The organism is Psychrobacter sp. (assembly GCF_041554015.1).
GTDB lineage: Bacteria > Pseudomonadota > Gammaproteobacteria > Pseudomonadales > Moraxellaceae > Psychrobacter.
This window is the reverse complement of the sequence record NZ_JBFFMS010000022.1, coordinates 1-43,324: the sequence shown is the minus strand read 5'-3', so window position 1 is coordinate 43,324 and position 43,324 is coordinate 1. Positions and strand designations below refer to the sequence as shown.

The window sequence follows — 43,324 nt, the reverse complement described above, 5'->3', positions numbered from 1 at the left end:
GCCGCTCTTGAAATCACCCCAGAAATGCAGGCATTTTATCAACGTGCCGATGCCATCATTGGCGTGGCAAACAGTCAATTGGGTCCTGATGCGCATTCAGGACAGGTAGGTGCGTCATTGCTTTATGCTGCTGCCCGTTATAGCGCCTCTGTGGCTTCTATTGGCTTTATAAAAGGTGATGATTTCGCCAAAGAAAAAGACGATATTGTTGAATTTTATACCAAGCAATATCGCCAAATGCTAAGCGACAATTTGACAGATTATGCGCAGAATTTTGATAAATATGTTCAGCTTAATAAAGATGATAAACCTGCAAGCTAAGCTTAGATAAGTCTTATATCGTCATAATAGATCACAAAAAAGCCCAAGCTTATCGTTAAGCTTGGGCTTTTTTATTAACTTACCTTAATAGATAGCTAGTGATAAATAGGCTATGATGCACGTATAGCGAATTCAATATTAAAACAGTGCAGCGGAACTGGGATAAATTTTACGCAGCCTCTGTTTTATTGAGAATCGACTATAGAGCATGTTATGACAGCCATACTCACTCATAAATGCTGCCAAAAGAGGAATTTATCGAGCACTACCTATAAGGAGATATCATGATGAAATATGGATATAAATTCTATCTGTCATTACTTGGACTATCAGCTACCCTAGCGTTGGTCGGCTGCAACAACATTCCAAGTAGCACCTATCCTGACTTGCCTATTCATAATACTGACAAATCGCCCTCGACGGATAATCAAGGCTCAATCAACAACCCTTTTACCAAATGTCCGCCTTTTAACCCTGAGCAAACCATGTGCACCGCACAGTATGACCCTGTTTGTGTCACGGTAAAAAACACATCCGGCGTAAGCTATCGTACTGCGGGCAATGCCTGTTCAGCATGTGGTACTGCCTCTGCGGTTGGCTATATCAAAGGACAATGTATGTAGCATAATACTTATACTTATAGATATTGGCTATTAGCTATCCGTCTATAACCTTACCTAGGCTACCTATAGTGATAAAAAATCTGCAATACCAAAAAGCCCCAGCCTATGTAACGTTGGGGCTTTTTTATGCAATCTTCTAGCTATATAACGCTTTGAATGTTGTCCAAGACCTTTAGCCGTTAGGCTTTTCAATATCAGGCGGACCTGTCAATAAATCCTCATCACGAAATTCATTGGCTGAATTGTGTTCAGCAGACTCTTCGGTGATAAACCACTGCTGATTGCGATACAGTATCAAGCGGTCTCGACTCAAGCCGCGTAGTAACGAATACATCATCACAACGATCACAATGGCAAAGGGGAATCCTGAAACAATGGAAGCGGCTTGTAGCGCACTTAAGCCACCTGCTGCTAAGAGTACCGCGGCAATAACGCCCTCAGTCCCCGCCCAAAACAGACGCTGAATCTTTGGTGGATTGGTATCGCCGCCTGAGGTCAGCATATCAATAACAAAGCTTGCCGAGTCCGATGAGGTGACAAACCATAAAACAATCATCACTACGATTAGCAAGTTCAACGCTGAGGTAAATGGATAAGATTCCATCAGCTTAAAGATAGCACTGCCGGTATCTGCTTGAACAGCCTCAATCAAGCCGGGACTAATAAGAGTCGGATCCACTGCCGCCATTAGCTCCATATTGACAGCTGAACCACCAAAAGCGGTAAACCATAAGAACAATATGGTAATCGGAATCAAAAGCACTCCCAATATAAACTCACGAATCGTACGACCACGAGAGATACGCGCCACGAACACACCAACAAAAGGCGACCAGCTTATCCACCATGCCCAATAAAAAATCGTCCATGAGGCTTGCCAGTTTTCTTCACCGTTATAAGACTCTGTCCAAAGACCTAGGGGCACAATTTGATGCAAATAGTTGCCGATGTTTTCAACAAAGCTATTAAAGATAAACTGTGTCGGTCCTAAAATAATTACGAAACTGAGTAATATCACAGTAAATAATATATTGGTATCGCTTAAGCGCTTAATCCCTTTATCGAGTCCCATAAACAGAGACAATCCTGCCAACATAGTGATAAAGGCAATCAACATAATTTGCACTGTAATATTATTGGGTATGCCAAATAACGTCTCAAGACCTGAGTTAATCTGCAATACCCCAAGACCCAAGGTTGTCACCACCCCAAACATCGTCCCGAATACTGCCAGCGTATCGACCGTATGCCCCCAACCGCCGTAGATTTTTTTACCCAATATAGGATAAAGTGTCGAGCGGATAGCTAGCGGCAAGCCCACTCGGTAATGAAAATACGCCAATGACAAAGCAACCATGCCGTAGAGCGCCCACACATGTAAGCCATAGTGCAGGAACGAGATATTCATTGCTTGCTTAGCAGCGGCAATCGTTTCAGGCTCTCCTAATGGCGGCGCCATAAAATGATACAAGGGTTCAGCGGTGCCCCAATAGAGCAGTCCTATACCGATACCAGCTGAAAACAGCATACCGACCCAAGAAATAATATTATATTCTGGTGCCTCATTTTGATGACCAAGCCTAATATCGCCATAGCGACTGAATATCATATAAATACTCATCACCAGCGTTAAGTTGACCACCACGATAAAGAACCAGCCAAAACGTAAAGATACTAATGCTTTAGCTTGACCAAATAACATCTCTGCTTGCTCATTAAAAAAAGCACCAAAAATGATAAACACGAGAATTAACAGTGCTGAAGTTAAAAATACAGGTTTACTTACCCGCGGAAAAGGGCCTAAGCGGCCAACCTTTACATGATCCATTTAGTCGTCTCAATTTTTGAAGGGGCTAACCTTAACAAGATACTACACAACTATCAAATCGAATCAGACACTTTAGAACCTTGCCATTGGTCAACAAATAAAAAAAGTCCTAAGATAACAATGCATCTTAGGACTTTAAATCACAATTATTATCGTGTGTTTTTACGTAAAACCAATAGCAGCTAACTGGCTGATTAATCTCATAAAAATAGCTTTAAAGCTTATACAGACCGTAAAAAATAAAAGCAATACATTATAGCCATGTGAAACTGGTATAAATCCTTCTTGCTTGCTGTTAGTACAGAAGCTATAAAAAACTCATCCCAGTCCCACTGTATCGATTTTAAAGTAACTCTACTATATAAAGCGCCCTAATCTCCTTTCACAATTTTAGGTGGTCCTTTTAATAAGTGCTCATCAGCGAACTCATCTGCGGTATTATGATCGACAGAATCAGCAGTAATGAACTGCTGCTGAGCGCGATATAGTATCAAACGATCTCGACTTAGACCACGAAGCAGCGCATACATCATTGCAAAAATAACCAAAGCAAATGGTAGTCCTGCGACGATAGCCGCTGCTTGCAAGGCACTTAGTCCACCTGCTGCTAGCAAGACTGCAGCGATAACACCTTCGGTAGTTGCCCAAAATAGACGCTGAATTTTTGGTGGATTAGTCTCGCCGCCCGCCGTCAACATGTCAATAACGAAACTTGCTGAATCTGATGACGTCACAAACCACAATACAATCATGATTACCAGCATTAAGGTAATCGGTTTGGTGAGCGGATAGTACTCTACTAATTTAAAAATCGCACTACCAAAGTCATTCTGCACTGCTTCTACCAACCCTGGACTGACTAAGGCTGGATCAGCTGCTGCTAACAACTCCATATGAAGCGCTACACCACCAAAGGTCGTAAACCAGAAGAATAAAATCGCTATCGGGATAAGTAGTACACCCCAGACGAACTCACGAATAGTACGTCCGCGGCTGATACGAGCAATAAAGATACCAACGAATGGTGCCCAACTTACCCACCATGCCCAATAAAAAATCGTCCATGCAGACTGCCAGTTTTCTTGTCCTTCATAAGCCTGACCCCACAGCCCTAGCGGCACAAACACTGATAAATAGTTACCAATATTTTCAAAGAAGCTATTAAAGATAAATAATGTCGGACCTAAAATCACCATAAAACCCAACAAGATCGCGGTCAGCCCGATATTAATATCACTCAAACGTTTGATACCTTTATCTAAACCCATGAGTACAGAGGTAGCCGCTAAAAACGTGACAAAAACAATCAACGCAATTTGTACTGTTATATTATTAGGAATACCAAATAGTTTCTCAAGCCCTGAGTTGATCTGCATTACGCCAAGACCAAGTGACGTTACCACACCAAACATCGTGCCGAACACGGCCAAAATATCAACAGTATGTCCCCACTTGCCATATATTTTTTGTCCTAATATAGGATAAAGACTTGAGCGGATCGATAAAGGTAGACCACGGCGATAATGAAAATAGGCGAGAGAAAGGGCGACAAACGCATAAATCGCCCATGCATGGAGTCCCCAATGCAAAAAGGTGATGTTAAGAGCCTGCTTAGCAGACTCTATCGTTTCAGCCTCACCCAGAGGCGGTGCCATGAAGTGATACAAAGGTTCAGCTGTACCCCAATATATCAGTCCGATACCGACACCAGCAGAGAACAACATCCCGATCCATGAAAACAGACTGTATTGTGGCGCTTCCGTCTGAGCACCTAAGCGAATATCGCCATAACGACTCATGGCTAAATAAACACACAGTATTAGCGCTACGTTTACCAACGCAATAAACAACCAGCCAAACTTATCAGCAATAAAACCTTGTAAAAAGCTAAAAAGCGTGCCGGCAGTCTCGGTAAAGAGCGCACCAAATATAATGAAACTGATAATTAATATACTTGATGTAATAAAGACAGGTTTATTTACCTTTGGAAAGGGGCCCAACCTTCCTACTTTTACCTCGTTCATATGCTGATTTCTCATAGTCTAAAGAATTCAACCCTAACAAACTAACCTTTAATTATCAATTAATTACACAATAAAACCTAATAAAAATACTTCTGTTAACCTAATATATCCGCCTATTTGCTTGAAAAATAATTAACAATAGACTACGTCATTGTTTTTTTAAGCAGAAATATTGTCGTATAAATCATGAAATTATTGTAAATGCTCTGCCTAACGTTTGGTTTTATATCTTAATCATATGAATCATCTTAAACGTATTTTATCGAGTTACAGATATATCTTATTTAGCGATCAGCTGCACTAAATTTGCATCATTACCATCCTCTAATATCCAGACCTGCCCGTCTACTACCAATACACTACGAATGCGCTCACCCATATCATAGCGATAGCGCTCAGTTGCACCATTATTTTCATCAAAACCGACAACTATCAATGCCCTAGAAGACAAACCGCTTATCAGCGCATCACCTTGCCATGCCGGAAAATCATCGTACTGTCCCGCTTTATAAATACTTATCGATGAAGGGGATATCACTGGTGTCCATGTGATTTTGGGTGCTTCAAACTCAGGGCGCGTACTGTGATCAGGAATATCGACCCCAGAATAATTGCGACCATTTGATACCAGTGGCCAACCGTAATTTTTGCCTTTTTGAATCAAATTGAACTCATCGCCGCCACGTGGACCCATCTCATGCGCCCAAAGCCTGCCTTTGTCATCAAACGTCATGCCAAGCACGTTACGATGACCAAGGGTCCAAAACTGCGCAGCGATGTCATTAGTATCATCTATAAAAGGATTATCCACTGGCACTGAACCGTCAGTATTGATGCGTATTATTTTGCCTAAATTGACAGCCATGTCTTGTGCTGGGGCTTTTTCTTGGCGATCGCCTGAGCTGATATACAAATACCGCCCATTAGGTGACAGTAATAAACGGTGGCTGTAATGTCCTTGACCGTCTACCTTTGGTATTTGCTGCCAAATGGGTGTCACAGCTTGCAAGCGTGGCGCGTCAGTACCCAATCCTGTCAATGTTGCTTTGATGACTTTAGCGCCAAATTTATTATTATCAGCGCCCTTACCTGCCTCAACATAGCTGATATATACCATATTTGAATTGGCAAAATCTGGCGCAAGCATAATATCACCAAGACCGCCCTGCCCGCCGTAAGCGACTTTGGGCACGCCATCTACTTCTGTCTTAGTACCCGTCGCGGTATCAACGATAAATAGCTCGCCTGTCTTTTGCGTCACCAGCAGTTTGGCAGGTTTATTCTTAACGATCGGCAATGCCGTCATTGCCCAAGGTTCATTAAAGGTGGCAACGGCTTTGGTATCAAAGGTAGGTTTATTAGTACGGGAAATATCTCCTGCTGAGGTTTCAGAATCTTGGTATTCCGCCAGATCAGCAGTAGTCTCTATGGCTGATTGGTTGGAGCAAGCCGCTGTACTAAATAATAGCGACATCATTGCTACTGACACCGCAAGAGACTTTTTAAGCCTCGTGTTTTTAATAGTCGTTTGAGTCATACCGTTATCAATTGGGAGCTTTATACTTATCATTTTGATAGTTATCATGCCAGTTATCCTTATGCACTTTTTTATAATATAGCAAGCACCATGCTGATTCTGGTACAGATTGTGTTTTCTATAGTAGATATTCCATAGAAAAACCCCTTACTTGCTTTCGCAAATAAGGGGTTAGCTTTACATCATAGCAGTCGTTTGGCGTTTAATATTAGCTCATTCTAAGCTTATCAAACGTCAGTTTGTCATCTACGCCGACATCGACTTTGATGATATCACCAGCGATAAAATCACCTGCCAACAGTTTTAATGACAATGGGTTTTCAATCTCTTGTTGGATAGCACGTTTTAGTGGACGCGCACCATATACAGGATCGTAACCCACTGCTACCAGCTTATTCATCGCATCGGCTGATAGCTCGATATCCAGCTCACGCTCATGCAAGCGCTGACGCAAGCGATCCAACTGAATCGCCGCAATGCCTGACATCTGCGACATACCAAGCGGATGGAAGACCACAATCTCATCAATACGGTTGACGAATTCTGGACGGAAATGCTGTCCAACCGATTCCATGACCTCAGCCTTGATATCCTCATAGCTTTCACCAACCATCTCTTGGATTTTATGCGAGCCCAAGTTACTGGTCATAATGATAACGGTATTTTTAAAGTCAACCACCCGACCTTGTGAATCCGTTAAGCGACCATCGTCCAATACTTGTAGTAAGATATTGAACACATCAGGGTGTGCTTTTTCAACCTCATCAAACAAAATCACACTATAAGGCTTACGGCGTACAGCCTCGGTTAATGCGCCACCCTCTTCATAACCGACATATCCTGGAGGTGCACCGACCAAACGGCTGACACTATGCTTCTCCATATATTCACTCATGTCAATACGAACAATCGCATCTTCAGAGTCGAATAGGAAATTCGCCAGTGATTTAGTTAGCTCAGTCTTACCGACACCCGTTGGTCCTAAGAATAAAAACGAACCTGAAGGGCGATTCGGATCAGACAAACCAGCACGGCTACGGCGTACAGCATTGGCTACCGCTTCAACTGCTTCGTCTTGACCGATAACGCGCTCATGGAGTTTTTCTTCCATCGCTAGCATCTTATCGCGCTCGCCTTGCATCATTTTACTCACTGGAATACCAGTTGCTGCGGCAACGACTTCGGCAATTTCATTATCCGTGACTTTATTGCGCAATAGTTTTACACCGCTGCCTTCGCCTATCTGCTCTTTTTGTTCCGCTAAGTCAGATTCAGTAATGCGACGCTCTAGCTGCGGAATCGTCTCATACTGCAGCTTACTCATGGTCTCATAGTCGCCTTCACGACTGGCTTTGTCATAAGCGATACGCGCTTTATCCAGCTCATCTTTTAGCTGCTGACTGCCTTTGACCAATGCTTTTTCTGCTTGCCAAATCTCATTAAGATCTGCGTACTCTTTTTCCAATTCTTCAATTTGTGCATCAAGCACTTTACGCTCTGCTTGTGCGCCACTATCTTCTTCATTTTTGAGCACTTCACGCTGCATTTTTAACTGAATCAAGCGACTATCAAGCTTACCTAGTGCTTCAGGTTTGCTATCCATTTCCATACGCAAACGGCTTGCCGCTTCATCAATTAAATCAATCGCTTTATCTGGTAGCTTGCGATCAGTAATATAACGATGGCTCATCCGTGCAGCAGCAATGATCGCACTGTCTTGGATATCAACCCCATGATGCAGCTCATAACGCTCTTTTAGACCACGCAAAATCGCAATGGTATCCTCGACCGTTGGCTCATCGACCAGCACTTTTTGGAATCGGCGCTCAAGAGCGGCATCTTTTTCGATATACTGGCGATACTCATCTAGAGTCGTCGCACCGACGCAATGGAGCTCACCGCGAGCGAGCGCAGGTTTTAGCATATTACCCGCATCCATCGCCCCATCGGCTTTACCAGCGCCAACCATAGTGTGCAGCTCATCGATAAATAGAATGACATTGCCCTCTTGCTTAGCCAAATCACTCAGTACCGCTTTGAGGCGCTCTTCAAACTCTCCGCGGAATTTCGCACCAGCAATCAGCGCACCTAAGTCTAACGACAGCACTTCTTTACGGCGTAGACCTTCTGGCACTTCACCATTGATGATTTTTTGCGCCAAGCCTTCTACAATAGCCGTTTTACCAACGCCCGGCTCACCGATGAGAACAGGGTTGTTTTTTGTACGGCGTGACAGTACTTGAATGGTACGGCGAATCTCTTCATCACGACCAATCACCGGATCAAGCTTACCAAGTTCCGCTTGCTCAGTTAGGTTAATGGTATATTTATTCAACGCATCACGCTGATCTTCGGCATTTTGGTTATTGACCGTATCATCGCCGCGCAATTGCTCAATCACCGCTTTTAGCTTGCTAGCCGTCACGCCCGCACTTTCAAATATCTTTTTGGTTTCACCTTGTTCAGCAAGTGCCAGCATTACCCATTCAGTGGCAATAAAATCATCGCCTTCTTTTTGTGCTTGACGATCTGCCAAGTTCAAAATTTTAACTGAATTGGGATTTAAATTAACGTCACCCGTTGGCTCACTAATCGTTGCCTGATTGTCGAGCGCCTTTGCCACGCCGTTTTTTAACGCAGGGATAGACGCGCCTGCTTGTTGGCAAATAGACAGGTTAGACTCATCTTGTAGCAATACGGCAAGCAGATGCACAGGGTCTATACCCGTATGGTCGCGCCCTAACGCCAGACTTTGTGCTTCTTGAATCGCCGATTGCAGTTTTTGAGTAAACTTCTCAAATCTCATATTAGTATCCTTTTATCATTTATATATCATCAGGCAGCAAACTTATGCTGTTTACTTGCCTTCGTCTGCCTTTGTATATGCGGTATATAGAGAGGAATTTCAACCTACTTACCACTAAAACCTTATTAATAGTAATGATATTTTTTACTTAAAATTGAACCATTAAATAGAGTAAGAATTAATGACGTCATCGCCACTTAATAGCTATAAGACACGCGCTGATTTATCAACAAATGCTTTATCGATAGCGGTATTTTGAAGTATGTTTTTGTATTTTCTGGGCTATATTTAGTGCTAGCAATAGCATTAGTGCTCATAACAGGTATTGTCCCAAACACGATAGTGACTATGAGCCAGCGCGTATTTTTATCAGTATTTACATAAAAAGATGACATGGCTTTGCTTCTTATGATGAATAAATAAAATGATCATCTATAAGGTAGCAAAAAACCATGCCAAGCATTGTATGAATGATAGGTCTAGCGCTTAAAAAACATCAGTACTCAATCTCTCAAAACTTATTACACCATACGAATCGCACCATCTAGGCGAATCACTTCACCATTGAGATAAGCATTATCAATGATATGCATAACCAATTTGGCAAACTCATTTGGATTACCCAAACGTTTAGGGTACGGTACCGCAGCCTCTAGCTGCTCACGCGCCTTTTCAGGCAGACTTTGCATCATAGGCGTTGCAAACACCCCAGGCGCGATAGTCATGACACGGATACCATGGCGAGTCAGCTCACGTGCGAGCGGCAGCATCATGCCAACGACGCCAGCTTTAGATGAGGCATAACTGCCTTGTCCGACTTGCCCATCAAAAGCGGCAATAGAAGCTGTATTGATGATAATGCCATTGTCAGCATTGACTTCGGCAGCTGTACTAGTAGCCACGCGCTTAGCAATACTAGCCGCTACCAAACGTGCCACGTTGAAGGAACCGATAAGATTAATATTGATACCGCGACTAAAGGCTTCTAAATCTGCTGGATTGTTTTCACGGTCTAAGAGCTTTTGTACCACAACGATACCAGCACAATTGATCGACCCTTGCAGACCACCAAATTCGCTTTCAGCCTTATCAACCGCAGCTTGGACATCAGCGCCACTGGTGACATCACAGCGTACAAAACGAGCATGGTCACCTAATTCATCAGCCAATACTTGCCCCGTTGACTCGTTAAGGTCAGCAATGACAACCTTGCCGCCTTGCGCGACGATAGCACGCGCTACCGACTCACCCAGACCTGACGCACCGCCAGTAACCAAAAAGCTGTGTTGTTCAATTTGCATAACTCTTCCTTTCATTGATATTGTTATAAACTGTCTGTTTTATAGTCTTATTAATAAGTCAATTCATTTATGCTGCCGATAAGCTACGCAGTAAAAAGCGTTGTATTTTACCACTTGGGGTCTTTGGTAGTGCTTCTACAAACTCAACTTCGCGTGGATAAGCATGCGTTGATAGACGTCTGCGCACCAAATCTTGAATCTCTTTGGCAATCTCGTCCGTTCCTTCGATACCATCTTTTAGTACTACATAAGACTTAATCGTATGACCACGCACTTCATCTGGCACCCCAACTGCCGCTGATTCTGCCACTGCCTCATGCTCAAGCACGGTATTTTCGACATCCGTAGGTCCAACACGGTATCCTGCGGTAATGATAATGTCATCATCACGCCCTGAAAACCAATAGCTACCATCACTATGACGCTCGACCACGTCACCTGTTAAGTAATAGTCATCAGCGAAAGCGTCTTTTTCTTTCCAGCTATAACCACGGAAATAAAACGCTGGCGATTGACTGACGACCACTGCTAACTGTCCTTGCTCACCATCAGGCAGAACTTGCATATCATCATCTAATACGACGAGTGTATGTCCCGGTAGTGCCATACCCATCGAGCCAACTGGGCATTCATGCTCTAACGCATGATGCTCACAGCAGGTCATGCCGGTCTCTGTCTGCCCGTACTGATCACAAACCTTGCAGTTTAAGTAGGTCTCAACCCAATTGACCACTTCAGTATTTAAGGTTTCGCCTGCCGAATTGGCACAGCGCAGTGACAACTTAGCGGCTGCGTCATTGTGAGCAGCTTCAAACACACCACTTGATTTCATCATCCGAAACGCAGTTGGTGAGGATGCCAAATTACTAATTTTATGGCGTACCATAAAGTCGCGGGTATTGGCAGCGTCAAAGCCCGCCTCGTTAAAGTACGTGGTAACACCCATCAGTAATGGACCAGTAATCGCGTAATATAACCCATATGCCCAGCCTGGATCTGCCATATTCCAGTAGTTATCCTCCGCGCGTAAGTCAATTGCATAACGCATATATAGATAAAAGGCTGAGAGCGCGCTTAGTGGCACACTAACGCCTTTTGACTTACCTACCGTACCCGAGGTAAACATCTGTAAAAATGGTGCATCGGTATTTAGCAGCACTGGTTCTATAGTTTGTGGCTGCTTTGATATCTTGTCAGCATAGCTATCATCACCCCAGCTTTGCGCATCTACCTTGCTACCAACTAAGACCATCTTGGTTTGCTTTGCCAAGTCGTCAAACTTGCCACGATTGTCTTGATTGGTAAAAACAACTTTAGTATTGGCTTTGTCCATTCGATACTTAATCGAATCATAACCAAAAGCGGTAAACAGCGGCTGATATACTGCGCCAATCCGCCAGGTGGCTAATACAATCGTGAGTAGCTCAGGGGTACGCGGTAGCATGGTCGCCACTTGGTCGCCCGCTTGCACGCCATAAGACAGCAATAAATTGGCAACCTGTGCGCTTGCTTTATCAAGCTCAGCAAAGCTCATACGCGTCACATTGCCTGCCGTGTCTTCATGCACTAGCGCAATGTTATCACCGCGACCGTCACGTACATGACGACCGCAGCACGCCATATACGCGTTTAAACGATCGTCTAACTGCTCACCAAAGATTTCTGTCAGTAATGCGTTCATATCAAAATTATTATAATAATCGCTATAGCTAATGGCTTTATGGTCAGGTAAAACGTTTGTGGATAAAGGGTTTGAAGAGATGGTGTTCATAAGCTAATCCTTTAGCAATCGAGGGTCACTGATGGTTTAAGCGACTTATAAGTGTTAAAACAGTTCTATCCTATAAACTGCTTGCACGTATTAACGTGCGTATGCTCTATTAGTAACGCATTTTTATATTTATTTCAATACATAACGTATCATTTTTATTATTCATTAAAAGTTTTCATTCAATAATGGTTATTGCAGAGCGCTTAAAAACCCCAGTAACGCCTTTTCTTCACAGCTTTGATACTGCTTAGTACGTCCACGACGCGCTTGTTTATAAGGCTCGAAAAATTTCCCTGCTAAAAACTGCTCGATGATAATAGGGTTGATATAAGACGCGCGGCAGACCGTAGGTGTATTGCCGAGCTCATCGGCGACACTTTTCACCATATCGGTCACTAACTGTTGGCGCTCCTTACTGTCAGCTGCGCTTGCCAATATCTCTTTACCAGACTTGGTTTGCAGCTCATCATAAAGATAGCTGGCCGCCAGCACACTTGCCATCCAAGTACGAAAATCCTTTGCACTATATAGATTGCCGCTCTGCATCTGGCTCTCGCAGTTACGACCACAAGTATGTGTGCGTAAATAGTCATTGATATCGCTACTGTCCACGACCTGCCTATCCCCATTGTCATCCAAATACTTAAAGACTTGGTAGCCGGGCAGCTCAGAGCACGCTTGGATGATGTCAATTAAGCGCTCATCTTGCAATTCTATATGATGCTCCTTGGCACTTTTTCCGACGAAATCAAAGGCCAGCCCAGTATCTGTTTCACTGACGTGCTTACTACGTAAGGTGCTCAAACCATAGCTTTTATTCAGCTTGGCATAGCGGCTGTTACCGATACGGATCAAGGTAGTCTCAAGCAATTTAACCACTGCTGCCAACACATTATCACGTGATAAAGGCTTAGCTTCTAAATCTTTTTCAACCTGTGCACGCAGATTTGGCAATGCTCTAGCAAAGCCTATCATGGCATTAAACTTGGCTTGGTCGCGCACTCGATCCCACTCTGGATGATACAAGTATTGTTTACGTGCTTTGTCATCACGACCTGTCGATTGCAGGTGTCCTTTATCATCTTGACATATCCAAACCTCTGACCACATCGGCGGTATTACCAAGGCGTCAAAGCGCTTGCGTAAGGCCTTATCTTTCACCGTTTTGCCCATAGCATCTTTATAAGTAAAACCGCGCCCAGCACGCCTGCGCCCATAACCTGGATCCGTATCACTGACATAACGCAAGTTCGCTAAGCGAGCCAGATGCTCATAATCATGGCGTATATCTTGTATATTGCTTGGTTGCTTTGACTTCGCCATAAAAAATACTCATCTCATAATATAGTTGTTTTAGCATAATCAACTGCCATCCTCATTGCTGTGTACTTGCCATGGACAATGTGTAATGCTGTGTAAAACCTGCTTTGTTAACAGCCATAAAAAACGCCAAGCATTCAATACTTGGCGTTTTTTATTATCAGACGAATTTAAAAGCGATTATTTACCGTATACACATAGGTACGCTGTTTCGACTGCTACTTTTACTTGAAATTTTTGATTGGCATCAACAGTAAATTGCTCACCCGCATTAAAGGTTTGCCAATCGTCACTTTCTGGTAGCTTAACGGTTAATGCGCCACTAACCACACTCATGGTTTCAAATTCACTGGTGCCAAATTCGTATTCACCAATCTCCATCACCCCAACAGTAGCAGGCTTAGTAGCTGTTTGAAAGGCAATCGAAGTCACTTTATTGTCAAAATAGTTGTTAACGCTTGGCATAATTTTCCTTAATTAAGTGTTGGTTGATATGTGAGAACTCTTGTTATGGTCGGGCTTTACAGACCTGCTTTTAGGCTTGCCTCGATAAATTGATCAAGGTCACCATCGAGTACCGCCCCAGTATTAAAGGTTTCAACGCCTGTACGCAAGTCTTTAATGCGTGAATCATCAAGCACATAAGAGCGAATTTGACTGCCCCAGCCAACATCAGATTTGTTGTCTTCGACCGCTTGCTGCGACGCCATGCGTTTTTGCATCTCAAGCTCGTAAAGCTTAGCACGTAGCAACTTCATGGCTGTGGCTTTATTACCGTGTTGGCTACGCTCGTTTTGACAAGTGACCACCACCCCGCTTGGCTCATGAGTGATACGTACCGCAGAATCGGTGGTGTTGACGTGCTGACCACCTGCACCAGATGAGCGATAAGTATCAATACGCAAATCTGCTGGATTGATATCAATCTCGATATTATCATCAATCTCAGGCGATACAAAAACGGCAGCAAACGAGGTATGACGACCATTATTACTATCAAATGGTGATTTACGTACCAAGCGATGGACGCCAATCTCAGTACGTAACCAACCAAAGGCATAATCGCCCTTGATCTCAATGGTTGCTGACTTAATACCAGCGACACTGCCTGAGGATACTTCGATAACATCCACTTTAAAACCATGCGCTTCTGCCCAGCGCGTATACATACGTAGTAGCATCTCTGCCCAGTCCTGCGCCTCTGTACCGCCACTGCCTGACTGGATATCCAAATAGCAATTATTCGGGTCCATCTCACCGCTAAACATCCGGCGAAACTCCAAGTCAGCCACGCGCTTTTCAGCATTGTCTAATTCGGCTTGTACATCAGCAAGTAATGACTCATCGCCTTCTTCGACGGCAAGCTCAAGCATCATAGACGCATCTTCCAATGTGGTTTCAAGCGAAACCACCACATCAATCACCCCATCAAGCTGACTTTTTTCTTTATTAATCTTGGTCGCGCGCTCAGGATCGTTCCATAGCTCAGGGTTTTCTAGCTCTAAATTGACTTCTTCTAAGCGCTCTTGCTTACCATCGAAGTCAAAGATACCTCCGAAGGTCCTGCCCACGCTCAGATAAGTCTTTAATTCGTTCTTGATACGGATTGATTTCCATAAGGGTTCCTGTGTGTTTTAAACTATTATTCTTAAAAAATAACGGTGGCACTATTTTAAATGAGATTTGGGTGAAATGTTTGGCTAATTTTAGCCGCTATCTTCACCTCCTAAATTGACCAATCTTCAACCGCCCAGCGGTGTGCTAAAGCGTGCGCATGCAGCGCCTCATCAGGTGACACGCAAATAGCCACATCTGCCCACTCTAATAATGGAATGTCATTTTTTGAATCCGAATAAGCATAAGTCTTATCAAAAGTCGTGCCAGCCAATTGCTGCTTGCCAATCCATTTATCCAAATGATAAATCTTGCCTTCTTTAAAGTTGGGCTTATCGGTCAATTTACCGGTATAACGCTCGTTTTTTATCTCAAGTGGCGTTGAGAGTACATTACCGTCTTCAATACCAAAACGCTTGGCAATCGCCGACACCACAAAGTCATTGGTCGCTGAAATAATGACTACATCGTGACCTGCTTCAACATGTTGACACAGGACTTCCATCGCTTTTGGGCGGATGTGTGGCTCAATCTCGCTTTTAATATAGTCTTCGCGCAGCTCATGTAATCTATCCATCGGTAGGCTACTTAAAAAGTCCGCTACAAACTCGTTATATTCCGTCGCATCAAGTGTACCTTCGATATAATCATTATAAAACTTTTGGTTGGCAGTACGATACTCGGCTTCGTCGACAAGGTTATGCTTGACGATATATTCGCCCCATAGATAGTCGCTATCGACATCGAGCAAAGTATGGTCTAAGTCAAATAGTGCTAAGGTGCGTGAAACAGTCTGACTAACAGTGCTTGGCGTGCTCATAAAAGGTACTCATTAATGATAATTGGTAGTAATTAATCGTAACTGCTCATTAGTAACTGTGCATTAGTAATGTGGGTTGATGATTGTTAATGATGGTTGATGAGCCACTTATTCTGGTTGCTCAATCTCTTGCAGACTCGTTTTAAAATTCTGACAACGCTCGCTATAGTGTAGCGCTGACAGTTTCAACATCGCTGCCTGCTCATCGGATAATGTTTTGACCACTTTTGCAGGCGCGCCCATCACGAGAGAATTATCTGGAATCTCCTTGCCTTCAGTGACCAAGGCTTTGGCGCCGATGATGCAGTTTTTGCCGATTTTGGCGTTATTTAAGATGACCGCGCCAATGCCGATCAAGCTATTATCACCAATCTCACAGCCATGCAGCATCGCCAAATGACCGATAGTGACATGATTACCGATTTTCACCTCGATACCGGCATCAGTATGGATCACGCTGTTTTCTTGCACGTTGCTATAGTCACCGATATGGATGCGCTCATTGTCACCGCGTATCACCGCCCCAAACCAGACGCTTGCCTGATGACCCAAATACACATCGCCTATCACGCGTGCGGAGTCTGCAACCCAACCATTAAAAGGGACAGCGAACGTCGGGACTTTGTCTAAATACTGATAAATCATACTCTATCCTTGATGGTTTTTTTAGTGGTTACTATACATAAGCTCTTCATAAATATAATGAGCACGAATGTCAGTTATAAAACTGACCTATGAATAGGTGAGTGCTTAAGGTAACAGCAAGCATTTGTAGTATAATACTGTTTTCCTTTATCCGCCCTCTAAACCCTCTTTAGGATTGCCGCAATGATCAGCAAAAATGCTTCCGCTATCATTTTATTACCCAGTAGTTTTTTATTATCGAGCAGCTTGCTTATCGCTATGCCAGCTCATGCCAGTAGCGATAATATCGACAAGGCAGGTGATATTCTATCTTTTGCCATACCAGCAGTTGCTTACGGTAGCACTTATTATATGGATGATAAAGAGGGACGAGAGCAATTTTACTATTCATTTGCAACCAATGTTGCCGCGACTTATGCGCTAAAATCTGTGATTGATAAAGAACGCCCAGATGGTAGCGATGATGATGCTTACCCATCAGGTCATACCTCAAGAGCCTTTCAGGGCGCCAGCTTTATTCATAAACGCTATGGACTCAAATATAGTGTTCCTGCCTATATTGGCGCAGGTTTTGTGGCTTATAGCCGCATTGAAGCTGATAAGCATGATCCTGTCGACGTCTTGGCTGGAGCTGCTCTAGGTATGGCGAGCAGCATGTATCTGACCAAAAGCTATCAAGATGATCAGCTGCATGTCGCTACCAACTTATCGCCAGATTATTACGGCTTATCAGTACATTATAATTTTTAATCAATAAATCATAATCTTCATACCTATTTATATCACCTCTTAGTCACTACTTTTAGCCAACTCTATGATGGCTACTCAGAATTGAAGGTGATATAAGAAACATCTTAAATTTATTAGTCAAGCATCGGCTTAAGATGCTAGCCCTTGACGCAAAACTCTAGTATAATGCGCAAAATCTGTGCCAAAGCGAGCGGACATGATGCAAGTTACTTATTCACCCCTAGTGAATCCTGTACCTTTTCATCTATGATGTCTTCTCGCTTTTTTGTGGAAAAATTTTGGCGCTGTCTCTTTTATTACTACTATTTAGCCGCAGTTAAATAGCAATAATCAAAAAAGCAGCGCTTTATTTTAGCCAAAAAAAAGGCACAGCACTCACTAATAACAGCGGAGGCAACCCTTGAATTCATCGACAGAAATACAAGCCATTTTGGCATTAGCGGACGGTACGATTTTTCGTGGAATTAGTATCGGTAGCCTTGGTCATCGTGTCGGTGAGGTGGTTTTTAATACAGCCATGACAGGGTATCAAGAAATTCTAACCGACCCAAGCTACGCGCGTCAGCTCGTGACCCTCACCTACCCGCATATCGGTAATACTGGTACCAACGCTGAAGATGTCGAGTCTGGCAACGGTCATAAAGTATGGGCTGACGGTCTTATCATTCGTGATGCGACCATGGTGACCTCAAACTTCCGCAATTCAGAGTCACTGAGCGACTATCTACAGAACCATGATACCGTCGCCATCGCTGAGATTGATACGCGTCAATTGACCCGCCTACTCCGTGATAAAGGCGCGCAAAACGGCTGTATCATGACCGCTTCTAACGGCGCGACGATTAGTAGTGAAGATGAACAGCAAGCGATTAAATTGGCGCAAGAGTTTACTGGTATTGAAGGTATGGACTTGGCAAAAGAGTGCTGCACTACAGAGCGCTTTGAGTGGACAGCGGGCAGCTGGGATTTATCAGATACCTTACTCAACCGCGATATCCCAGGCAGCCATGATAGCGGTACCGGCGGCTTCTTTAAGCACTTAGGCACGCATGTCGACAAGAAGTTCAATGTCGTCGCTTATGACTTTGGTAGCAAAACCAATATCCTACGTATGCTCGTTGACCGCGGCTGTCATGTCACCGTCGTCCCAGCACAAACGCCTATCGCAGATGTCCTCGCGATGAATCCAGATGGTATCTTCTTATCAAACGGTCCTGGCGATCCTGCTGCCTGTGACTATGCCATCGACGCAGTACGCCATATCATTGAAGAAACCAATGTGCCAACTTTTGGTATCTGCCTAGGTCATCAGCTGATTGGTCTTGCCAGCGGTGCCAACACCATCAAAATGAAAACCGGTCATCATGGCGCTAACCATCCGGTGCAAGACTTGGCGACCGGTACGGTTATGATTACCAGTCAAAACCATGGTTTTGCGGTTGATGAAGACACGCTACCGGCTAATGTTAAGTCGACCCATCGCTCATTATTTGATGGTACCAACCAAGGTATCGAGCTGACCAATAAGCCCGTCTTTAGTTTCCAAGGTCACCCTGAAGCCAGCCCAGGTCCGCATGATTGTGCGCCATTATTTGATAAGTTTGCAGACATGATGGCAGCGGCTAAAGCCTAATGATAAAAGCGGCAAAACAACACTGGCATGGCGCTATGGTAATAAATAGTAATAATAATCTGCCATGCTTTTAAATTGCCGCTCGCCCAGACAACGCTTTATCCACCTATAAATTACTTAAAATATCATATAAGGTAGCTCTAACTATGCCAAAACGTACCGACATAAAAAGCATTCTTATCATTGGCGCAGGTCCTATCGTCATCGGTCAAGCATGTGAGTTTGACTACTCAGGTGCCCAAGCCTGTAAAGCGTTAAAAGAAGAAGGCTACCGTGTCATCTTGGTCAACTCAAATCCTGCAACCATCATGACTGACCCTGCCATGGCTGATGCAACCTATATCGAGCCAATCACGTGGCAGACGGTTGAACAAATCATCGCTAAAGAACGTCCTGATGCTATCTTGCCAACGATGGGCGGACAGACCGCTCTAAACTGTGCCCTAGAGTTAGACAAGCACGGCATCTTGACCAAATATAACTGCGAATTGATTGGCGCGACCAAAGATTCAATCGAGATGGCAGAAGATCGCAACTTATTTGATAAAGCCATGAAGCGTATCGGCCTTGAATGTCCACGTGCTGAAACCGCTGAGACCATGGAAGAAGCCTTTGCGACCCAAGAAAAAATGGGCTATCCATGTATCATTCGCCCATCGTTCACCATGGGCGGCTCAGGCGGCGGTATCGCGTATAACCGTGACGAGTTTATCGAGATTTGTGAGCGTGGCTTTGACTTATCACCAAACCATCAATTGCTTATCGATGAATCGCTCATCGGTTGGAAAGAATACGAGATGGAAGTGGTTCGTGACAAAAACGACAACTGTATCATCATCTGTGCCATTGAAAACTTTGACCCGATGGGCGTGCATACTGGCGACTCAATCACAGTTGCCCCAGCACAAACCTTGACCGATAAAGAATACCAAATCATGCGTAACGCCTCACTAGCGGTACTGCGTGAGATTGGTGTTGAAACAGGTGGCTCAAACGTGCAGTTCGGTATCAACCCTGATACCGGTCGTATGGTCGTCATCGAGATGAACCCACGCGTCTCACGCTCGTCTGCCCTAGCGTCAAAAGCGACTGGCTTCCCGATCGCTAAAATCGCGGCAAAACTGGCAATTGGTTACACGCTAGATGAATTGCAAAATGATATCACTGGCGGCAAAACGCCAGCGAGCTTTGAGCCTGCACTTGATTATGTTGTGACCAAAATCCCTCGTTTTAACTTTGAGAAATTTGCTCAAGCAGACAGCGTGTTATCAACGCAGATGAAGTCGGTCGGTGAAGTCATGGCGATTGGTCGTAACTTTCAAGAGTCGATGCAAAAAGCGTTACGCGGCATGGAAACTGGCAATGATGGTTTTGATGAACAAATTGACTTTGCGGCTATCAAAGACGGTAATCTGAGCATTGAAAAAGCACGAAGCGAAATTACCAACCGCTTAACCATTCCAACGCCTGAACGTATTTACTATATTGCTGATGCTTTTCGTATCGGCATGAGCGTTGATGAAGTCTTTAACCTAACCAAAATTGACCCATGGTTCTTGGTACAAATCGAAGATATTGTCAAAACTGAAGCACAAGTGAAAGCCTTAGGTTTTGGTGGTTTAACTGAGCAGAACTTACGCAGCTTTAAGCGTAAAGGTTTATCAGATCTGCGTTTGGCGAAATTACTTGGCGTCTCACAAAAGCAGCTACGCACCAAGCGTTGGGACTTAAACGTTTATCCAGTCTATAAGCGCGTCGATACCTGCGCGGCAGAATTTGCCACCAGCACCGCCTATATGTACTCAACGTACGACAGCGAATGTGAAGCCAACCCAACGGTTAACAAGAAAATCATGGTAATCGGTGGCGGTCCTAACCGTATCGGTCAAGGTATCGAATTTGACTATTGCTGTGTACACGCCGCCCTTGCCATGCGCGAAGATGGTTATGAAACTATCATGGTCAACTGTAACCCTGAAACCGTTTCAACCGATTATGACACCTCTGACCGTCTCTACTTTGAGCCAATCACATTAGAAGACGTGTTAGAAATCGTCCGTATCGAAAATCCTGACGGCGTGATTGTACAGTTTGGTGGTCAAACACCATTGAAGCTCGCCCGCGCACTTGAAGCCGCTGGCGTCAAAATCATCGGTACGAGCCCTGATGCGATTGACCGTGCTGAAGATCGCGAACGCTTCCAGCATATGATTCAACAATTGAACCTTGTGCAACCGACCAATGCCTTAGCGACCAGCTTAGAAGATGGTTTAGTGAAAGCAAAAGACGTTGGCTATCCGCTAGTTGTACGCCCATCTTACGTACTTGGTGGTCGCGCGATGGAGATTGTCTATAACGAAGATGAGCTAAGACACTACTTGCGTACAGCGGTACAAGCATCAAACGAAGCACCGGTCCTATTAGACCGTTTCTTAGACGATGCGATTGAGGTCGATGTTGACTGTGTTAGCGACGGTACAGACGTCGTGATTGGCGGTATCATGCAGCATATCGAACAAGCGGGCGTGCACTCTGGTGACTCTGCCTGTTCATTGCCACCTTACTCATTGTCTGATGAGCTGTGCGATGTGATGCGCGCGCAAACGGTTGCCATGGCAAAAGAGCTTGGCGTTGTAGGCTTAATGAACGTCCAGTTTGCGGTAAAAGGCGATACGATTTATATCTTAGAAGTGAACCCTCGCGCTGCCCGTACCGTACCCTTTGTGTCTAAATGCATCGGTACTTCATTGGCGCAAATCGCGGCGCGCTGTATGGCTGGTACGTCACTTAAAGATCAGGGCTTTACTAAAGAGATTGTTCCTGCATTTTATGCCGTCAAAGAAGCGGTATTCCCGTTTGCTAAATTCCCGGGGGTTGACCCAATCTTGAGCCCTGAGATGAAATCAACCGGTGAAGTCATGGGCGTTGGTAAAACCTTTGGCGAGGCATTTTATAAAGCGGTTATCGGTAGTAATGAGCGTCTGCCTGGTCTACCAACTGAGGGCGAAACCAAAACTGTCTTTATCTCGGTACGTGACAGCGATAAAGAACAAATAGCCCCTATCGCGCGCCAGCTTGCCAACTTTGGTTTTAACATTGTATCAACCACTGGTACGCAAAAGGTACTAAGCGACGCTGGTATTGAGTGCAAACAAATCAATAAAGTGACCGAAGGTCGCCCGCACATCGTTGATGCCTTGAAAAATGGTAAGATCGATATCATTATCAATACGACCGAAGGCAAACAGGCGCAAGAGGATTCATTCTCTATTCGCCGTAGCGCCCTACAAGGCAAAGTATTCTACGTTACGACCTTGGGCGCAGCAGATGCGGTCTGTAAATCTTATGCTATCGACTTACCGTTTGAGGTGTATAAACTGCAAGATTTACATGAGCAAGCAAAGTCTATTGTATAGCTCTATTGACTTGGCTGAATAATTTCAGTAGATTAAGCATAACCGTTAGGCTTGCCTAAGAGCTTATTTGAGCATGGTATGACGTTGATAGCGCAAACCATGCTTAAAATACAATTTAAATGATAGACCTAAAAAGCATAGTGGCTAAACTGCGACTATGCTTTTTATTACGTAAGCTTACACACCCAGATTATTGAATTGATATCAATGAATGACAGCGACCTTACTGGTTACGCTGTCTGAATCATTATTCTATTTATTTTATAGCCATTGCAACAGCGCTGACACCATCTCACTATTCACGAAGAGTAGGAGATGGTGTAGTGTTATTGGTTTAAGGAAAAAACATGCAACGTTATCCCATGACTCCAGAAGGACATGCGGCTTTAGAAGCCGAATTAAAACAGTTAAAAGGTGTTGACCGTCCACGCATCACCGCCTCTATCGCTGAAGCGCGCGAGCACGGCGATTTAAAAGAAAATGCTGAATACCATGCAGCACGTGAACAGCAAGGGTTTTGTGAAGCCCGTATCCGTGACATCGAAGCCAAGCTTGGCGGCGCCCAAATCATCGACCCTATGACCTTACCAAAAGATGGTCGGGTGATATTCGGCGTGAGCGTCGTTATCGAAAACATGGACACCGAAGAAGAAAAACAATACAAAATCGTTGGCGACGATGAAGCAGATTTTAAAGCCGGTAAAATCTCTGTTAACTCACCGATTGCACGTGGCTTGATTGGCAAGTTTGAAGGCGATGAAGCGCGTATTGAAACCCCAAAAGGTGTGGTTGAATACGAGATCATGAAAGTCATCTACGATTAATGTCGTAGGATTTTGTAGTGAGTAAAATAGTAATTATCTTAAGCAGTACATAAGATTAAGCGTACAAAAAGTCATTATTTATAGAAGAGTGGTTACACAATGCTGCTTTTCTACCCAACTCAGTCTAGCGCATAATTGTTGCGTTGAAATCACTAGACGCATGGCACATGCTTAGCTATTGATTAAAATAATGACAGATAAATTGGTAATTTTTTAGTTCGGTAATAGGGTTTGGCAGATAGCTTGGCTGTTTATCCATATTAACCATATCATCCGTACGGTTGCCCTCGTTATTTGACCTGTCCAATAGTGTCAATTAACGAGGGTTTTCTTATTTTTGCGTTACTTATTATCATTGTAAAGGACTTTATTATGACCACTACGACTCATTACTCATCAAGTGTCATGCAAAAAAAAGCCACATTTATGACAGCATCGGCACTGTTGGTGGGCACGGTTATGGCCATGCCTGCTGCCAATGCGGCAACTGAGGTAACCGTCTTACCCTCTACTGGTGCTAGTACTACTGTGGTCGAGCAGTATTCTGATGGTAAAACGGCTGTCATTACCGCTACGCCTAATAGCATTAGTATGCAAGATGGTATGCCGTTTGCTGTAACGCAGGTTACCAATGTACCGCGTTATACGGTTCGCCAAGTTGCTAGTAATGGTGTCAGCAGTACAGTTGTGACCCAAGGTAGCGCCACCGTCACCAGCGTACCTGTGACTAACCAAATGACCAATCAAAACAGTCGTGTTGACGTCATCGCTGTGCCGACCAGTACTGTCACTCAAGTATTACCCACGACTCAGATACTACCTATCAGCGCACCAGCTCAGCTGCCAGTTATCAATGCCCCCGTAACCACGATAACCTCTATAGACACCTTGCAGTTAAAACCTACTTTTAGTACGCCTGATGTGGTCAATGCCCAAACCAAAGTGATGAAAATCCTTAAAAATAGTGATGGACGCGAAGTTGCAGTACCCGCTAACCACATCGCACCTGGTGATGTCATTGAATATCATACTGTCTATACCAATACCACAGCGCAGCCTGTGACTGATATCAATGCCATGGTTTCTCTGCCAAGTGGTGTGAGAATGGTGTCATTGAACAGTCCACTGCCGACACTTGCGACCACTGGTGGCGACAGCTATCAAACCATTCAGCAAGTTGGCAATACCGTCATCGTTAAAGAGAATTACTCTGGTCTTAAATGGAACTTGGTAAACCTTAGCCCAAATGCCGCACAGACTGTGGTGATACGCGCTAAGGTACAATAAATACAGCATTTCTATAAAAGATGAATGTCTGATATTTACCAGCCAATCTAAAAGGTCTTGTTTGCTAGTTCTCTAGTTGACAAGACCTTTTTTGTGGTGCAACAAGCGACAACAGTTGTCGTCTATCATTTCTATTTTACTCATAAATACAATGACTTATCGCTAATTTTGTTAAAATAGTCTTTCATTACTGACATGGTAAATACCGCTTATGGCAACCATCAATTATGAACGACTGCAAGGCAAGCTCAATATTTTAGCGGACGCTGCTAAGTATGATGTCTCTTGCTCATCCTCCGCTGGTACCCGCAAAAACCAAGGCGGTGGCCTCGGTGATGCTTCCGCGACCGGTATTTGTCATAGCTATACTGAGGATGGTCGCTGCGTCAGCCTGCTAAAAATCCTGCTGACCAATCATTGTATTTATGACTGCGCTTATTGCACCTCGCGCAAAAGCAATGACACCCCGCGCGCTGCTTTTAGTGTCGAAGAAGTGGTTGATTTGACCATGCAGTTTTATCGCCGTAACTACATCGAAGGGCTGTTTCTCAGCTCGGGTATTTTTAAAAGTGGCGACTATACGATGGAGCGCTTGGTGGAGGTCGCCAAGATACTGCGTACCCGTGAGCGCTTTAATGGCTATATTCATCTTAAAACCATTCCGGGCGCGTCAAAGGAATTGTTATTAGAGGCAGGACTGTACGCAGACCGCCTGAGCGTTAATATCGAGATTCCAACCAAATCGGGCTTAGCTTTATTGGCACCAGAAAAATCTCATGAGCAATTAAAAGCGCCGATGGAGACGGTCAAGGAAGAAATCATTACCATTCGTGAGAGCCGTAAAACGCATAAAAAAGCGCCTAAATTCACCCCAGCTGGTCAGACCAGTCAAATGATCGTCGGTGCGAGTAATGAGACTGATTTGCAAGTGATTCAGCTATCGAGTCATTTTTATAAGCAATATGATCTTAAGCGTGTTTACTATTCTGGCTATGTGCCGATGTTATCTGATAGCCGTCTGCCAGCGATTGGAACGCCGGTGCCGATGATACGCGAAAACCGTCTTTATCAAGCGGATTGGCTGATGCGTTTTTATGGGTTTGGTGCGCATGAAATTGTGGAGCCAGACTCACCGTTTTTAGATTTAGATTGCGACCCAAAGCTTGCTTGGGCCATTCGCCATCGTGAGCATTTTCCGGTCAATATCCAAACCGCAAGCTATGAGATGATTGTACGTATTCCTGGTATTGGTACCAAAACCGCCAAAAAAATAGTCAAAGCGCGCAAGTTTAATCAACTGACGCTGTATCATTTGAAGAAAATGGGCGCGGCGGTCAATCGTGCCAAATACTTTATCGCAACCACTGGTAAAAATGACCATCTTGCCCATTTAACCCGTGATAACTTTCGCCAATATGTACTGGCGCAAACGCAGACCAAGTTTAAAGATCAACGTAATAGGCAGCTGGCGCTGTTTTAAACAGCAAAGTAATAGTTAAATTTAGTCCAAATCATGAAGTTATCTTAGGATAAATAATGTCGCAATCACTGTCAGTACTTGCCAAAAATCAAAACTATCAGCTTGATCAATTGACCCCCAGTATCGTGCTTTATGAGCCAAGTTTTGAGGGTTGGCTCAGTGCGGTATTTTATGTCTATGCCAATCACTTACAAGAGGATATGTCGCTACAGCTTATCGCGCAGGACTGCTACGTGCCGTCGCTACTCTCTCATGCAACTAGCATCGAGACCAATGAAAAACATGCGCAGCGAGTACTTTTTAAGTTAAATCAGCTTCTAGGTCGCTCAGGTATGCGTAATATCCTATGGGGATTTTTATCAGAAAAAGACAATATTGGTACGACGCTATTCCAAGTGGTCAAATACGCCATTGATTACCCAAGTCGCCATATTATGGACGACTTGGGTAATCTTAATGTTCTAGAGCTCGTGCAAACGGTCAAGTCGGTTGGTCGCGAAAAACACCGTATGGAAGCCTTTGTGCGCTTTGAGCATACGGTTGAAGATATTTACTTTGCTCGTGTTGAACCGGACTTTAATGTCTTGCCACTGATTGGGGAGCATTTTCGTCAGCGTTATCAAGACCAGCATTGGGCCATTTATGATTTGGCGCGCGGCTATGGCATTTATTACGATAAAAGTAAAAGTACACCTAAGCGCCCTGCTGCCCTGCAAACCATTACTGAGCTTGACGAGACTGTACTACGCAACCCTGCCAGCATTCATAGCGAGGATGAGCAGCGTTATCAGCGTTTTTGGCAAGGCTACTTTACCAATGTTAATATCAAAGAGCGTAAAAACGCACGTTTACATAAGCAGTATTTGCCGCAGCGTTATTGGAAGTACTTGAGTGAAAAACAAGTATTGCCAAATGCCCAGCACCTTAAAAAACAGCGCTAAGCCTTTGACTCTTATTACTGCATTTTCCTATCATTGATCACGACCTATAATAGTTACTATAGTTACTATGGCGCTTTATCTTTTTATCTTGATGGTTGAGTTTTAATGACTTTTCACTGACAATAGCAGCTTGATATCGTCTAATAGTGACCCACGCCATTATGAAAGTTATGCGTTTACTGTCGTCCTTGAAGCATGATGAATCCGAACGCGGTATTTTTCATCTTGGGCGCGCTTTGGTCAAAAACGATCATACTTCAATTATTGTCTCTAGTGCCAGTGAAGACAACGATTTGGTCAGACGCCTAAAGCGTGATGGCAACCATTACCATCAGCTATATATGAATAAAAAGTCTTGGCTGTCATTATTACAGGTCGCGCCGCTGCGGCGTTTGATTGAACAATATGATCCTGATGTCATTCATGTGCATTCTCGCACACCGGCATGGATACTGCATTTAGCGCTGCGCCGTGCACGCGTCAAGCGTCGACCAAAACTGGTCTCGACCATGTATGGTTTTTATCCAATCAATAGGTACTCACAGGCCTTACTTGACGTCGATACTATTATCACAGTGTCAGATAGTGTGACCGACTATCTTAAAAAAGGGCTGCGCCGTGAAGAACTCGACCCTCGGGTGATTAAACGTATCTATCGCGGTGTTGATACGCGGCGCTATCCTTATCGGCACAATCCATCAGTCTATTGGCTGCGTCATACCTTTGCCGAATACCCCGAGCTTGAGAATAAAAAATGGCTGGTATTTCCAACCATCATTGGTAAAGAGTATGGACAAGAGTGGCTGATTGATATCTTGGGCAACCTACAAGAGCAATTTCCCAATATCCATGCCATCATTATGGACGATGATTATCGGGCAGGCGATGTTGCCCATGAGGATTTTCGTCAACGTAGCAATACCTTGGGGCTTGCCGAGCGCATTACCTATGTAGGTAGTAAGCGTAATGACATGCGCGAATGGTTGTCTGCCGCAAATATCGTTATGGCACTTGCCAATCAACCTGAGTCGATCGGCATTAATGCTTTGCAAGCCATTCATTTAGGTACACCGGTCATTGGCTGGGATCAAGCGGCCTTTAGTGAGATTCTGCAACCTCTATATCCACAAGGGTTGGTCAAAAAGTACAATGCCAATGCGCTTTGTAAAGCGGTACGCAACCAACTAGAAAGTGTTACCCGTCCTGAGATGACCAATAAATTTACCATGCGCGAGATGATTGATGAGACGCTAGCGGTCTATCAAAATTTGCATGAGCTGGCCTTGGTAGAAGAACAAGCCGCAGCCGATGCATTAGCGTTAAAAAGACATAAAAAAATCTTTGGATCTGCTCCTAAACCTATTCTAGCTAAGCCAGCAGCGAATAAAGTCAGGTTGATTAAGGACAAGCCTATATCTAACCCTAAGGTAAAAGAAAAACCACATGATGCTTAATTGGCATAGCGGCTTTGCTTCTTAGCTACCAGACTGTCAGTTTTTTGGATCTAAATTTAATAAGTCGTTGGCGTATGCGCACTCACCACACGGGTAATAGCATCAGTGGGATTGATAAAGGTATGCGGAAAACTGGTATCAATCACATAGCTGTCGCCTTCATTCAGCAAATACGTCATATCTTCGATACGAATCAGCACTTTACCTTCGATAACCGTACCAATCTCCTCACCTTCATGAGTGATTTTCTCTTCTGTTGAGCTATTTGGCTGATAGGTCTCAATCAAAAACCCAAGATTCTTGGTGGTGCTACAATTATAGACCTGCTTCAAAGACACCTTACTGGTCGGCTCACTCAGCTCTATTAAATCCTTTGGTGTGACCACCACGCGGGCTTTCGGCGCTTTCCATTCATCACTAAAAAAGGTCGTTAAATCAGAGCCAAGTACCTGCAAAATTGCCTTTAAGGTATTCACCGCTGGGCTGACTTTATTACGTTCAATCGCACTGATTGAGGTATTGGTCACCCCTGCCATCCTTGCCAGCTTACGCTGCGAATAGCCTTTAGCTAGGCGCAGCTGATTGATTTTTTTACCGATGTCTTCCTCTGATTGCCCATCAATATCGAGCACGGACGGCGTCTCATCACTGTTGACTTCATCAGCATCAGCTTCGTCGTCTTCTAGCAAATCCATCTCATTCTCGGGCATGGCGCCCTCTTTCTCAATATCGTTTTCTGCACTGTTATGAACCGTGTTTTTTGCTGGCATGGTGAATAAATTCCTTGAATAGAAATTTGGACAAGTCGTCTTGTGCATAATTTAACTCAGGATGCCATTGTACACCAATCATAAATGGATGTTTTATTAAGCTGATGGCTTCTACTAACCCATCCGGCGCACGTGCTTCGATAAGCAAACCTTTACCGATTTTATTGATGGCTTGTTTATGCAACGAATTTACATGCCATTTTTCACCAAATGCGGCCATCCTACCCTCAGGCTGAATAATCACGTCATGAACCGGCTGATATTGCACCTCAAGCGGCTGGGTATTGTCCTCTAAATGCGGCTCATAGAACCCTTCCACTTCACGCCAATCTGGATGCAGGCTGCCCTCAAAATAGACATTCATCTCTTGCAGGCCTCGGCATACTGCCAATAAAGGCGTACTGGCTTTTTCTGCATGAGCAAGCAGCTTAAAGCTCAGCTCATCACGCCCTAAGTCCTGCTTTTCTTCAATATGTACGGCACCATAACGCGCCGGAGCCACATTGCTATAGCTACCCGTCAATAAAATACCATCTACAAGGGCAATCAAAGCGTCAAAGTTCTCACTTTCTGCAGCGGTACTTGGTAGCAAGATAGGGTTACCACCATAAAAGTGAATGGCATCGATATATTTTTGATAGACCGCTTGGGCAGGCTGACCGTCAACCATCTTATGACAGGAGACAATGGCAATAATAGGTCGAGACGTTTGCATATTATTCTTCCTTGAATAAGGTATCTGGGCTTAAAAACTGCCCTGTACAGAGGTTTTATTGATTAAAATCTAACACAAAATTTTGGACAATGTAAACTATAAACTTCATTTTTAAGTTATAAAACCAATATTGAATATAATTAATTACTTTTTAATGTTTTTAAATAGTAATTGACAACTATAAATTTCATGCCTATATTGAAGGACAACAAGGAGACAAAAGCTGAATAATAGCGAGTAACCCTCTGATATAAAACCCAACAAAAACAGCGCTAAGTATTTCATTTTGCAGTAAAAAATTATGAAACATGGCAAAAAAAAGAAAATTAAAAATCAGCTGGAGGTACTAACAACCCCATCATTTATAGCGAGCGTTTTACTTAGATTCACTGTGTTATTTAGCATTATTTACAGTTATACCTTGTCATTTATCAATGACAGCGACCATAAGCGTCGAAACCATAATCAGAGCAAAAAACAACATCAATAGGGATATTAGACATGACGACAACCAATGGAATGGTCGAATCTGCAAACAATACTGAATATGTGTACGTTGCAGCAGGGGATATCAACGGATTACTTCGTGGTAAGCGCATCCCCTTTAATCAGATGGAAAAAGCAGAAAATGGCGCCATAAGATTGCCCTTATCAATTTTAGGTGTCGATATCTGGGGTGCGGATGTCATCGAGTCCTCTCAGTGTAATGGCGATATCGATGCCATCGCTCGCCCTACAGGACGCGCCGCCTACCCACTGCTGAATACCAGTGCCCCTTCATCGCTATTACCTGTCTGGCTATATACCGAAGATAATGAGCCTTATTATGGTGACGCTAGACACGTTTTGGATTATGTCAGCAAAAAGTTTAAAGCACTCGGATTGACGCCAGTCATGGCAACGGAGCTTGAATTTTATTTGATTGATTACACCGAAGGTGAAAGCCCAAAACCGCCTATCCGCCCAAAGAGCGGCTTAAGACTGAATAAAACCTCTATCTTAAGTATCAATGACTTATTGCAGTTTGATGAGTTTTTAGATGAGGTCTATGAGCAGTGCAGAAAGCTCGATATTCCGGTTGATGCCGCATTAGCTGAAAACGGCTGTGGTCAGTTTGAGATTAACTTACTGCATGTCGATGACCCGCTAAAAGCCGCCGACGATGCTATTTTATTTAAGCAGGTGGTCAAGTCTGTGGCTACACGCCGCAAGCTGACTGCTACCTTTATGGCAAAGCCATTTGGCTTGCAATCAGGTAATGGTTTTCATGTCCATTGTAGCTTGCTTGATAAAGACGGCAATAATGTCTTCGATGATGGCTCAGATGAAGGCTCAGACATCTTGCGTCATGCAGTCGCAGGCTTATTAAAAACCATGTCAGACTGCACCTTGTTATTTGCGCCGCACGTCAACTCCTATCGCCGCTTTACCCCAGGTACGCTGGCACCAAACAATGTGTCATGGGGCTATGAAAACCGCACCGCTGCCGTACGCATCCCTGGTGGCGACTCACAAGCACGCCGTATCGAGCACCGCGTATCTGGGGCGGACGCCAACCCTTATCTGGTCTGTAGTGCAGTATTAGCAGGCATGCTATATGGCATCGAAAATAAGCTTGAAGCGCCAGAGCCAGTAAATAGCATCACTTATAACGAAGCCGAGCTTAAAACTTTGCCATTAGACTGGCTGTCAGCGATTCGTAAGTTTGAAAGCAGCGATGTCATTGATTCCCTATTCCCAAGTGAGATGATTGAGCTATTGACGGCAGTCAAAAAGCAAGAAGCCAAGCGCTTCGCTCAGCAAGTGACCAACCTTGAATACCTCACCTATTTACAGGATGTTTAATATGTCAAATAGCAACGCAGCAACGAGCCAAAATTTATCTTCAAATAATAAACGCAATATCCCGCATTATTCAGATCAGGGTCAATATCCCGACAGCTATTATGCGGCCAGCCGTAATCATAAGCCGGATAGACCGACGCTAAAAAACGATATCCAAGTGGAGATCTGTGTGGTCGGCGGTGGTTATAGTGGTTTATCGACGGCGCTACATCTGATCGAAACCGATCATGAAGTGGTGGTACTAGAAGGTGCGCAGATTGGTTGGGGTGCCTCAGGTCGTAACGGCGGTCAGATTGTTAACGGCCTTAACGCGAGCCTACAAAAAATCAAAAAGTCCTATGGTCAAGACAATGCAGACTTCGTCGGTCAGCTTGTGACCCGTGGTGGCAAAATCATTCGTCGTTTGGTCGCTGATTATAATATTGACTGCGATCTGAAAGAAAAGAACATCTTTGCCGCGTTAAATCAGGGTCAATTAAAAGATTTACAAGAAACGCATGCACTATGGGAAAGCCATGGTATGCATGATAGAGAAATGCTCGATAAATATGGTATTCAAGAGCATATAAAAACAGAGGCTTATGTGGGCGGCATTATTGATCATTCAGGTGGACATATCCACCCGCTCAATCTCGCCCTTGGCGAAGCCGCTGCCATCGAAAAATCTGGCGGTACTATCTATGAAAATACCTTAGTCGTCGACATCGAGTATGCCGATGATTCTATCAAAATCATCACCGAGTTTGGCACCGTGACTTGTAAGCAGGCAGTTCTATGCGGTAATGCTTATCTTAATAAGGTCATTCCTAAGCTGACTGACCGTGTCATGCCCGTATCGACGCAAATTATCGCCACCGAGCCATTAGGTGATTTGGCAGACCAGCTCCTCCCAACCGACGTCTGTGTTGAGGACGTACGCTATATTCTTGACTATTACCGCCTGTCAGCGGATAAGCGCATGTTGTTTGGTGGTGGTACAGTCTACGGTGGTCAAGACCCAGCTGATATTACAGCCAAAATTAGACCGAATATGAATAAGATATTCCCAGAGCTACGTGATGTAAAAATTGACTACGCGTGGAGTGGTAACTTTGCTTTGTCCTTTTCTCGTGTACCACAAATGGGCAAACTGCATGACCGTGTCTACTTTGCTCATGGTTATAGTGGTCATGGCGTGACAGGCTCGCATTTGTTTGGACAGATATTGGCCGATGCCATCAATGGCAACACCAAAGAGTTTGATACTTTTGCCAAGATTCCTTGGATTCCGTTCCCAGGTGGCCGCGCCCTACGTGTGCCATATTCTGTCATGGGCTCATGGTGGTATGCACTAAAAGATACGACGGGCATGTAAGTAAGTGAAAAGCTTTGGATAATAGGCATTAAATAACATGTTTTGATTTTAAGGGCTGTTGTTACATTCACCTGTCATAGCAATGGATTGTTGTGACAGGGCTCAATAAAAGCTTAATACGAGCCTGTCTATTGAGCGTCAACCATAAAACAGAGTTTGTTCCAAACAATGAGGTTTTACAGGGAGCGTAAGTATGAACATGAAACTCAGCGAGGCTGTCGAAGGGCAGTATCATAATAAGCGAGTATTTTTAACGGTATTAGCTGGTATTGCCATATATGTCATTTTTGCTTGGCTATCGACTGTCCGTGGCCCAGACGAATCTTGGGGTGCTTTATCACTATTACCAACCTTGTTAGTACTGGTCACCGCCATTGTTTCTAGGCGACCATTTGAATCTATGATCGCAGGCTGTGTCGCCGGTCTTGTGATGCTCAATCCGTTTGATTTGGTCTCCCCTTTCGCTGACAATATATCTGTCGTACTCGGTAATGAGACCATCGTTTGGGTGGTACTGGTTTGTGGTTTGATGGGTGGTCTGATTCAGCTGCTTGAGATTAGCGGTTGTCTCGATGGCTTTAGTGAATGGCTTCAAAAAATCATCAAATCACGTCGTCAATCCCTATTAGCGACTGCAGGACTCGGTGTTGTAGTTTTTATCGATGATTATTTAAACTGTCTTGCTGTGTCGACGTCTGTTAAGAAATTGACAGATTTTTATGGGGTATCGAGAGAAAAACTTGCCTACATTGTCGATTCAACGGCTGCGCCGATGTGCGTTATTGTTCCTATTTCGACTTGGGCAGTCTATTTTGCAGGTTTGTTAGAGGAAAATGGTGTCGCAGCAGATGGTGGTGGTATGGCACTTTATATGAGTGCGATTCCTTTTATGGCTTATGCTTGGTTTGCACTTATTATTGTCTTTTTAGTAGCATATGGCATTTTAGGTGACTGGGGGCCGATGAAAAAAGCGGAGGCTCGCGCCAAAGCAGGTAAACCTGTACCTGAAGCGTTTGTCGATGAGCAACTGGTGTCAAATGTTAAGGCCAAACGTAAATTGTCGTTTAAAGCCAATATCATAAACTTTGCTTTCCCAATGATCTTGTTGATTGTTTCAACCATTTACTTTGAAATTGATTTATTACGTGGGGCATTACTGACCTGTTTCGTTACCGTTCTTGTTTATTGGGCACAAGGTATCTTAAGCTTTGAGACCCAAGTTGAAGCCATTTTTAAAGGCTTTCAAGTGATGCTTTATCCATTATCAACGGTGGTCGGCGGCTTTTTTCTAAAAGCCATCAATGATGAGCTTGGCATGACTGCTTATGTTATCGAGGCTATCACGCCTTATATGACCATTGTTATTTTCCCTGCTGTTATCTTTGCGGTAATGGCATTTTTGACCTTTGCCACCTCATCAAGCTGGGGCTTATATATCCTTGCCATGCCAATTGTATTCCCGATATCATTAGCACTTGGTGTCAGTACGCCGCTGATGATTGGTGCCTTGTTATCCGCATCATCATTTGGTAGTCATGCTTGTTTCTTTAGTGATTCATCATTACTTGCTGCCCAAGGCGCTGGATGTTCTCCGATGCAGCATGCCTTTAGTCAGTTCCCCTATGCCATGCTCGGCGCGGTTTTATCCGTCGTGACGTTCTTGGGCTTGGGTTATATGATGGCTTAATTTACACCATTACAAGCCTTTGCAATGGGCACTCATTTATGGATACATACTCAGTCAGCTACTATCTATAAATTCAGCTACTATCCATAAATAGCGCCCTTAAGTAGTTATCCACTTCTCTACATGTACAAAAGGGACTTAGATCATGAGAACCGTCACCGTTGCTACGACCCAAATGGCTTGCGGCTGGGATATACAACAAAATATCAATACCGCTACTAACTTAGTGACCAAGGCCGCTCAAGCGGGTGCCAATATCATCTTACTACAAGAGTTATTTGAAACCCCCTACTTCTGCCAGGTTCATGACTTTGATTATTTTAAGCTTGCGACGTCTGTCGCCGATAACGCCGCTATCACTCATTTTAAAAAACTGGCTAAAGAGCTGGCTGTGGTACTACCGATCAGCTTTTATGAAAAGTCAGGCAATACGTTTTTTAATAGTGTGACCGTGATTGATGCTGATGGTGAGATACTCGGCACTTATCGTAAAACCCATATACCAGATGGTATCCCTTATGCCGAAAAATTCTACTTTACCCCAGGTAATACAGGCTTTAAGGTTTGGGATACCAAGTATGCCAAAATCGGTGTCGGTATTTGCTGGGATCAGTGGTTCCCTGAGTGCGCACGTAGTATGGCGCTGATGGGTGCTGAGATACTGTTTTATCCGACAGCGATTGGCGATGAGCCAACATTGGATATTGATTCAAAGGGTCATTGGCAGCGCTGTATGCAGGGACATGCAGCGGCTAATTTGATGCCTGTAGTGGCCTCTAATCGTATTGGTCATGAGACGATTACTCAAAACGGAAACGATAGCGTCATGGCCTTTTACGGTAGCTCATTTATTACCGATGGTCGCGGCGAGATTATCCAAGAAGCGTCTAGGGATAAAGAAGAGATACTGACGGCCACTTTTGATTTGGATCAGTTGGCGACTGAGCGCCATCAATGGGGTGTTTTCCGTGATCGCCGTCCATCGATGTATGGCACATTGCTGACTCATGGATAAAGTTTGTTAACAAGCAAGCTCACTCGCGTTATCGTCAAATAAGGTGCTCTATATGTCATTATTACAGAACCGATTAATTACTGGCTCAATACCACAGCAAGACGGCTTTTATATGCCAGCAGAATTTGAGCCTATAGAAAAAATATGGATGGTATGGCCATATCGTACGGATAACTGGCGACAACAAGCCGCTCCAGCCAAAGCAGCTTATACAGCAGTCGCATTGACCATTAACGATTTTTGTGAGGTTGGTATACTGGCCAATGATGATGATTATCAACAATGCCGTGATAGCTTGCCAGCAGATATCGACGTTATCGCTATGCCGAGCAATGATGCTTGGGCGCGTGATACGGTGCCGACATTTTTAATTAATAAAGCAGGTGAGCTACGCGCTTGCGATTGGACATTCAATGCCTGGGGCGGAGATTATGATGGGCTATACACGCCGTGGGATGATGATGACAAGCTTGCTGAGCGCCTCTGTGAGCATTTAGGTATCCTGCGTTATCGAACCGATGACTTTGTGATGGAAGGCGGCGCCTTTCATGTCGATGGCGACGGTACAGTACTAACGACGCGCATGTGTCTGCTAAGCCCCGGACGCAATCCGCATTTGACTGAACGCCAAATTGAAGACAAGCTAAAAACCTATCTGAATGTGCAAAAAGTATTGTGGATTGATGATGGGATTGATTCTGACGAGACCACCGGTCATATCGATGATATTGCTTGCTTTGCACGCCCTGGGGAGGTGGTTTGCTTATTTACTGATGACCCTGAGCATCCGTTTTATGAAGCAACGCAAAAAGCTTATGAGCAGCTATCGAATATGACCGATGCAAAAGGCAGACGTCTAAAAGTTCATAAGCTTTGCTGCACCGAGCAGCCTGTTACTTTACCTGAGAACTATGATATTGAGCAGTCTGACGATGCCAAACCACGTCTTACAGGAGATGTCTGCATCGCCTCTTATGCCAACTTTTTGATCTGTAATGAGGCCGTCATCGTGCCACAATATGATGATATAAATGATGCTTTAGCACTCAAGCAGCTTGAAAAAATATTTCCTGACCATCAGGTAGTGGGAGTACGTACGAAAGAGATTGTATTTGGCGGCGGTAATATTCACTGTATTACTCAGCAGCAGCCAAAACTATCAGCATAAAAATGTAAACTCAAATGGATTTTAAACTAAAGGACATAGCGATGAGCGATTATCAAATTCACAACCCTGCCACAGGCGATATTGAAGCCACTTACCCTACTGCTAGCGACCATGATATCCAGCAAGCGATTGCCAGTGCCGCTACAGCTTATCAAGAGTGGCGTCATGTCCCACTTAGTGAGCGCAGTGCGCTACTACATAAAATTGCTGATATTTATCTTGAGCGTCAAGATGAGCTGGCTCGTATTGTGGCAACAGAGATGGGCAAGCCGGTTGCGCAAGCAAAAGGTGAGATCGGACTGGTCGCCGAGATTTTTCGTTACTATGCCGACAACGCTGAGCAGCTATTAGCACCCAATAAAATCGATGTCGATTCAGGGTCTGCCTTTGTAGAAAAGCTACCTGTTGGGGTGCTGCTTGGCATCATGCCATGGAACTATCCGCATTATCAGGTCGCCCGTTTTGCCGCACCTAATTTTATGGCAGGCAATACGCTTATCCTAAAGCACGCGCCGCAGTGCCCTAAAACAGCAGAAGTAATCACCGATATCTTTAAAGACGCGGGATTGCCAGATGGCGTCTATAACAATGTGTTTGCCACCAATGAGCAAGCAGCGACCATCATCGAAGATAGCCGAGTACAAGGCGTTTCGTTGACAGGTTCTGAGCGTGCAGGACAAGCAGTTGCTAAGGTAGCAGGCGGTGCACTTAAAAAGGTCGTACTAGAGCTTGGTGGCTCGGATGCCTTTATCGTGGCAGCCGATGCTGATATTGACCAAGCCGTACAAGGGGCAATTGAAGGTCGTTTTGGCAATACAGGACAGGCTTGTAATGCAGCCAAACGCCTTATCGTCATTGAGTCCGTTTATGATAAGTTCGTCAAAGGTTTTACCGATGCCGTACGTGATATGAGCTTAGCCGATCCGCTTGATGAAAGCACCTTTATAGGCCCCATGTCCTCGATAGCGGCAGCGACCAACTTGCAAGCGCAGCTCGATAGCGCCATTCAGGCAGGCGCAACCGTATTGGTCGAGGGCGGCATGGACAAAGACAAGCCCGGTGCTTGGTTTAAGCCTGCTGTTCTGACAGACGTTGATGAATCTATGGACGTCTACCGTGAAGAGCTATTTGGTCCTGTGGCGGTCGTTTATAAGGCTCGTGATATCGAACATGCGATTAAAATTGCAAATGATGTACCCTTTGGACTTGGCGCTTCTATTCAAACGCAAGATGCACAGCTGGCCGCTCAAATCGCTGATAAATTAGACGTCGGTATGGTTACGATTAATGCCCCGTCTGGTAGTGAAGCCAATACCCCATTCGGCGGTGTCAAACGCTCAGGTTTTGGTCGCGAGCTTGGCAATCTTGGTATCACTGAATTTTTAAACTATAAGCTAATCCGTGATAAATCTTAATCGATTTTTAAAATAGCAAAGAGCCTAACAGTGAATGTTAGGCTTTTTATTTGGACAATTTTTAAAAACATCTTGTTAAAAGAATTAGCGTTTTGGCGGATTGTCTTTTAACCACAACTGATTGACAATCTTTAATTCGCGTAGCTCTTCTGCCATGATCGACTCACTGATACCCGGGTATTTGATCCTTGCATAGCTATATAATACGATACCTAAGACAGTCCAGCCAAAGAAAATCCACCATTCAACGGGTGTCAGCGCTGATGGCATACCTGGCATATATAGCATCAATAAACCAAAGCTTAGCGCAATCGTAATCATACCAACAAGCTTACCTGCTGGTATCTTAAATGGACGTACCATATCAGGCTCACGGTAACGCAGCACTAAGAATGAGATAGCAACACAGGTATAGGCAATCACGATACCAAAACCACCAGCATCAACGATCCAAACCAACATTTTGCGACCAAATAATGGTGCTAGCGTCGCCAAACCACCGATGAGTAAAATCGCATTTGAGGGAGTCTTGTATTTTGGATGTAATTTACCTAAAAAGGCTGGCAACATACGGGCTTTAGACATGGCATAAAGCAGACGACTACCACCGATTAAGAACGCATTCCAGCTTGATAAGATACCAAGTACGCCGCCGATAACCAGTAGAATACCTGCCCATTTGCCTTGCCATGCATTGGTCATGGCATCAGCAGTAGCAAGGGTTGAGCTCTCTGCTTGTACCAATGGCAAAGTCGTCCCGACACTCCACGCGATACCCACATACCACATTACCGCAACGATAATCGAGATAATCAAAAACTTACCAATATTGGGGCGCGTTAAATCGATCTCCTCTGCAGCCTGAGGGATTACGTCAAAGCCGACAAACATAAAAGGCACCATGACAATAACTGCCATTATACCGCCGATACCACCGATGAATGCTGGCGCTTGTACTGAGTTTGAGCTTTCAGGATTGAATAGTAACGCACCGATAAACAGTAACGTACCAACAAATAAAATACCCAATACAGCCGTTTTTTGGAACCAAGCACTGACTTCCATACCGCGGATATTAAGCCAAGTAACAATGATGGAGCCGAGCATACCGACCCCGACCCAAGTAGCATAGACATCCCAGCCAGCGATGGTCCAGAGATAACCTTGGTTATAATTGGGAATAAAATATTCTACAACTGTAGGGAGCGCGACCGCTTCGAACGCGACCACTGAGAAATAACCAAATAGGATACTCCATGAGCAGATAAAGGAGACATTAACCCCCAGCGCTCGATGGGTATAAGTATGTTCACCGCCGGTAATTGGCATTGATGCTGCAAGCTCAGCATACGTCACCCCAATCAGTATCACGGCCAGCCCGCCTATCAAGAACGCCAGCATCGCGCCCCATATACCAGCAGATAAAATCCAACCGCCGGCTAAGACCACCCAGCCCCAACCAACCATAGCACCAAATGCTAAGGCGATAACATCTAACGTTCCTAACGATTTCTTTAATTCAGACATAACCGACTCCTTGTCCGTGCTTCATCCATGTGACCCTCTTGCTTATGACACTTAGAGAGACACTATTTTGTATTTAACAGGGCATCGCCCTTCATGTTTATCTTTCCATACCTCTCGACTGAGAAGCTTGACAATATATTGATAGCGGAGACAACAACGGCGTCTTGACTTGCAAGGCGCCGTTGTAAAACCACCACTCAGATCAAGAACATATCAATCCCAATCTGACGCATGTATTATTCAGTCTTAACACAATTAAGCAGTCAAGATGCCTTTGATAATATCAAGGCCTTCTTGTAGTACTTCATCTTCAACCGTTAGCGGCACCATCACGCGAATGGCATTGCCATACATACCACAAGACGCTAGTAGCAAACCTTGCTCAAATGATTTGGCTTTTAGGTTAGTCGTCGCCTCAACATCTGGTTTGCCATCGCTATCGATTAGCTCAAAGGCTAGCATGGCGCCTTTATGACGAACATGACCGATACTGCTTAAATTTAGCTCTTTTAAGAATGACTCAATTTTGTCGCCAATCTCAATACTGCGCTCAAGTAGGTTTTCTTCTTCGATAACTTCCATGACTGCGAGCGCTGCCACACAAGCCAATGGATTACCCGAATACGTACCACCCAAACCGCCAACTTGCGGGGCGTCCATGATATCAGCGCGCCCGATAACGGCAGAGATAGGATAACCACCCGCCAAGCTCTTGGCACTGGTCATCAGATCCGGCTCAACGCCCAACTGCTCAGAGGCAAACAAGGTACCTGTACGGGCAAAGCCGCACTGTACTTCATCAAAAATCAGTACGATGCCATGCTCATCACAGATATCGCGCAGGGCTTTGGCAAATGATGGCGTGACTTGGTGGAAACCGCCCTCGCCTTGTACTGGCTCGATAATCATCGCCGCCACTTCACTTGGGTCGATATCCGCTTGGAAAATCATCTCAAGGCTATGAAGTGCTTGAGCTTCAGTGACATTTAACTCTTCAGCTGGGAATAGCGCATGGAATACAGGACCTGGCATCGGACCAAAATTCTTTTTGTACGGCAATACTTTACCCGTCAGGCTCATGCACATCAGCGTGCGACCATGCCAACCGCCGACAAAAGAGATGACACCCGGACGACCAGTTTTTGCACGAGCAATCTTGATGCAGTTTTCAACCGCTTCTGCGCCGGTAGTCAAAAAGAAAGCTTTGGTGTCGCCGCTGATTGGGGCTTTTTCACACAGTTTTTCAGCAAGATCGACATAGCATTCATAGTTAATCATTTGCGCAGCAGTATGGGTAAACTTGTCTAGCTGCTCATGTACACGCTGCGTGATCTTTGGATGGCTATGACCGGTATTCAATACTGAGATACCGCCAACGAAGTCGATATAACGATTGCCTTCAATATCCCATACTTCTGAGTTTTTTGCTTTTTCGGCAAAGATCGGAAAAGCCACACCCAGTCCAGTTGGCAATACAGCTTTACGGCGCGCAAGTAATGATTGATTGGTAGTCATAAGAATGTCCTTTTCTTTCTTTTTACGTAGATGCCAGTGATATGATGGCGGTTTATAGAATAAGCTTTAGTAATTAAGCTTTAGCAATATTAGGAATTTATGAAGCTAAATTCCGTTAAATATTTAGTTAAATCAAACGGTTAAAATATAAAACAGCTAACGATTCGCTCTAACTATTAACTAACATCAGAGCACCAGTATTTGGTCACGACATACTCTTCGATGCCATATTTTGAGCCTTCACGACCAAACCCCGATTGCTTAACGCCGCCAAATGGTGCGACTTCGGTAGAAATGAGACCGGTATTATGACCGATAATGCCGTACTCAAGCCCTTCAGTGACGCGCCATGAGCGTGCGTAACTGCCGCTGTAGAAGTAAGCGGCCAAACCATAAATGGTGTCGTTGGCTTGACGAATAACGTCGGCTTCATCTTTAAAGGTAAAGATGGTAGCGATAGGACCAAATATTTCCTCAGAAGCAATATTCATATCTGCGGTGATATCAGTAATCACCGTTGGGTTATAAGACAGCTCTGATGCGCCGTTGGTGCTACCACCGGTGATCAGGGTTGCGCCTTTATCCAAAGCATCTTGTAGCAAGGCTTGTACTTTTTCTAAGGCTTTTTGATTAATCAATGGACCAATATCGACGCTCTCATCCATACCGTTACCGACCGTTAGCTCAGCGACCTTTTGTACAAATACATCTAGGAATTTGTCCTTGATACTGTCTTGTACATAGACGCGGTTGGCGCACACACAAGTTTGACCGGCGTTGCGATATTTAGAGGCGATTAAGCCTTCAGCGGCTTTTTCGAGATCGGCATCATCAAAGATGATAAATGGCGCATTGCCGCCAAGCTCTAATGACAGCTTTTTGATGGTTGGGGCGCACTGCGCCATCAAGGTACGACCGACTTCGGTAGAACCGGTAAATGATAGTTTATGGATGCGCGCATCGCCAGTTAAGATATCGCCGATGGTTTTTGATTGACCGGTGACGACTTGGATGACACCTGCTGGAATACCCGCTTGCTCAGCCAATGCCGCAAGCGCCAAGGCAGAAAATGGTGTTTCGGTTGCAGGTTTGATAATCATGGTACAGCCTGCTGCTAAGGCAGGAGCCGCTTTACGGGTAATCATCGCTGCTGGGAAATTCCAAGGCGTGATAGCCGCGCAAACACCGACCGGCTGCTTTAGGATGACATGGCGCAGCTGTGCTTGATTGGCAGGGATGACGTCACCGTAAACGCGCTTGCCTTCTTCAGCGAACCAACGGATAAAGCTATTGGCATAACCAACTTCACCACGTGACTCAGTTAAAGGCTTGCCTTGTTCGGCAGTCATAATGATAGCCAAGTCTTCTTTATTGGCATCGATAAGGTCGGCCCATTTTTGTAGTAGCTCAGCGCGCTCTTTTGGGGTTTTGGCCGCCCACGTGATTTGCGCCTCATGAGACGCCGCAACCGCATCGTTGACATCGTCGGTCGTCAGGCTTGGCACGGTACCGATGATCTCGCCATTAAAAGGATTGCTCACATCAAGCGTCGACTCGTTACTAGCGGCATGCCAGCCATCTTTGATGAAGCATTGCTGTTTGAGTAGATCTGGGTTTGATAGCTGTGGCAGTTGTGACATGTTGACACTCCTTGTCAATATTATTTTGCAGATAGGGTTTGCAGATTTATAGCGATAAATAACTAACAATAAATAAAAGGTTATGACTTAAATAATTATTGATAACTTGTTATTTGTTCAATATACTGAACATCTATTCTATATATGAGACATCATTATAAGAATGATGGACGCATATTTGCAACCCCTATTATCAATTTTGTGATGATTTAGCACTTTATTTTGATGTTTTTTTAATTTTACCGACTTTATAGGTTCCTTATGAGCACCACTGCCGT

The 43,324-nt window shown here is 44.4% G+C and carries 32 protein-coding genes; 16 read left to right on the top strand and 16 right to left on the bottom strand.

Annotation, left to right across the window (positions count from 1 at the left end; translation table 11 throughout):
- The first annotated feature begins 24 nt into the window (after positions 1-24).
- Together ABYU67_RS07390 and ABYU67_RS07385 are read left to right on the top strand one after the other, a co-directional pair.
- Entirely contained in the window at positions 25-321 is a 297-nt protein-coding gene (locus ABYU67_RS07390; RefSeq protein WP_372844361.1) for a DUF3144 domain-containing protein, read from the top strand.
- A 284-nt stretch (positions 322-605) separates the two neighbouring features.
- Complete coding sequence (locus ABYU67_RS07385; RefSeq protein ID WP_372844358.1) at positions 606-944, top strand: hypothetical protein; 339 nt, start codon at positions 606-608, stop codon at positions 942-944.
- A 172-nt stretch (positions 945-1,116) separates the two neighbouring features.
- On the opposite strand, the gene ABYU67_RS07380 is transcribed toward ABYU67_RS07385, so the two are convergent.
- The 11 genes from ABYU67_RS07380 to ABYU67_RS07330 all read right to left on the bottom strand — a co-directional run bounded on the left by ABYU67_RS07380 (position 1,117) and on the right by ABYU67_RS07330 (position 16,610).
- Positions 1,117-2,772, bottom strand: coding sequence for a BCCT family transporter (locus tag ABYU67_RS07380; protein ID WP_372844357.1), 1,656 nt, complete (start codon positions 2,770-2,772; stop codon positions 1,117-1,119).
- Positions 2,773-3,143: 371 nt separating this feature from the next.
- Positions 3,144-4,796: a BCCT family transporter gene (locus tag ABYU67_RS07375; RefSeq protein WP_372844356.1), complete on the bottom strand. Its 1,653-nt coding sequence runs from the start codon at positions 4,794-4,796 to the stop codon at positions 3,144-3,146.
- A gap of 280 nt (positions 4,797-5,076) precedes the next feature.
- The gene (locus ABYU67_RS07370; protein WP_372844360.1) at positions 5,077-6,273 is read right to left on the bottom strand and encodes a PQQ-dependent sugar dehydrogenase; all 1,197 of its coding nucleotides are present in this window, start codon (positions 6,271-6,273) and stop codon (positions 5,077-5,079) included.
- A 268-nt stretch (positions 6,274-6,541) separates the two neighbouring features.
- Positions 6,542-9,139, bottom strand: coding sequence for an ATP-dependent chaperone ClpB (gene clpB / locus ABYU67_RS07365; protein WP_372844355.1), 2,598 nt, complete (start codon positions 9,137-9,139; stop codon positions 6,542-6,544).
- A 521-nt stretch (positions 9,140-9,660) separates the two neighbouring features.
- Positions 9,661-10,440: an SDR family NAD(P)-dependent oxidoreductase gene (locus ABYU67_RS07360; RefSeq protein ID WP_372844354.1), complete on the bottom strand. Its 780-nt coding sequence runs from the start codon at positions 10,438-10,440 to the stop codon at positions 9,661-9,663.
- 67 nt (positions 10,441-10,507) lie between these two features.
- Entirely contained in the window at positions 10,508-12,211 is a 1,704-nt protein-coding gene (locus ABYU67_RS07355; protein ID WP_372844353.1) for an AMP-binding protein, read from the bottom strand.
- 189 nt (positions 12,212-12,400) lie between these two features.
- On the bottom strand, positions 12,401-13,534 hold the full coding sequence (locus ABYU67_RS07350) for a DNA topoisomerase IB (protein WP_372844352.1): 1,134 nt from the start codon (positions 13,532-13,534) through the stop codon (positions 12,401-12,403).
- Between the two features lie 177 nt (positions 13,535-13,711).
- Positions 13,712-13,996, bottom strand: a complete 285-nt coding sequence (locus ABYU67_RS07345; protein ID WP_372844351.1) for a pyrimidine/purine nucleoside phosphorylase — start codon at positions 13,994-13,996, stop codon at positions 13,712-13,714.
- Positions 13,997-14,052: 56 nt separating this feature from the next.
- Positions 14,053-15,148 (bottom strand): peptide chain release factor 2 gene (gene prfB, locus ABYU67_RS07340; protein WP_372844350.1). Its coding sequence is split into 2 segments (ribosomal slippage): positions 14,053-15,075 and positions 15,077-15,148, totalling 1,095 coding nucleotides; the frame shifts between segments, so codons are not numbered across the junction.
- 109 nt (positions 15,149-15,257) lie between these two features.
- Positions 15,258-15,965 carry an HAD family hydrolase gene (locus ABYU67_RS07335; RefSeq protein WP_372844349.1) on the bottom strand — a complete coding sequence of 236 codons (708 nt, stop codon included), beginning with the start codon at positions 15,963-15,965 and terminating at the stop codon, positions 15,258-15,260.
- Between the two features lie 108 nt (positions 15,966-16,073).
- Positions 16,074-16,610 (bottom strand): gamma carbonic anhydrase family protein, encoded by a 537-nt coding sequence (locus tag ABYU67_RS07330; RefSeq protein ID WP_372844348.1) that lies wholly within the window; start codon positions 16,608-16,610, stop codon positions 16,074-16,076.
- 183 nt (positions 16,611-16,793) lie between these two features.
- Between ABYU67_RS07330 and ABYU67_RS07325 the strand changes: the two genes are divergently transcribed.
- The 8 genes from ABYU67_RS07325 (at position 16,794) to ABYU67_RS07290 (ending at position 28,395) form a co-directional block, all read left to right on the top strand.
- Complete coding sequence (locus tag ABYU67_RS07325; protein ID WP_372844347.1) at positions 16,794-17,360, top strand: phosphatase PAP2 family protein; 567 nt, start codon at positions 16,794-16,796, stop codon at positions 17,358-17,360.
- A 400-nt stretch (positions 17,361-17,760) separates the two neighbouring features.
- Positions 17,761-18,993 carry a glutamine-hydrolyzing carbamoyl-phosphate synthase small subunit gene (carA, locus tag ABYU67_RS07320; protein ID WP_372844346.1) on the top strand — a complete coding sequence of 411 codons (1,233 nt, stop codon included), beginning with the start codon at positions 17,761-17,763 and terminating at the stop codon, positions 18,991-18,993.
- A gap of 146 nt (positions 18,994-19,139) precedes the next feature.
- On the top strand, positions 19,140-22,409 hold the full coding sequence (gene carB / locus ABYU67_RS07315; protein WP_372844345.1) for a carbamoyl-phosphate synthase large subunit: 3,270 nt from the start codon (positions 19,140-19,142) through the stop codon (positions 22,407-22,409).
- Positions 22,410-22,756: 347 nt separating this feature from the next.
- Complete coding sequence (gene greA / locus ABYU67_RS07310; protein WP_372844344.1) at positions 22,757-23,233, top strand: transcription elongation factor GreA; 477 nt, start codon at positions 22,757-22,759, stop codon at positions 23,231-23,233.
- A gap of 372 nt (positions 23,234-23,605) precedes the next feature.
- Positions 23,606-24,520, top strand: coding sequence for a hypothetical protein (locus ABYU67_RS07305; protein ID WP_372844343.1), 915 nt, complete (start codon positions 23,606-23,608; stop codon positions 24,518-24,520).
- Positions 24,521-24,731: 211 nt separating this feature from the next.
- Positions 24,732-26,000: a putative DNA modification/repair radical SAM protein gene (locus tag ABYU67_RS07300; RefSeq protein ID WP_372844342.1), complete on the top strand. Its 1,269-nt coding sequence runs from the start codon at positions 24,732-24,734 to the stop codon at positions 25,998-26,000.
- Between the two features lie 56 nt (positions 26,001-26,056).
- Entirely contained in the window at positions 26,057-26,941 is an 885-nt protein-coding gene (locus tag ABYU67_RS07295) for a TIGR03915 family putative DNA repair protein (protein ID WP_372844341.1), read from the top strand.
- Positions 26,942-27,102: 161 nt separating this feature from the next.
- On the top strand, positions 27,103-28,395 hold the full coding sequence (locus ABYU67_RS07290) for a glycosyltransferase (RefSeq protein WP_372844340.1): 1,293 nt from the start codon (positions 27,103-27,105) through the stop codon (positions 28,393-28,395).
- A 56-nt stretch (positions 28,396-28,451) separates the two neighbouring features.
- Here ABYU67_RS07290 and ABYU67_RS07285 read toward each other — a convergent pair whose 3' ends face one another.
- Complete coding sequence (locus ABYU67_RS07285) at positions 28,452-29,165, bottom strand: helix-turn-helix domain-containing protein (RefSeq protein ID WP_372844339.1); 714 nt, start codon at positions 29,163-29,165, stop codon at positions 28,452-28,454.
- The gene (locus ABYU67_RS07280) at positions 29,140-29,880 is read right to left on the bottom strand and encodes a gamma-glutamyl-gamma-aminobutyrate hydrolase family protein (RefSeq protein WP_372844338.1); all 741 of its coding nucleotides are present in this window, start codon (positions 29,878-29,880) and stop codon (positions 29,140-29,142) included. The genes ABYU67_RS07285 and ABYU67_RS07280 overlap by 26 nt, the downstream gene beginning before the upstream one ends.
- A 501-nt stretch (positions 29,881-30,381) precedes the next feature.
- Here ABYU67_RS07280 and ABYU67_RS07275 point away from each other — a divergent pair.
- The 6 genes from ABYU67_RS07275 (at position 30,382) to ABYU67_RS07250 (ending at position 38,364) form a co-directional block, all read left to right on the top strand.
- Positions 30,382-31,725 (top strand): glutamine synthetase family protein, encoded by a 1,344-nt coding sequence (locus ABYU67_RS07275; protein WP_372844337.1) that lies wholly within the window; start codon positions 30,382-30,384, stop codon positions 31,723-31,725.
- A gap of 1 nt (position 31,726) precedes the next feature.
- Positions 31,727-33,079, top strand: coding sequence for an NAD(P)/FAD-dependent oxidoreductase (locus ABYU67_RS07270; RefSeq protein WP_372844335.1), 1,353 nt, complete (start codon positions 31,727-31,729; stop codon positions 33,077-33,079).
- 193 nt (positions 33,080-33,272) lie between these two features.
- Entirely contained in the window at positions 33,273-34,766 is a 1,494-nt protein-coding gene (locus tag ABYU67_RS07265; protein ID WP_372844334.1) for a Na+/H+ antiporter NhaC family protein, read from the top strand.
- Between the two features lie 142 nt (positions 34,767-34,908).
- Positions 34,909-35,781: an N-carbamoylputrescine amidase gene (gene aguB / locus ABYU67_RS07260; protein ID WP_372844359.1), complete on the top strand. Its 873-nt coding sequence runs from the start codon at positions 34,909-34,911 to the stop codon at positions 35,779-35,781.
- Between the two features lie 52 nt (positions 35,782-35,833).
- Positions 35,834-36,949, top strand: coding sequence for an agmatine deiminase (gene aguA / locus ABYU67_RS07255; protein ID WP_372844333.1), 1,116 nt, complete (start codon positions 35,834-35,836; stop codon positions 36,947-36,949).
- Positions 36,950-36,990: 41 nt separating this feature from the next.
- Complete coding sequence (locus ABYU67_RS07250) at positions 36,991-38,364, top strand: NAD-dependent succinate-semialdehyde dehydrogenase (RefSeq protein WP_372844332.1); 1,374 nt, start codon at positions 36,991-36,993, stop codon at positions 38,362-38,364.
- An 84-nt stretch (positions 38,365-38,448) separates the two neighbouring features.
- Here ABYU67_RS07250 and ABYU67_RS07245 read toward each other — a convergent pair whose 3' ends face one another.
- The 3 genes from ABYU67_RS07245 to ABYU67_RS07235 form a co-directional block, all read right to left on the bottom strand.
- Positions 38,449-39,891 carry an APC family permease gene (locus ABYU67_RS07245; protein WP_372844331.1) on the bottom strand — a complete coding sequence of 481 codons (1,443 nt, stop codon included), beginning with the start codon at positions 39,889-39,891 and terminating at the stop codon, positions 38,449-38,451.
- 255 nt (positions 39,892-40,146) lie between these two features.
- Entirely contained in the window at positions 40,147-41,406 is a 1,260-nt protein-coding gene (gene gabT, locus ABYU67_RS07240) for a 4-aminobutyrate--2-oxoglutarate transaminase (RefSeq protein WP_372844330.1), read from the bottom strand.
- Positions 41,407-41,582: 176 nt separating this feature from the next.
- Positions 41,583-43,046 carry an NAD-dependent succinate-semialdehyde dehydrogenase gene (locus tag ABYU67_RS07235; RefSeq protein ID WP_372844329.1) on the bottom strand — a complete coding sequence of 488 codons (1,464 nt, stop codon included), beginning with the start codon at positions 43,044-43,046 and terminating at the stop codon, positions 41,583-41,585.
- Positions 43,047-43,324 lie beyond the last annotated feature (278 nt).

Excerpts from the sequence above, each read along its gene's own strand:
- gabT (WP_372844330.1), bottom strand. The coding sequence starts at position 41,406 with ATGACTACCAATCAATCATTACTTGCGCGCCGTAAAGCTGTATTGCCA.
- ABYU67_RS07325 (WP_372844347.1), top strand. The coding sequence starts at position 16,794 with ATGATCAGCAAAAATGCTTCCGCTATCATTTTATTACCCAGTAGTTTT.
- ABYU67_RS07275 (WP_372844337.1), top strand. The coding sequence starts at position 30,382 with ATGACGACAACCAATGGAATGGTCGAATCTGCAAACAATACTGAATAT.
- ABYU67_RS07305 (WP_372844343.1), top strand. The coding sequence starts at position 23,606 with ATGACCACTACGACTCATTACTCATCAAGTGTCATGCAAAAAAAAGCC.
- ABYU67_RS07390 (WP_372844361.1), top strand. The coding sequence starts at position 25 with ATGCAGGCATTTTATCAACGTGCCGATGCCATCATTGGCGTGGCAAAC.
- ABYU67_RS07380 (WP_372844357.1), bottom strand. The coding sequence starts at position 2,772 with ATGGATCATGTAAAGGTTGGCCGCTTAGGCCCTTTTCCGCGGGTAAGT.
- clpB (WP_372844355.1), bottom strand. The coding sequence starts at position 9,139 with ATGAGATTTGAGAAGTTTACTCAAAAACTGCAATCGGCGATTCAAGAA.
- ABYU67_RS07250 (WP_372844332.1), top strand. The coding sequence starts at position 36,991 with ATGAGCGATTATCAAATTCACAACCCTGCCACAGGCGATATTGAAGCC.
- ABYU67_RS07355 (WP_372844353.1), bottom strand. The coding sequence starts at position 12,211 with ATGAACACCATCTCTTCAAACCCTTTATCCACAAACGTTTTACCTGAC.
- ABYU67_RS07335 (WP_372844349.1), bottom strand. The coding sequence starts at position 15,965 with ATGAGCACGCCAAGCACTGTTAGTCAGACTGTTTCACGCACCTTAGCA.
- aguA (WP_372844333.1), top strand. The coding sequence starts at position 35,834 with ATGTCATTATTACAGAACCGATTAATTACTGGCTCAATACCACAGCAA.
- ABYU67_RS07375 (WP_372844356.1), bottom strand. The coding sequence starts at position 4,796 with ATGAACGAGGTAAAAGTAGGAAGGTTGGGCCCCTTTCCAAAGGTAAAT.
- ABYU67_RS07385 (WP_372844358.1), top strand. The coding sequence starts at position 606 with ATGATGAAATATGGATATAAATTCTATCTGTCATTACTTGGACTATCA.
- ABYU67_RS07285 (WP_372844339.1), bottom strand. The coding sequence starts at position 29,165 with ATGCCAGCAAAAAACACGGTTCATAACAGTGCAGAAAACGATATTGAG.
- ABYU67_RS07265 (WP_372844334.1), top strand. The coding sequence starts at position 33,273 with ATGAACATGAAACTCAGCGAGGCTGTCGAAGGGCAGTATCATAATAAG.
- ABYU67_RS07295 (WP_372844341.1), top strand. The coding sequence starts at position 26,057 with ATGTCGCAATCACTGTCAGTACTTGCCAAAAATCAAAACTATCAGCTT.
- ABYU67_RS07280 (WP_372844338.1), bottom strand. The coding sequence starts at position 29,880 with ATGCAAACGTCTCGACCTATTATTGCCATTGTCTCCTGTCATAAGATG.
- ABYU67_RS07245 (WP_372844331.1), bottom strand. The coding sequence starts at position 39,891 with ATGTCTGAATTAAAGAAATCGTTAGGAACGTTAGATGTTATCGCCTTA.
- carB (WP_372844345.1), top strand. The coding sequence starts at position 19,140 with ATGCCAAAACGTACCGACATAAAAAGCATTCTTATCATTGGCGCAGGT.
- ABYU67_RS07330 (WP_372844348.1), bottom strand. The coding sequence starts at position 16,610 with ATGATTTATCAGTATTTAGACAAAGTCCCGACGTTCGCTGTCCCTTTT.
- ABYU67_RS07370 (WP_372844360.1), bottom strand. The coding sequence starts at position 6,273 with ATGATGTCGCTATTATTTAGTACAGCGGCTTGCTCCAACCAATCAGCC.
- ABYU67_RS07360 (WP_372844354.1), bottom strand. The coding sequence starts at position 10,440 with ATGCAAATTGAACAACACAGCTTTTTGGTTACTGGCGGTGCGTCAGGT.
- ABYU67_RS07350 (WP_372844352.1), bottom strand. The coding sequence starts at position 13,534 with ATGGCGAAGTCAAAGCAACCAAGCAATATACAAGATATACGCCATGAT.
- ABYU67_RS07345 (WP_372844351.1), bottom strand. The coding sequence starts at position 13,996 with ATGCCAAGCGTTAACAACTATTTTGACAATAAAGTGACTTCGATTGCC.
- ABYU67_RS07300 (WP_372844342.1), top strand. The coding sequence starts at position 24,732 with ATGGCAACCATCAATTATGAACGACTGCAAGGCAAGCTCAATATTTTA.
- greA (WP_372844344.1), top strand. The coding sequence starts at position 22,757 with ATGCAACGTTATCCCATGACTCCAGAAGGACATGCGGCTTTAGAAGCC.
- ABYU67_RS07270 (WP_372844335.1), top strand. The coding sequence starts at position 31,727 with ATGTCAAATAGCAACGCAGCAACGAGCCAAAATTTATCTTCAAATAAT.
- ABYU67_RS07235 (WP_372844329.1), bottom strand. The coding sequence starts at position 43,046 with ATGTCACAACTGCCACAGCTATCAAACCCAGATCTACTCAAACAGCAA.
- ABYU67_RS07290 (WP_372844340.1), top strand. The coding sequence starts at position 27,103 with ATGAAAGTTATGCGTTTACTGTCGTCCTTGAAGCATGATGAATCCGAA.